Source organism: Bifidobacterium samirii (assembly GCF_003952945.1).
GTDB lineage: Bacteria > Actinomycetota > Actinomycetes > Actinomycetales > Bifidobacteriaceae > Bifidobacterium > Bifidobacterium samirii.
Map to the genome: position 1 here is coordinate 1 of NZ_QXGK01000004.1, position 57,671 is coordinate 57,671.

Annotated in this window: 42 protein-coding genes and 1 riboswitch (1 of these 43 running past the window's edge); of the genes, 17 read left to right on the plus strand and 25 right to left on the minus strand. The window is 67.4% G+C overall.

The features are described 5' to 3' along the window. Positions 1-108: 108 nt before the first annotated feature. The 3 genes from D2E24_RS02835 to dcm all read right to left on the minus strand — a co-directional run bounded on the left by D2E24_RS02835 (position 109) and on the right by dcm (position 3,834). Entirely contained in the window at positions 109-954 is an 846-nt protein-coding gene (locus tag D2E24_RS02835; protein WP_125967826.1) for a hypothetical protein, read from the minus strand. A gap of 80 nt (positions 955-1,034) precedes the next feature. Continuing rightward, entirely contained in the window at positions 1,035-2,456 is a 1,422-nt protein-coding gene (locus D2E24_RS02840) for an MvaI/BcnI family restriction endonuclease (protein ID WP_125967827.1), read from the minus strand. 58 nt (positions 2,457-2,514) lie between these two features. Beyond that, a complete protein-coding gene (dcm, locus tag D2E24_RS02845) occupies positions 2,515-3,834 on the minus strand; it encodes a DNA (cytosine-5-)-methyltransferase (RefSeq protein ID WP_420897466.1) in 1,320 nt (439 codons plus the stop codon). 148 nt (positions 3,835-3,982) lie between these two features. Here dcm and D2E24_RS02850 point away from each other — a divergent pair, with 148 nt between their 5' ends. From D2E24_RS02850 to D2E24_RS02865, 4 genes are read left to right on the plus strand one after another with little or no spacing between them, the layout of a single operon-like run. Next, positions 3,983-4,207, plus strand: a complete 225-nt coding sequence (locus D2E24_RS02850; protein WP_125967828.1) for a hypothetical protein — start codon at positions 3,983-3,985, stop codon at positions 4,205-4,207. Beyond that, positions 4,204-6,117, plus strand: a complete 1,914-nt coding sequence (locus tag D2E24_RS02855; protein ID WP_125967829.1) for a hypothetical protein — start codon at positions 4,204-4,206, stop codon at positions 6,115-6,117. The genes D2E24_RS02850 and D2E24_RS02855 overlap by 4 nt, the downstream gene beginning before the upstream one ends. A gap of 1 nt (position 6,118) precedes the next feature. Continuing rightward, positions 6,119-7,000 (plus strand): hypothetical protein, encoded by an 882-nt coding sequence (locus D2E24_RS02860; protein ID WP_125967830.1) that lies wholly within the window; start codon positions 6,119-6,121, stop codon positions 6,998-7,000. Further along, complete coding sequence (locus D2E24_RS02865; protein ID WP_125967831.1) at positions 6,997-7,767, plus strand: DUF6339 family protein; 771 nt, start codon at positions 6,997-6,999, stop codon at positions 7,765-7,767. Before D2E24_RS02860 ends, D2E24_RS02865 begins: the two co-directional genes overlap by 4 nt. Before the next feature lie 195 nt (positions 7,768-7,962). On the opposite strand, the gene D2E24_RS02870 is transcribed toward D2E24_RS02865, so the two are convergent. The 3 genes from D2E24_RS02870 to hflX form a co-directional block, all read right to left on the minus strand. Further along, on the minus strand, positions 7,963-8,910 hold the full coding sequence (locus D2E24_RS02870) for a cation diffusion facilitator family transporter (protein ID WP_125967832.1): 948 nt from the start codon (positions 8,908-8,910) through the stop codon (positions 7,963-7,965). 177 nt (positions 8,911-9,087) lie between these two features. Next, positions 9,088-10,050, minus strand: coding sequence for an L-lactate dehydrogenase (locus tag D2E24_RS02875; protein ID WP_125967833.1), 963 nt, complete (start codon positions 10,048-10,050; stop codon positions 9,088-9,090). 182 nt (positions 10,051-10,232) lie between these two features. Continuing rightward, positions 10,233-11,684, minus strand: a complete 1,452-nt coding sequence (gene hflX / locus D2E24_RS02880; protein WP_125967937.1) for a GTPase HflX — start codon at positions 11,682-11,684, stop codon at positions 10,233-10,235. 347 nt (positions 11,685-12,031) lie between these two features. Between hflX and D2E24_RS02885 the strand changes: the two genes are divergently transcribed. From D2E24_RS02885 to D2E24_RS02895, 3 genes are all read left to right on the plus strand, one after another. Continuing rightward, positions 12,032-12,712 carry a class I SAM-dependent methyltransferase gene (locus tag D2E24_RS02885; RefSeq protein WP_125967834.1) on the plus strand — a complete coding sequence of 227 codons (681 nt, stop codon included), beginning with the start codon at positions 12,032-12,034 and terminating at the stop codon, positions 12,710-12,712. Positions 12,713-12,773: 61 nt separating this feature from the next. After that, a complete protein-coding gene (locus D2E24_RS02890; RefSeq protein ID WP_125967835.1) occupies positions 12,774-16,913 on the plus strand; it encodes a DUF3418 domain-containing protein in 4,140 nt (1,379 codons plus the stop codon). Positions 16,914-17,016: 103 nt separating this feature from the next. After that, on the plus strand, positions 17,017-18,000 hold the full coding sequence (locus D2E24_RS02895; protein WP_241222825.1) for a hemagglutinin: 984 nt from the start codon (positions 17,017-17,019) through the stop codon (positions 17,998-18,000). Between the two features lie 9 nt (positions 18,001-18,009). Here D2E24_RS02895 and D2E24_RS02900 read toward each other — a convergent pair whose 3' ends face one another. Both D2E24_RS02900 and D2E24_RS02905 read right to left on the minus strand, forming a co-directional pair. After that, on the minus strand, positions 18,010-19,128 hold the full coding sequence (locus D2E24_RS02900; RefSeq protein WP_241222832.1) for an MFS transporter: 1,119 nt from the start codon (positions 19,126-19,128) through the stop codon (positions 18,010-18,012). A 363-nt stretch (positions 19,129-19,491) separates the two neighbouring features. Beyond that, a complete protein-coding gene (locus tag D2E24_RS02905; RefSeq protein ID WP_125967837.1) occupies positions 19,492-20,829 on the minus strand; it encodes a glutamine synthetase family protein in 1,338 nt (445 codons plus the stop codon). 151 nt (positions 20,830-20,980) lie between these two features. Between D2E24_RS02905 and D2E24_RS02910 the strand changes: the two genes are divergently transcribed. Further along, on the plus strand, positions 20,981-22,378 hold the full coding sequence (locus tag D2E24_RS02910) for a DUF2252 domain-containing protein (protein WP_125967939.1): 1,398 nt from the start codon (positions 20,981-20,983) through the stop codon (positions 22,376-22,378). Between the two features lie 116 nt (positions 22,379-22,494). On the opposite strand, the gene priA is transcribed toward D2E24_RS02910, so the two are convergent. The 7 genes from priA to D2E24_RS02945 all read right to left on the minus strand — a co-directional run bounded on the left by priA (position 22,495) and on the right by D2E24_RS02945 (position 30,178). After that, positions 22,495-23,220: a bifunctional 1-(5-phosphoribosyl)-5-((5-phosphoribosylamino)methylideneamino)imidazole-4-carboxamide isomerase/phosphoribosylanthranilate isomerase PriA gene (gene priA, locus D2E24_RS02915; RefSeq protein WP_125967838.1), complete on the minus strand. Its 726-nt coding sequence runs from the start codon at positions 23,218-23,220 to the stop codon at positions 22,495-22,497. A 90-nt stretch (positions 23,221-23,310) separates the two neighbouring features. Further along, on the minus strand, positions 23,311-23,958 hold the full coding sequence (gene hisH / locus D2E24_RS02920) for an imidazole glycerol phosphate synthase subunit HisH (protein WP_125967839.1): 648 nt from the start codon (positions 23,956-23,958) through the stop codon (positions 23,311-23,313). Positions 23,959-24,069: 111 nt separating this feature from the next. After that, the gene (locus D2E24_RS02925; protein WP_125967840.1) at positions 24,070-24,801 is read right to left on the minus strand and encodes a hypothetical protein; all 732 of its coding nucleotides are present in this window, start codon (positions 24,799-24,801) and stop codon (positions 24,070-24,072) included. Further along, positions 24,801-25,403, minus strand: a complete 603-nt coding sequence (gene hisB, locus D2E24_RS02930; protein ID WP_125967841.1) for an imidazoleglycerol-phosphate dehydratase HisB — start codon at positions 25,401-25,403, stop codon at positions 24,801-24,803. The genes D2E24_RS02925 and hisB overlap by 1 nt, the downstream gene beginning before the upstream one ends. A gap of 137 nt (positions 25,404-25,540) precedes the next feature. After that, complete coding sequence (locus tag D2E24_RS02935; RefSeq protein ID WP_125967842.1) at positions 25,541-26,713, minus strand: histidinol-phosphate transaminase; 1,173 nt, start codon at positions 26,711-26,713, stop codon at positions 25,541-25,543. 89 nt (positions 26,714-26,802) lie between these two features. Beyond that, positions 26,803-28,200, minus strand: coding sequence for a histidinol dehydrogenase (gene hisD, locus D2E24_RS02940; RefSeq protein WP_164520975.1), 1,398 nt, complete (start codon positions 28,198-28,200; stop codon positions 26,803-26,805). A 100-nt stretch (positions 28,201-28,300) separates the two neighbouring features. Continuing rightward, positions 28,301-30,178, minus strand: a complete 1,878-nt coding sequence (locus tag D2E24_RS02945; RefSeq protein WP_125967843.1) for an oleate hydratase — start codon at positions 30,176-30,178, stop codon at positions 28,301-28,303. Positions 30,179-30,429: 251 nt separating this feature from the next. On the opposite strand from D2E24_RS02945, the gene D2E24_RS02950 reads away from it, so the two are divergent. The 3 genes from D2E24_RS02950 (at position 30,430) to D2E24_RS02960 (ending at position 33,449) form a co-directional block, all read left to right on the plus strand. Next, positions 30,430-30,735 carry a YhbY family RNA-binding protein gene (locus tag D2E24_RS02950; protein ID WP_125967844.1) on the plus strand — a complete coding sequence of 102 codons (306 nt, stop codon included), beginning with the start codon at positions 30,430-30,432 and terminating at the stop codon, positions 30,733-30,735. A 195-nt stretch (positions 30,736-30,930) separates the two neighbouring features. Continuing rightward, entirely contained in the window at positions 30,931-32,826 is a 1,896-nt protein-coding gene (locus tag D2E24_RS02955) for a DUF5696 domain-containing protein (RefSeq protein WP_125967845.1), read from the plus strand. A gap of 77 nt (positions 32,827-32,903) precedes the next feature. Continuing rightward, a complete protein-coding gene (locus tag D2E24_RS02960; RefSeq protein WP_125967846.1) occupies positions 32,904-33,449 on the plus strand; it encodes a type 1 glutamine amidotransferase domain-containing protein in 546 nt (181 codons plus the stop codon). Between the two features lie 90 nt (positions 33,450-33,539). Here the strand turns inward: D2E24_RS02960 and dnaE are convergent, their stop codons facing one another. Beyond that, on the minus strand, positions 33,540-37,127 hold the full coding sequence (gene dnaE, locus D2E24_RS02965) for a DNA polymerase III subunit alpha (RefSeq protein ID WP_125967847.1): 3,588 nt from the start codon (positions 37,125-37,127) through the stop codon (positions 33,540-33,542). A 155-nt stretch (positions 37,128-37,282) separates the two neighbouring features. On the opposite strand from dnaE, the gene D2E24_RS02970 reads away from it, so the two are divergent. Then, entirely contained in the window at positions 37,283-37,708 is a 426-nt protein-coding gene (locus D2E24_RS02970; protein ID WP_125967848.1) for a hypothetical protein, read from the plus strand. Here D2E24_RS02970 and D2E24_RS02975 read toward each other — a convergent pair. The 9 genes from D2E24_RS02975 to D2E24_RS03015 form a co-directional block, all read right to left on the minus strand. Further along, positions 37,635-38,564, minus strand: coding sequence for an RluA family pseudouridine synthase (locus D2E24_RS02975; RefSeq protein WP_125967849.1), 930 nt, complete (start codon positions 38,562-38,564; stop codon positions 37,635-37,637). The genes D2E24_RS02970 and D2E24_RS02975 overlap by 74 nt on opposite strands. Then, the gene (locus D2E24_RS02980) at positions 38,561-39,109 is read right to left on the minus strand and encodes a signal peptidase II (RefSeq protein WP_125967850.1); all 549 of its coding nucleotides are present in this window, start codon (positions 39,107-39,109) and stop codon (positions 38,561-38,563) included. Before D2E24_RS02980 ends, D2E24_RS02975 begins: the two co-directional genes overlap by 4 nt. An 18-nt stretch (positions 39,110-39,127) precedes the next feature. Next, entirely contained in the window at positions 39,128-40,684 is a 1,557-nt protein-coding gene (locus D2E24_RS02985; protein ID WP_125967851.1) for a DivIVA domain-containing protein, read from the minus strand. A gap of 207 nt (positions 40,685-40,891) precedes the next feature. Continuing rightward, positions 40,892-41,173, minus strand: coding sequence for a YggT family protein (locus D2E24_RS02990; protein WP_125967852.1), 282 nt, complete (start codon positions 41,171-41,173; stop codon positions 40,892-40,894). A gap of 92 nt (positions 41,174-41,265) precedes the next feature. Then, positions 41,266-41,742 (minus strand): cell division protein SepF, encoded by a 477-nt coding sequence (locus D2E24_RS02995; RefSeq protein WP_125967853.1) that lies wholly within the window; start codon positions 41,740-41,742, stop codon positions 41,266-41,268. Positions 41,743-41,775: 33 nt separating this feature from the next. Continuing rightward, entirely contained in the window at positions 41,776-43,161 is a 1,386-nt protein-coding gene (ftsZ, locus tag D2E24_RS03000) for a cell division protein FtsZ (RefSeq protein WP_164520983.1), read from the minus strand. A 142-nt stretch (positions 43,162-43,303) separates the two neighbouring features. Then, positions 43,304-44,536, minus strand: coding sequence for a tRNA dihydrouridine synthase DusB (gene dusB, locus D2E24_RS03005; RefSeq protein ID WP_125967941.1), 1,233 nt, complete (start codon positions 44,534-44,536; stop codon positions 43,304-43,306). A gap of 171 nt (positions 44,537-44,707) precedes the next feature. Then, entirely contained in the window at positions 44,708-46,183 is a 1,476-nt protein-coding gene (locus D2E24_RS03010; protein ID WP_125967854.1) for a glycine--tRNA ligase, read from the minus strand. Between the two features lie 196 nt (positions 46,184-46,379). Next, complete coding sequence (locus D2E24_RS03015; protein WP_125967855.1) at positions 46,380-52,010, minus strand: discoidin domain-containing protein; 5,631 nt, start codon at positions 52,008-52,010, stop codon at positions 46,380-46,382. A 294-nt stretch (positions 52,011-52,304) separates the two neighbouring features. Continuing rightward, positions 52,305-52,408: riboswitch (TPP riboswitch) on the plus strand. Between D2E24_RS03015 and thiM the strand changes: the two genes are divergently transcribed. The 5 genes from thiM to D2E24_RS03040 all read left to right on the plus strand — a co-directional run. Then, on the plus strand, positions 52,400-53,323 hold the full coding sequence (gene thiM, locus D2E24_RS03020) for a hydroxyethylthiazole kinase (protein WP_125967856.1): 924 nt from the start codon (positions 52,400-52,402) through the stop codon (positions 53,321-53,323). It overlaps the preceding riboswitch by 9 nt. Positions 53,324-53,360: 37 nt before the next feature. Further along, on the plus strand, positions 53,361-54,965 hold the full coding sequence (locus D2E24_RS10780) for a bifunctional hydroxymethylpyrimidine kinase/phosphomethylpyrimidine kinase (RefSeq protein ID WP_125967857.1): 1,605 nt from the start codon (positions 53,361-53,363) through the stop codon (positions 54,963-54,965). A gap of 60 nt (positions 54,966-55,025) precedes the next feature. After that, positions 55,026-55,400: a thiamine-binding protein gene (locus D2E24_RS03030; protein WP_164520976.1), complete on the plus strand. Its 375-nt coding sequence runs from the start codon at positions 55,026-55,028 to the stop codon at positions 55,398-55,400. A gap of 92 nt (positions 55,401-55,492) precedes the next feature. Beyond that, the gene (locus D2E24_RS03035) at positions 55,493-56,566 is read left to right on the plus strand and encodes a LacI family DNA-binding transcriptional regulator (protein WP_125967859.1); all 1,074 of its coding nucleotides are present in this window, start codon (positions 55,493-55,495) and stop codon (positions 56,564-56,566) included. A gap of 386 nt (positions 56,567-56,952) precedes the next feature. Next, on the plus strand, positions 56,953-57,671 hold the 5' portion of the coding sequence (locus D2E24_RS03040; RefSeq protein WP_125967860.1) for an MFS transporter. Its footprint extends 616 nt past the window's final position; only the first 719 of its 1,335 coding nucleotides appear in the window; it begins with the start codon at positions 56,953-56,955; its stop codon lies off the right edge, out of view.

Sequence of the window (57,671 nt, forward strand, 5' to 3'; positions counted from 1 at the left end):
CAGTACCGCAAGGCCGCCACCCGGTACGACAGGCTCGACGAGACCTTCCTGTCCAACCTCATGCTCGTCCTCATTGCCATCTACCTCAAGGACACCACCAAAACCAGATTAGAGTAAACACACCCTAAACAAACTCGACGGATCATCGAATTTATGTTTCCATACGGAAAATTTCTCAAGAAAATCCAAGGGCCCAAGCTGCTTAATCGCAGAGGATAGACAACGCACCTCGCTTGCCCCAACAATAAATCCTCCATATACCGAACATAAAAACTCCCGTCCGTCAAGAGAAAGCATTACATCGACCCCTAGGACGCTCTCTATACGCTGGCTCAGAATCGATACAAAAGATTGAAGTGGCACAACCGACATATTCATGAGTTGAATATAGTCAATACCTTCCGGATATTTAAAACATATCCTCACATCTTCTTCTCTAAATGAAGGACGCCCCTCCTTCATCACCCCAGGAATCTCCACAGACGTACAGCGATCTTTAAAGACATACTCAAGCAAGCATTCATCATTCTGATCTTTTTTGTACCAAATTCTCCGTCGAGCTATAAAGCTTCTCAAATCAGAATGTTTATAAGTAAGAATCGACTGCGTTCCACATATACGCACTGAAGCCTTTTTAATTAGAATATTGTCACAATCTCTTAAATCAAGACCTACTTCTTCTTGCGATATAAAACATATTCTTGCTTGTACATTGCTAAACTTAATCACAGCATCTGGAATAAGCACCGTTCTGCCGTCGTCAAGCTTGCCGACAATATTTTTCCTCTCAGGGGACTCCGAAAAAGCGTTTCCCCACAAAAATGGATCATCAATGGTACCGCGAACCGACCCGCACGGTACTATATCGATAGTCCCGCTGCTCTGAATCACTGAATCTTGATTGTCGGAGAGGTTCCACGTAACATGCTGGTGCGCGAGTGAGAATCCAACCATAAGCCCACAACTCCTCTTTTTCACATTGGATTGCCAGTACCAATATATTCGCCATTGCAGCGGCTATGCTTATAACAATCTCAATCAGATGTTTCGAGATCTCGCATGTCGATTTCGCGGACTTCGTTGTAGATGGCGTCGACGTCGTTGAGGTTGATGCGGAACTGGCTGCGCGCGTGCGGGGTCCACTTACCATCAACGAGTGTGGCCTTGTCACCGGGATCGTAGACAGCCTTGCCGTCCCTGAACGCCTGGAGGAACATGCCGAAGCCGGTCGAGATGCCCAGAGTGATGAGCGGCCCGAACTCGATCGAGGTGCCGTCGCCTTTGCCGCTACGCATGTAGGGCACGTAGGCGGCGCGGTTGTGCTTGCGCTGCCAGTGGCCGAGCAGTTTCAGGAACGACCATCCCGCGGCCAAGTGCCTCGTGCCTTTCTCATACAGGGCGATCATGCCGTTGGGGTCGAAATGCCTAGCGTCGGTGAACCCTTCCAAGACCAGTTCGAGCTTCGCTCCCGGCTTGTCCTCGCCCTCGCGCTGGATATCACCGGACGTGAAATAGTAGCTCGTCGGCTCGCCGTTCTCGTCCGTGGTGTGCACGTGCCCGTATCGGAGCACGAAGTCCACCGTGGACAGGCGTCCCGTTTCTGGCAGATCAGGCTGCGGAGTGAAGAGCGTGACCTTGTGACCGTACCGGCGGTCGAGGGACTTCTGCTTGATGGCCTTGAGCTCCCAGATATCGAAGTCCGGTCCCGGAACGGCGTTCTCACCCACACCCAGCTCCGCCTCCAATGTGAGGCCAGGCGCGTTCGGCGCGATGTAAGGTCGCTCGACGGTGCCGTCAGTGCGCAGACGCCACGGCGTGATACTACGACCCACGACACCAGCAAGCGCGTTCTCCAGCATGTCGAACTCATCGGACCTGCGCGGCGACTGGTGCACGATCGGGCACAAATGCCCTGCCTCGAAGGTCTCCATGCCAAGCACGTACTGCGCTGCCGGGGACCCGGCTCCGACCACGAGCGCCACCACCCGGACAGTCTCGCCGGAGGAATTCTTCACCGGGCCGAGGAACAGGCAACGGTTCAGTTCGTGGCCTCGCTTAGTCTCGCTCAGCAGCTCGTTCGGGGCTTCCTTGCATCCGCGCAGGAAGCCGGAGAACCGCACCTCGGGATACTGCGGGTAGTAGCACAGCTTCGCCTCAGGGGCGTCGAACCGGCCGTTCGGCGTGACCCACTGCCATGTCACGGGAATCTGGATGACTGGATTGCCGGCCTTTCTCTTCTGCGATTTGGCCGGGGTGTACGATGGCTCGCCCAACGGCAGGAACGACAAGTCGGACGGGTCCGAAGCCAAGTACACCTGTTGTTTCGAGTTGTTGTTCGCGACGAGCCGCTTGACCCAGACGCTGCTCGCGCCGGCATCGGAGAGCAGCTTGGTGACGAGATCAATGTCGGCGGTGTCGTACCATTGTCGGGCTTCGTTGTCGTGGGTATCGCGCATGAGTCCACGATACCCACAGACAGCGAACAATCACCGGTACGACACCGGCCTTCCGAACTCAGTCTTCGCCGGCCCCCGCGACCGCCAGCTCACGGGCCTTCTGAATGTCATCCACGGACTTCCCCTTCTCATCCGCGATTGCACCTTGGTCGCCTTCAGCCATGACCTTGAGGATATGGGGGCGCATGATGCGCGCGATCTCGGCGATGGCGGGCACGACCACGCTGTTGCCGAACTGTCGGTAGGCCTGAGTGTCCGACACCGGGATACGCAGGTCGTCCGGGTATCCCATGAGTCGAGCGCATTCGCGCGGGGTGAGGCGGCGCGGTCGCTCCCCCTCTTGGGCGACGAGGATCTCGCTACCGTCCTTGTGGTAGCGGGCGGACAGGGTTCGCGACACCATGTCCGGGGTGACGAGCCCGTAGCCGAACCCGTTGCCCAAGGCCTCGTGTTTCTTGCGGTAGTCCTGGAGGTACTGCCACAAGCGCGGGGTGAGCGTGTACTTGTCCTGCACCTTGTTGTGCTCGAAGTCGAAGTACTTGTCCCCGTCCCACGGCAGGTACGGTTCGGTGCCGTCGGTCTTGTGCAGGATGTCGGCGAGCGTCGGCTGATGCTCCGGGAACTTCAGATCGTCCCAAGTGAAGTCGGTTTCGGAGCGGAAACCGACGATGTAGATGCGCTCCCGGTGCTGGGGCACAAAGTGCTGGCCATCCACGACCTTCCAGTGGACCTCGTAGCCCAGCTCGTTCTGCAACGCGTCCAAGATGACCTTGAACGTACGTCCGCGGTCGTGGCTGGTGAGGTTCTTCACATTCTCCAGGAGGAACGCCGCCGGTCGCTTGGCAGCGATGATGCGCGCCACATCGAAGAACAAGGTGCCCTGCGTCTTATCACGGAACCCGGTCTCACGCCCCAGACTGCGCTTCTTGGACACACCGGCCAAACTGAACGGCTGGCACGGGAACCCAGCAAGCACCACGTCACAGTCCGGAATGTCGTTCACGTCCACCTGCGTGATGTCCCCCGCCATGGCCTCGGCGAACCCGTAGTTGGTCCGGTAGGTGCGCGCGGAGAACTCGTTCCACTCGCTGGAGAACACGGCATGCCCACCCGCGGACGCGAAGCCGCGGCGGATGCCGCCGATGCCGGCGAACAGGTCGATGGTGCGGAAGTCCGTGCCGGTCTCGTGCGTGGTGCCGTAGTACAGCTCCTGCAAGGCGGGCACGTAGGCGGGCTTGCAACGGACCTTGCCAGTCTCCCAGCGCTCCACCGTGGACGTGGACAGACCGAGCGACTCGGCCAGCTGGCGGCGGGTCATGCCCTCGCGCAGCCGGGCGACCAGCTCGTCGGCGTCATCGATGGCGTTCGGTGTCATCATGCTATTCATAGGGATGAATGTAATTCATAATGATGACAAAAACTCCCTTTCGTGTCGAACATATGTTCCACCACTCTCCTCGTTGGCCATATAGAGGGATAAATATTGGATACTTGACGGATATATATCCGAAATATAGAATAGAGATATGGTCGAAACGAAGAACGAACGCTTTCGGCGGCTGGCTGAGAGTCGAGGGAATAGGCTGATTCGGGAAATCCAGATTCTGGGGAACCTGTCCAACAGGAAGAACTACGAGTACACACCCGAAGAGGTCTCAGCCCTGTTCGGCCCTATCGAGGATGAGCTGGCCAAGACGAGAGGTCTGTTCGACGAAAGTCGGATTGTAGGAAGAAAGGTAAGGTTGTCATGAGCGGCAACGACTACGGTTTTTTGTTCAAACCGAACGGAAACGAGAACCAGGGGCCGTCGAATTCCGGTGAGGAGATCTTCAGCGGCGACACCGCGGCGCAGTCTCTTGCCCGCGAACTGGGGCAGAACTCACTCGATGCGGTCGCCAAGGATGGCGCATGGCCGGTGACCATGGTTTTCGAGCTGCGTCGTATGAAGGTGTCAGACATCCCCGACGTGGACAATCTTAAGCGGCATCTGCGAGCCGCGCTGGAATGTTACCCCGGACACCCGAGGCTTCAGCAGGCCGTGGCCGCGATTGAAGCCGAATCCATCGACGTGCTGCGCGTGGGCGATTACGGCACAAAGGGCCTGTCCGGCAGTGAGTCGATCATGGACAGAGGATCCGCGCTCACCGCGTTGACCCGTGGTTCCGGCGTGAGCATCGGCAAAACCGATGCCGGCGGATCGTTCGGTATCGGCAAGTCGGTCGGCATTCGGTCCTCTCTCGTGCGCACTGAGTTCTGGACCACACGCACACCGGAATCCGATGAGACCGTGTTTGCTGGCTGCACGCAGCTGACAACCCACCAAGACCCCGAATCCAACGACCCACGGCGGCTTATGGGACCCATGGGAACATACACGCTCCTATCTGATACGCAGGATTACCACTACCTGCGTGACCCCGCACCTCTGGGCCCCTTCCCTCAGAGGTCCAAGCCCGGCACGGACGTGTACATCATTGGCTATTCGGCGGCGGCCGACGATCCCGAACTCGAACAAATCCGGATTGCAATGATTGACAACTTCATGGCGGCCATCATGCGGGGCCACCTTGTGGTCAAGGGCATAACGGACAAGAGCCACGCTTGGGTCCTTGACGCCGACGGACTCAAGCGCGCTATCGACGCGATATCGGACCCCGAGCGCAGGACCGCCATGCAGGCGTTCCACAATGCCCTCCGACAGCCTCCCGTTATCAAGACGGACGTCAGGTTGGGCGAGATGAAGCTGTACATCAACATCGATGATTCCCTGCCACGCAAGCTGAACACGATCGTAATGCGCAAGCCCCTGATGAAGGTACGCGCCTACACCAACACTTCCATCACAGCCAAATACGCGGCGGTACTTGAATGTTCCTCTCCGCAGGGCAACCGTATCCTCAGGAGCATGGAACCGGTGCGACACGACGACTGGCAGGCCGCCAGAGATAAAACGAACGGCAAAGCCGCACTCCGCGCCATCAAAAACTTCATCCTTGAGGAGCTGCGCAAGCGGGTGAAAATGGAACTCGGTGATGAGATTACCATTAAGGGGCTCAACACGCTTTTGCCATTAGAACTCCAAATCGACGGCAATCCCAACCGTCATGGTGTTCGTGCATCCAATGGCCCAGGCGTTGAACGAGAATCGGCATCCTTGCAAGGCCGAGAGACCGCACCCGAACCGGTTGCCAACACTGGCGGCAAGTCCGTGAGTATCACTCTGACGAGCCCCGCGGTAGCCGACGACAGCGGGGACAGTGTCTTCACCGGACGGAAACGCGGCGGAGACACCAAACGAGGCAAGCACGCCGCCGGTATCCCCGCTTCGGGAAAAGCCGGTGACGGTAGTTCCGTCATCGAGGGCGGCAACCTGTCCATGCGCTACTGGTTCGACACGAAAAGCGGCGACTACATCCTCGTACTGCGTTCAAGAACCGGTGAAACCGAGAAAGGCGTGTTGCGTCTCACTGCCGCACTTGACGGCACGTTCGGCAATTACACACCACCCGTCGAAGAGGCAACCGACATCAGTAGTTCCGAACCACGAAGGCTTGAGGTCAAGGAAGGAAGCATCTCCACCGTGAGAGTCACAGGTAAGCGTCCCACCAAGCTGCGGGTACATATCAAGGGCGGCATCAGGCTTCAACTGGGGGTGAAGTGACATGGCTATGGCATCGTTCCCCATCCCCGTTCTCGGCAATGGACAAGACAGCGAGCGTGACGTCGCCTCCGAATGGCGTGTCGGCAACTTCACTTTTGCCTCCGGTACCGAAGACGTCATCATCCGTTTCCGCGTGTTCCATGACGACCCTGATCTGCAACGGCTTCTCGACGAAGGGGCTGTGCAAATCATGGCGAGATGGAAATGCTCGTCCACGATCTCCTCGGGATACCTCGACCTAATCGAGGACGACAAACATGCGGACGGCTCCACCTACCGTTCGTCCATCGATCAGCGCACCGTACTCGGCTCCGTCACCGTCAGTGTATTCGCCGTCGCGGTCCGTCCCATACCGGATTTCCGCTGGTCTCGCCAGCACGAGGACTATGGCGACGAGACATTCGACATACGTACGGGAGATCTACTGAGCGCGCCGACGAACTTCACGTTCGATCCGGCCAAGCTCTACGACCCCCAGAGCCCTCCTTTGAATTCAATCTTCAAAATCGTCAAGAGCGATAAGCAGCGTATGAAGGGCATTGCGGTCAGCTACAGCGACAGCGAGCAGATCATCATCACCCTGTCCAAGACCCTGTTCGACCGGATGCAGCTGATTGACTCCGCGAACCTCAAACTCACGATCCTCGTCCTTCCCGCCTTGGTGGATACCATCGACTTCATCCGATCAAACGAAGCCCAAAGCGACGGCGAGGACCTGTCGGAGTTCCAATGGTACCGGACCATCAAAAAACTCATAAAGGCCAATGACCTGAATGACGACGAAAGGCCTCTTATTATCGCCCAGAGGTTGCTCGCCAACCCCATAGACGGATATTCGGACGACATCGCCGCCCAGCAGGAGAATGAGGAGGTACAGGTATGAACGACCTGACATGCGCCAAGCAGTTCACACGCGAAGCGGCGGCTCTGATTCTGACCAAACTAGAAGCTGCCGAAACCCCTGGCGACTTCCTTGCTCAAATCTACGACTTGTCCTCCAACCCCGATTGTCTCCTCCACAGGGAGTCCATCGATCTCGAGAAGCCTTTGTCCATCGGACGTCCGGACTCCAGCAATGCGGAGATCCTCTTCGAGGCAGTCGGTCAGATTGATCGCGACAACGCAGCGATGCCGGGCCTGTGGACTTATATGGCATTCAACACCTGCAGGCAATACATGAACGACCGATGGCCCCTCGACGGCGTACGCAACTGGAAAAACCGAGTGAAGGACCGATGGATCCTACCAGTCACTCCCAGTCGTGGACGTCTGATTCGGCATGGCATCGCCCGCCTGTGGTGGGCCTCCGAACTCACCTATGACGGATCGCTTGCCCACACATTGAGCAAAGCCAATAATGACCAGTACGCGTACACAAAATGGGTGTTCGGCGTCGAAAACCGACTAATACAATTATTCGACAGGTCAGTGGGTGAAAACTCAGATGTCTTGTGGGCCGTCATGGACTCCATGCAGCATGGAGACAATTCCGGATCATCCGACGCCATAGCCGATGTAGGGCGGGACGTGCTGTTGGAGATGTCCACCAGACAGTTGGGACTGCTCAGTGAAACGGAACTCATGTCTGTCGTTGACGCTATTTGCAAAGGAGTGCTTCAGTCATCGCATAAGACGAATGGCGGTAGTTGAACCCGACCGCCGCGACCGTGAATCATTTTTAGTGCGACAGAGCCCACTCCGTTAAAGGAGCGTTCCCTGAAGGCTTTGTGATTCTTTCTACGAGGCGGGGTATGGACGGCGACACCGCGCAAAGGGTCCGTGACGCATCCCCCAACAGGTGCATCACGGACCCTTTCGCCTGATATGGACGGCCGATCGACCCGCTCACTCGTGCAGCTGCGAGGCGCTGGGGGTCGTGTACCCCTCCGGCTCCAGCTGGAACGTGGTGTGCGGCACCGACACGGGGAAATGCTCGCGCAGGCAGTCCTGCAGTCCGGCCAGCACGTCGGCGGCCTGCTCCATCGTCAGCCCGCGTTCGACGACGACGTGCGCGGTGAGGATCGGCATGCCGGTCGACACGGTGCTCGCATGCAGGTCGTGCACGGCGACGACCTGCGGCACGCCCTCCAGATGCTCGCGCACCTCGTCGAGGTCGAGGCCCTCCGGCGTCTCCTCCAGCAGCACGCGGACTGCCGAACGCAGCAGGCCGATCGCGCGCGGGATCATCATCAGCGCGATCAGGCCGCCGGCGACGGCGTCGAAGCCGGCCCAGCCGGTCGACATCATGACCAGCGCGGAGATGACGACGGCGACCGAGCCGAGCGCGTCGTTCATCACCTCGAGAAACGCGGCGCGCATGTTCATGTTGTCGCCGTGCTGCGAGGCGAGGATGAAGATCGACCCGACGTTCGCGGCCAGGCCGAGGATGCCGAATCCGAGCAGCAGACGCACGTCGTGCACGCCGTCGCCGCTCTCGCCGAACAGGCGCATGCCCGCCTCGACGAGCGCGTACACGCCAACGATGAACAGGACGAGCGCGCCGCCGGCGGCGGTGAGCACCTCGAGGCGCGCCCACCCCCAGGTGCGCTGGCTGCTGGGCCGGCGCCGCATGAGCGCCGCCGTGACGGTCGCGGCGATGAGCACCGACATGTCAGTGAGCATGTGGCCGGCGTCGACGAGCAACGCGAGCGAGCCGGTGATCGCCGCGCCGGCGACCTCGGCGACGAACACCGTGCCGGTGAGCGCGAGCGTCATCATCAGGCGGCGCTGGTGGCCGGCCGCGTCCTGCGCGCCGGGCGCCATCGCGGCGCCGTGATCGTGGCTGTGGGCCATGATGTCCTTCCCGGTCGTGAGAACGCTTCTCACAACCATTCGCAATAGTCCCTGAAACGCAGAAAACCCCGGCTCATCGCCGGGGTTTTCCCATAACCGCCTCAGTATAGAGCGTCGAGGCGGACAAACGCGTCGGATCCCGTCAGGTCAGTCCCATGAGCCCCGACGGGGGTTCGGTCAGAAGCCGAACTGGGCGGCCGTCTCGCGCAGCGTCTCGGCGGAGCGCTTCAGAGCCGCGAGCTCCTTGTCGGAGACCGGGGTGTTGATGGCGGTGTTGACGCCCTGACGGTTGATCAGGGTCGGCACGGACATGCACACGTCGGAGATGCCGTGGAAGTCCTTGAGCATCGAGGAGACCGGCAGGATGCGGTTGGAGTCCTTGAGGACCGCCTCGATGATGTCGACGCCGGACATGCCGATCGCGTAGTTGGTCGCGCCCTTGCCGTTGATGATCTTGTAGGCGGCGTTCTTGACCTCCTGGTGGATCTGCTCGCGCACGGCGGCGTCCAGCGGGTCGTGGCCCGGCAGCGGGGTCCAGTCGCACATCGGCACGCCGCCGATGGTGGCGGACTCCCACAGCGGGACCTCGGAGTCGCCGTGCTCGCCGGCGATGTAGGCGTGCACGTTCTTGACGTTGACGCCGGTCTGCTGGGCGATCAGGAAGCGCAGACGCGCGGAGTCCAGGTTGGTGCCGGAGCCGAACACCTGGTTCTCCGGCAGGCCGGAGATCTTCTGGGCGACGTGGGTGGCGATGTCGACCGGGTTGGTGATGAGCATGTAGATCGCGTTCGGGGCGACCTTCACCAGGTTCGGCATGATGGACTTGAGGATGTTGATGGTCGCGCCCACGAGCTCGAGGCGGGACTGGCCCGGCTTCTGGCGCGGGCCGGCGGTGATGACGACCATGTCGGCGTCGCGGCAGATCTCCGGATCGTCGGAGCCGGCGATGCTCACGGTCGGGTAGAAGCTGGAGCCGTGCTGCATGTCGAGCACCTCGGCCTCGACGCGCTCCTTGGCGATGTCCTCGAGGACGATCTCGCGGGCGACGCCGCGCTGGGCGGCGGCGAAGGCGAGGGTGGAGCCGACGGCGCCGGCACCGATAACGGCGAGCTTGGTGGGCTTGGTGGAAATTTCAGCCATGTATCTGCGACCTCTCTTGATTGCTGCACGGAGGACCCGATCGTGTCGCTCCCCCGCGCTTCGACAACGTCTTCACACTACCCGCCCATCGTGACGTTTGCACCCGCTTCGCCGCGTCCGGCGTGCGTGATGTTGCTCACATTACGCACGCCGGCGCGCCGGGGAACGTCATCGGACACGCGTCAGCCGATCGACTGCTCGACGATCTGCGCGGCGAGATGGTCGTTCACCTCGGCCTCGACCATCATGCCGTCGTCGCGGTAGTCGACCGCGATCACATGGCCGTATTCGCGCACGCGCGACAGCAGCGCGCCGGCGCTGTACGGCAGCAGCGCCTCGACGTGCACGTTGGGCGCAGGCAGCATCGACTCGACCAGCGCGCGCAGTCCGTCGACGCCCTCGCCGCTGGCCGCGGACACGAGCCGCGCGTCCGGTTCGAGCGCGAGCAGACGGTCCCGGGTCGCCTCGTCGATGCGGTCGGCCTTGTTGAACACGAGCAGGCGCGGGATGTCGGCGGCGCCCTCGATGTCGGCGAGCACCTCGTTGACCGCGTCGATCTGCGAGAACGGGTCGGGGTGCGAGCCGTCGACGACGTGCACGATCAGGTCGGCGTCGGCGACCTCCTCCAGCGTCGACTTGAACGCCTCGACGAGCTGGGTGGGCAGCCGGCGCACGAATCCGACGGTGTCGACGTACGCGTACAGGCGGCCGTCCTTCGCGCGGGCGCGCCGCACGGCCGTGTCGAGCGTCGCGAACAGCGCGTTCTCGACCAGCTCGGCCGAGCCGGTCAGCCGGTTGGTCAGCGACGACTTGCCGGCGTTCGTATAGCCGACGACGGCGACGGTCGGCAGCCCGTAGCGGCGGCGCGATCCGCGCTTGACGTCGCGCGCGGGCGCCATCTCGGCGATCTGGCGGCGCAGACGGGCGATGCGGGTGCGGATGACGCGGCGGTCCATCTCGATCTTCGTCTCGCCGGGGCCTCGCGAGCCGATGCCGCCGTCGGCGCCCGCCGCACGACCGCCCGCCTGGCGTGACAGGGATCCGCCCCAGCCTCGCAGTCGCGGCAGCATGTACTGCAGCTGCGCGAGCTCGACCTGCGCCTTGCCCTCGCGGCTGGTCGCATGCTGGGCGAAGATGTCGAGGATGACGGCGGTGCGGTCCACGACCTTCACCTTGGTCGCGTCCTCCAGCGCGCGGCGCTGGCTGGGCGGCAGGTCCGCGTCGACGATGATCGTGTCGACCTCGTGTACGGCCACCGTGTCCGCGATCTCGCGCGCCTTGCCGGAGCCGACGTACGTGTTCGCGTCCGGGCGGGAGCGATGCTGGAGCAGACCGTCGCACACGACCGCACCCGCGGTCTCGGCGAGCGCCGCCAGCTCCCTGAGGGATTCCTCGGCCTGCGCCTGCGTGGTCTCGCGCGACGACCAGACGCCGACGAGCACGACGCGTTCCAGACGCACCTTGCGGTATTCGACCTCGGTGACGTCCTGGAGCTCGCCCAGGCCCTGCACGTGTCTGAGGGAGTTGCGCGACTCGCGCTCCTCCCACGCCTCGCTGGATTCGCCGTATCCGGCGCCGGCGGACGTCTCGTCGAGCAGCACGTCCGACTGGTCGGCCAGCACGCCGGTGAGCACCGGCGCCTCCGGGGCGATGGGCTGGTTGACGACGACGCCGTCGTCGGCTGGCTGCTGGCTCTGCTCGCTCAAGGGCACCTCTGCTTGTCCGTTGGTCCGTTACGTCACCAGTCGCCTGGTCCGTTGTCCGTTCAGGCGGGCCGCGACCGGCCCGCGCATCTCCCAACATGGTAATACACGGGCGAAATCGGACCCGCGCGCTCCGCCCGGAGCGCAAGCCATGCCCTTGGCTATGATGGTGGCGCAGTGGAATACGGGCGACCGGACGGGCCGGCATAAGGGAGCCGCCGCGCCGGCGACCCTACCGACGACCGCACCGACGACTTGTGGAGAGCAGAGGAGAGCGCATGGGCAAGAACCCCGCCAGGCAGGCCAACGAACAGTACTTTTCCGCCGAACCGACCTCCGAGGACGTGCGCCGCACGCTGGACGTGACCCTGCGCGGCGTGGACGCGACCGTGGAGACGTCGAACGGCGTGTTCTCCGGCTCGCGTCTCGACCTGGGCACGTCGGTGCTGCTGCGCGAGGCGCCCGAACCGCCGACCGCCGGCACGTTCCTCGACCTGGGCTGCGGCTGGGGGCCGGTGACGCTGTCGATGGCGCTCGCCTCGCCCGAGGCGGACGTGTGGGCGGTGGACGTGAACACGCGCGCACTGGAGCTGACGGCCGCCAACGCGCGCCGCAACGGCTGCGCGAACGTGCATGCGGCGCAGACGGACGAATCCGGCGTCCCGCTGGCCGAGCAGGCGGCGGCCGGCTGCGAGGCGATGCCGGAAGGCCTCATGTTCGACCTGATCTGGTCGAATCCGCCGATCCGCATCGGCAAGGAGGCGCTGCACACGCTGCTCATGGCGTGGCTGCCGCGGCTGAGGCCCGAGGGCGGCGCGGCGTATCTGGTGGTGCAGCGCAATCTCGGCGCCGATTCGCTGATCCCGTGGCTGGCCGGCGAGCTGGGCGGCGGGTATGAGGTGTCGAAGTACCATTCGGCGAAGGGGTACCGCGTCATCGAGGTCGTGCGCAACAGCTGAGCGTCCGGACGGCCGGCGGCGCCGGGCATATGAGATACAAGAGGAACGTAGTCAGGAACGTATGAGGTTCGAATATCCTTCCGTGCTGCCGGTGTCGGCGGCGCATGACGAGATCGCGGACGCCGTCCGCAGCAGCCAGGTCGTGATCGTGTCCGGCCAGACCGGTTCGGGCAAGACGACGCAGCTGCCGAAGATCCTGCTGGAGATGGGCCGCGGATCGCACGGCAGACAGATCGTGCACACGCAGCCGCGCCGTCTGGCCGCGCGCACCGTGGCCGAGCGCATCGCCGAGGAGATGGGCGTGCGTCTGGGCGACGAGGTCGGCTATCAGGTGCGCTTCACCGACGAGAGCTCGCCGAAGACGCGTCTGAGGGTCGTCACCGACGGCATCCTGCTGGCGCAGATCCAGCGCGACCCGATGCTCGGCAAGTACGACACGATCGTCATCGACGAGGCGCACGAGCGCAGCCTCAACATCGACTTCCTGCTCGGCTATCTGACGGCCCTGCTGCCCAAACGCCGCGACCTGAAGCTCGTGATCACGTCCGCGACGATCGATTCGGTGAAGTTCCAGGAGCATTTCGAACGCGCGCTCAAGTCGAAGGTGCCGGTCATCGAGGTGTCGGGACGCACGTATCCGGTGCAGGTCGTGTACGAGCCGCTCGGCTGCGCGCCGGCGCTCATGCGCCACGTGCCCGGCTTCGAGACGGGCGCGATGCCGGGCGAGGCCGCGTACGCGCAGCTGTCGGCCGCGCCGGGCGCCTCGGGGCGCGACGGCCGCTCCTCGCGCGAGCCGGACATGGACATGCCGACGGCGGTGGCGCGCGCCTGCGCCGAGCTGGTCATCCACTCGTCGCACGAGCGCGGCGCGCGCGACATCCTCGTGTTCGCGTCGGGCGAACGCGACATCCACGAGTTCGAGAACGCGCTGCGGCACCATTACGGGCCGCGCGCCGCCGACATGCGCCGGCCGGACGCCATCGAGATCATGCCGCTGTTCGCCCGCCTGTCCGCCAAGGACCAGCATCGGGTGTTCGAGCCGCACACGCACCAGCGCATCGTCATCGCCACGAACGTGGCCGAGACGTCGCTGACCGTGCCGGGCATCCGCTACGTGGTCGACCCGGGCACGGCGCGCATCTCGCGCTATTCGAAGACCGCGAAGGTGCAGCGTCTGCCGATCGAGCCGATCAGCCAGGCGAGCGCCGATCAGCGTTCCGGCCGATGCGGCCGCATCGCCGACGGCATCGCGATCCGCCTGTACTCGCGCGAGGACTACGAGACGCGGCCGCGCTTCACCGAACCGGAGATCCTGCGCACGTCGCTGGGCGCGGTCGTCCTGCACATGTTGTCGGTGGGCGTGGCGCGCACCGCGCAGGACGTGACGGACTTCGGCTTCATCGACCCGCCGGACATGAAGGCCGTGTCGGACGGCTTCAACGAGCTGACCGAGCTCAAGGCCGTGGCGCGCAAGCACGGCGAGGTGACGCTCACGCATATCGGACGCCAGCTGGCGCGCATCCCGATCGACGTCAGGCTCGGTCGCATGGTCATCGAGGCGGCCAAGTCGACCACGCCGGACACGCTGGCCGCGGTGCTGGTGATCGTCGCGTTCCTCAGCCTGCAGGATCCGCGCGAGCGCCCCGACGAGGCGCGCGACGAGGCCGACCGCATCCACAACCGCTACGCCGACCCGACCAGCGACTATCTGACCGCGCTCAACCTCTGGGACCTCGTGTTCCAGGCGGACGGCGAGCCGAGCAACTCGGCGCTGCGCCGCATCTGCAAGGCCGAGTATCTCAGCTGGCTGCGCATCCGCCAGTGGAAGGACCTCGTCTCGCAGCTCACGCAGATGTGCCGTGAGATGAAGTTCCATGTGGGCGTCCCCCAGCCGGCCAGCCGTCCCGACCTGGCCGTGCGGCAGCTGCCGATCGCCCAGCAGCCCGCGCATTCGCTGTGCTGCTCGTGGGACGACCGCGGCATCCACACGTCGATGCTCGCCGGCCTGCTGTCGATGATGGGCATGCAGGTGGTGCGCGAGCCCAAGGCGTCCGACTTCACCGGGTTGAAGGGCGCGGCGCGCGCCAAGGCGCTCAAGCGCGCGCAGAAGATGGCGAAGAACGACTATCAGGGCGCGCGCGGCACCCGGTTCGCGCTCTTCCCCGCGTCCAGCGTCGCCAAGTCGACCCCGGCGTGGGTGATGAGCACCGAGCTGGTGGAGACGAGCCGTCTATGGGCGCGCTATTCGGCGCAGATCGACCCGGCGTGGGCCGAGCCGCTCGCCGGGTCGCTGACGCGCACCACGTACGCGGAGCCGCACTGGTCGGGTTCGCGCGGTTCGGCGGTCGCCACCGCCAAGGTGCTGCTGTACGGTCTGCCGATCGTGCAGGACCGCACCGTGCAGTGGGGTCGCATCAACCCGCCCGAGGCGCGCGACTTCCTCATCCGCCAGGGTCTGGTCGAGGGCGACGTGCAGCAGCGGTTCCCCTACGACGCGTTCATCGCGCGCAACCGCGACGTGCTCGAGGAAGCGGCCGAGGACGCCAGCCGCACCCGCCAGCTGGCGCAGACCGTCAGCGACGAGGACCTGTTCGACTTCTACCAGTCCGTCATCCCCCAGGACGTGACCTGCGTGGCCGATCTGGCCAAATGGTGGAAGACGGAGCACGAGTCGAACCCGCATCTGCTCGACTTCGATCCGGAGAAGGTCGAACGCCTCGCCGCCAGCGAGTCGGTGAGCCTGGCCGACTATCCCGACCACTGGCATACGCTCGGCACGGACGGCCGCCCCGTGGACCTGCGGCTGAGCTACGTGTACGACCCGCACGACCCGGCCGACGGCGTCACCGTGCACGTGCCGCTCAAGGCGCTGTCGCGCATCACCCCGGAGCAGTTCTCGTGGAACGTGCCCGGTCTGCTCGACGAGCTGATCGTCGGCCTGATCAAGGCGCTGCCCAAGACGCTGCGCGTACAGTTCGTGCCCGCCCCGGACACGGCGCGCCGCATCCGCGCGTGGATCGACGAACGCTACCCCGACCTGCCCGGCTCCGGCGAACGCGGCAAGCCGAACCTGCCGCCGGCCGCCGCGGGCGGTGCCGCCGGCGCCGCCGCGTCGCAGGAGGAGGGCGCGCGCTGGCCCGACCTGCCGCACGTGTTCACCCAGGCGGCGATCGCCGTCGTCGGCGCGCAGATCCACCCGGAGGTGCTCACCGGCGACCTGTGGGACCGGCTCGCCGCGTATCTCAAGGTCACGTTCGCGGTCGAGCAGGAGCTGCCGCCGTCGCGCGGCCAGCGCGGCCGACGTGCGCGCGGCCCGGTCAAGACGCTCGGCACCGGCAAGTCGCTGGTCGAGCTGCAGCGCGAGTTCGCCAGGCAGGCCGAGGCGTCGGCGCGTCAGATGGTGCGACGGCAGGCCGACCGCGCCGCCGACGAGGGCAGGATCGTCGAACAGGCGGACCTGCTGCACAAGGCGGGCGCGACGACCGAATCGCGCGCCTCGATGCTGTGGAAGGGCGCGCTCGACGCGCTGCGGCTGCCGTCCGAGCGCATCTCGTCGCGCTGGCTGGGCGCCGAGGCGCTGATGCTCGCGTCCGCGCCGTACGCGTCGACCAAGGACCTGGTGGAGGACCTGCAGCTGGCTGCCGTCAAGCGGCTGCTGCCGCGCGCCGGCACGCTGGCCGACGACCGCGCGCTGGCCGACGCGGTCATGGACGTCTCCCAGGTGTACGAGGACACCGTGTACGCGGTCGCGCGCGACGTGATCGCCATCCTCAAGCGCTACGCGGAGGTCGACAAGGCGGTGTCCGGCAAGGCCGACCTGCCGATGCTGTCGGTCCTGCAGTCGGTGCGCGAGCACATCGCCACGCTCGTCTTCCCCGGGTTCGTCGGCGCCGCTCCCCCGGACGCGCTGCCGCACATCGGCCGCTATCTGGCCGCCGACGCGATGCGCCTGACCAAGGCGAAGGCCGACAAGAACCGCGACGTGCGCTGGGCGTGGGAGGCCGACGAGGCCCGTCAGCTGGTCGACAAGGCGCAGGCGGCCGCCAAGGCCGAGCCGGCCGGTCCGCGCCGCGACGAACTGGCCGCCAAGGCCGACGACGCGCGCTGGCTGCTCGAGGAGTTCTACGTGTCCCTGTGGGCGCAGGAGCTCGGCACCGCGCGACCGGTCAGCGTCACCCGCATCCGCAAGGCGCTGGCCTAGGAGGTCCGGAACATGACGTACCCGATCGGTCATGTTCCGGACCTGTGAGAATCCGGCATTGCAGCGCGATCCGACCGGCCGTCGCGCGCTACAATGCCGGACGATGACACGAGCGAAGCAACCATCGAAGCAGTCGAAAAGCCAGCCGAAACCGTCGAAGACCGGTAGGACCGGCAAGGCGGGCAGGACCGGCAAGTCCGCCCGCAAAGGCCGGCCCTTCACCGGGCGCATCCGCCGCTGGTGGGGCAAGGCGACCCCGCGGCAGCGTGCGAAGGCGGTCGTGACGACCGTCGTCGCGACGCTGTGCGTCGTGGCGCTGGCGGTGGGCGCGACGTGGCTCACGATTCGGCGCATCGAGATCGACCGGGCGCGGCAGCGTCAGGAGACCAGCATCCAGGTCTACGACTTCGATCCGGGCGACATCATCTCCGACGGCCAGTTCTTCAACGCGCGTGCGATGAGCGAGGACGAGGTGCAGGCGTTCCTCGACGAGCGGGGCGCCGCATGCAGCGGCGACCGGTGCCTGAGGAACGTCACGTTCGACACCGAGGACCGTCCCGCCGACGACTACTGCGAGGCGGCGTACGAGGGCGCCGACGGCGAGCGCGCGGCGGCGATCATCGACAAGTCGGCGCGCGCCTGCGGCATCAGCCAGAAAGTGCTGCTCACCGTATTGCAGAAGGAGCAGCATCTGGTCACCGCGACCGACATCGACGATTTCCAGTACAAGTCGGCGATGGGACTGAGCTGTCCGGACGACGCGAGCTGCGACCCCGAATATGAGGGGTTCTTCCGTCAGGTGTACGGCGCCGCGCACCGATACCGCTACTATCTGGCGCACGAGGACGACTACGGCTATCATGCCGGCGAGCTCAACTACGTCCGGTACAATCCCGTCGCCTCGTGCGGCGGCTCCGACGTGTACATCGAGAACCGGGCCACCGCGCTGCTGTACATCTACACGCCCTACCAGCCGAACGCGGCCGCGCTGGAGGCCGGCGTCGGCGAGGGCGACTCGTGCTCGAGCTACGGCAACCGCAACTTCTCGATCATCTACCAGAGCTGGTTCGGCTCGCCGCGGCGCTGACGGCCGGCGTCAGTCGCAGCGGCGCAGCGCCGTCGTCACGCCGACGGCGCCCAGCGCGAACAGGGCGCCGACCGGACCGAGCCACATCAGGCCGGCCGAGTCGTTGACGAAGCCGCCGACGGCCGAGCCGACGGCGATGCCGATGTTGAACGACATCGAGTTGAGCGAGGCGGCCAGGTTCATCGAACCGGGATGCGAGCGCGCGGCCACGTCCATGTACAGCACCTGCGACGACGCGTTGAACAGGTACATGAACATGCCGAGCACGACGAGCAGCGGCACGCCGAACCACGGCAGCGGCCGCACGAGCGCCAGCGAGCACAGCAGCACCGCGTGCACGAGGAACACCGGGCGCAGACGGGCCAGCGGCTCCACTCCCCTGCCGTGCTCGGCGAGACCGCCGGCGTACAGGTTGCTCCACAGGCAGGCGGCGCCGTACACGACGAGTCCGACGCTCAGCCAGCATTCGGGGATGTGCACCTCGTCGCGCATGATCGGCGTCAGATACGTGTAGAACACGTAGCTGGAGGCCGCGCCGCACACGACGGCGAGCACGCCCAGCTGGATGCGCCGGTCGAGGAAGAGACGGAACTGGGAGAGGAAGCCGACCTTCACCGGATGGCTGTTGCGCGGCAGCACCAGGACCATCATCGCGATGAGCGCCACGGTGAGCGCGTCGATCAGATGGAACGTCCAGCGCCAGCCGAACGTGTCGGCCACCCACGTGCCGGCCGGCACGCCCACGACGGACGCGATCGAGAATCCGGAGAACACCCAGGCGATGAACTTGGTGCGGTGGCGTTCCGTCGTCACGTCGGGCGCGTACGTCATCGCGATGGCCACGAGCGTGCCGGAGACGAGCGCGATCATCACGCGGGCGACGACCAGCACCGGATAGTTCGGGGCGAACGCGCACAGCACGTTGCCGGCGAGGAACACGCCGACGAGCGTCAGATGCGTCGCGAAGCGCGGGAAGCGGCCTGAGATGGCCGAGCCGAGCGGCGTGACCGGCGCGTACACGAACGCGAACAGCGACACGAGGTTGCCGACCGTCACCTCCGACACGGACAGGCCGCGCGCGATGTCGGGCAGGATGCCCACGACGATGAACTCGCTCATGCCCAGCATGAAGCTCAGCGCGACCAGCACGATCACCGGCGGCGTGAAGAACCGCTCCCTGCCGCCCGTCGCCGGCGCCGGCGTTGCCGATGCCGCCGTCTCCGGCTGCGTGCCCTTCGCGGCCTCCCCGGACGCGGATGTCCCGACCATATCCCCTGCCTCTCGTTAGCTTCCGTGCGGGTCGATCGTCCGGCCCGCCGACCGTGTGCCACGATAGCCCCACCCGCGCCCGGATGGTCCCGGACCCGCCGTCGCATGTCCGCAACGTGGAAGCGGGCAGCCGACGCCGCACATGCGACGGCGGCCCTCCCCGTACGGGAAGGGCCGCCGCATCGTCATGCCGGCGTCGCCGGTCTCACGCCGTCGCCGGCGTCACAGCTTCGGCAGGTACTTCTTGAGCTCGAACGGCGTCACCTGGTGGCGGTAGTCCTCCCACTCCTGGCGCTTGTTGCGGATGAAGTACTCGAACGCGTGCTCGCCGAGCACCTCGGCCACGAAGTCGGACTTCTCCATGATCTTGAGCGCCTCGTCGAGCGATTCGGGCAGCGGCTGGATGCCCATCGCCTGACGTTCGGCGTCGGTCAGCTCCCACACGTCGTCGCTGGTCGGCTCGCCGAGCGTCATCTGCTTGTCGATGCCGTCGAGGCCGGCGGCCAGCAGCACCGAGTACGCCAGATACGGGTTGGCGACCGGGTCGAGGGCGCGGAACTCCATGCGCGCCGAGTTGCCCTTGCCGGGCTTGTACTGCGGGATGCGCAGCAGCGCGGAGCGGTTGTTGTGGCCCCAGCAGATGTAGCTGGGGGCCTCGTTGCCGCCCCACAGGCGCTTGTACGAGTTGACGTACTGGTCGGTGACCGCGCAGATCTCGGCGGCGTGGTGCAGGATGCCGGCGGCGAACTGGCGGGCCGTCAGCGACATGTTGAACTCCTGGCCGGCCTCGTAGAACGCGTTCGCATCGCCTTCGAACAGGCTCAGATGCGTGTGCATGCCGGAGCCCGGCGCGTCGGCGAGGGGCTTGGGCATGAAGCTGGCGTGGATGCCGCGCTCCAGCGAGATCTCCTTGACGACGGTGCGGAACGTCATGATGTTGTCGGCCGTGGTGAGCGCGTCCGCGTAGCGCAGGTCGATCTCGTTCTGGCCGGGGCCGCCCTCGTGGTGCGAGTACTCCACCGAGATGCCCATCTGCTCGAGCATGTTCACGGTGGCGCGGCGGAAGTCCATGCCTGGGCTGCGCGGCACGTGGTCGAAGTAGCCGCCCTCGTCGATCGGCACCGGCGGCTTCGACCAGTCGTCCTGCGGCTCGAACAGGTAGAACTCGATCTCGGGATGCACGTAGAACGTGAACCCCTTCTCCTTGGCCTTGGCGAGCGCCCGCTTGAGCACGTGGCGCGGATCGCCCAGCGACGGCTCGCCTTCGGGGGTGAGGATGTCGCAGAACATGCGGGCGGTGCCCTGCGGGCCGCCGCGCCACGGGAGGATCTGGAACGTGGACGGGTCGGGCTGGACGATCATGTCGTCTTCGGTGACGCGCGTCATGCCTTCGATGGCGGAGCCGTCGAAGCCGAGGCCCTCCTCGAACGCGGCCTCCAGTTCGGCGGGCGCGATGGCCACGGACTTGAGGGTGCCCAGCACGTCGGTGAACCAGAGACGAATGAACCGCACGTCGCGTTCCTCGACCGTGCGCAGCGCAAACTCCTGCTGTTTATCCATAACCGCCTATCGTGTCATCCGCGTGTTACGAACGTCGTTAACAATCCGGCCGCGCCGCCGCAGACGCGGCCGGTCGCGCGGTAAGGTGGTGCGCGTGAGTGTAGAGAGCAACATCCTGCGGTCGGCCGACGCGGACCGTCCGATCATCGACATGACGTCATGGCATCAGGCCGCCACCCCGGCCGAGCGCGAGCAGGCCGGTCTGGACCGGCGTTTCCGGGTGCCGTTGGAGAGCCACGCGCTGTGGCAGGTGCGCGAGGGGCGGCGCGACGTAATCGGACTGCTCGAGGAGCAGTCGCGCAGCCGCGTGCCCGATCTGGTCCCGCTGCGCTACCGGCGCATGAGCGCGTCCGCGTTCACGTTCTACCGCGGTACGGCGCTCATCATGGCGAACGATCTGGCGCGCACGCCGGTCACGGGCATTCCGGTGCAGGCGGTGGGCGACGCGCATATCGGCAATTTCGGCATGTTCCGCTCCCCCACGCAGCGGCTCGTGTTCGACATCAACGACTTCGACGAGACCACGACCGGACCGTGGGAGTGGGACATCAAGCGGCTGGCCGTGTCGGTCGAGATCTGCGGGCGCGCGAACGGCATCCGCAAGCTGGAGCGGCGGGCGGCGGTCAAGCGCTGCGTGCATTCGTACCGCGACCATCTGCAGCAGTTCGCGACGATGGACTATCTGGACGTCTGGTACGACCATATCGACGTGGAGGCGGCGCTCGACCATTACGAGCGCACGGTGGGCGGCAAGCGCAACCGCACGCTGCGCGACGCGGCGGCCAAGGCGTCGGTCAAGGATTCCGACCGCGCGGCGGCCAAGCTCACGTACCGTGACGGCGACCGGCTGCGCTTCCGGTCGAAGCCGCCGGAGCTGACGCCGATCAACGAGCTGCACGACTACGCCGATCTGGAGGCGCTGCAGGGCCGTCTGGAGACGCTGTTCGACAGCTACCGTCATTCGCTGTACGAGGACCGTCGTCACGTGCTGGGCCATTACACGTACCATGACACGGCGCGCAAGGTGGTGGGCGTCGGTTCGGTGGGCACGCGCGCGTGGGTGTCGGTGCTCACCGGCCGCGACATCGACGACCCGCTGATGCTGCAGATGAAGGAGGCGAACGAGTCGGTGCTCGAACGCTTCGTGGGCCGCTCGCAGTACGCGACGCACGGCGAGCGCGTGGTGCAGGGCCAGAAGCTGATCCAGTCGACCGCCGACGTGCTGCTCGGATGGGCGAGCTTCATGGCCGAGGACGGCCACAAGCGCGACTACTACGTGCGTCAGTTCTGGAACGGCAAGGGGTCGATCGACATCGACCATCTCAACGATCTGGCCCTGTCCGATCTGGGCCGCATGTGCGCGCGCTGCCTCGCCCATGCGCATGCGCGTACCGGCGACCGCGTCGCGATCGCGGCGTACGTGGGCGAGGACGAGGCCTTCGATGAGTCGATCGCGTCGTTCGCGAGCGCCTACGCCGATCAGAACGACGCCGACTACGCGCTGTTCATGCGGCTCATCGAGTCCGGCGAGCTGCCCTGCGCCGAGTAGCCGGGCGCCCGTTCCGGCGTCTCTTCCCCGGAGCATGGAAAACGGCACCATGCGCTGGCATGGTGCCGGAATGCCGGGGTCGGACGTATCGCCCGGCAGCGTGCTCCCGGATGGGATCAGCGGGCGACCTCGAGCGCCTCTTCGAGGGTGAAGGCGCGCGCGTAGAGGGACTTGCCGAGGATGGCGGAGTCGACGCCGATGGATTCGAGCTCGCGGATGGCGCGCAGGTCGTCGAGTCGGGCGATGCCGCCGGATGCGGTGACCTTCGCGTCGGTGCGTTCGGCGACCTCGCGCAGCAGGTCGAGGTTCGGGCCGGACATCATGCCGTCGCGCGACACGTCGGTGACGACGTAGCGCGAGCAGCCGACCGAGTCGAGGAAGGCCATCGTCTCGAACAGGTCGCCGCCCTCCTTGACCCAGCCGCGGGCGGCGAGCGTGTGGCCGCGCACGTCGAGGCCGACGGCGACGCGGTCGCCGTGGCGGCGGATCACGTCGGCGGTCCAGTCGGGGTTCTCGAGAGCGGCGGTGCCGATGTTGACGCGCGCCGCGCCGGCCTCGAGCGCCGCTTCGAGGGAGGCGTCGTCGCGCACGCCGCCGCTCATCTCGATGTTGACCCGGTCGCCCAGCTCGTGCACGATCTCGCGCAGCTGGGCGCGGTTGTCGCCGGTGCCGAACGCGGCGTCGAGGTCGACGAGGTGGATCCACTGCGCGCCGGCCTCGACCCAGGTGCGGGCGGCGTCGAGCGGCGAGCCGTAGTCGGTTTCGGATCCGGATTCGCCTTGGCGCAGGCGCACGGCCTTGCCGTCGCGCACGTCGACTGCGGGAAGGAGCGTCAGGGACATGATGGGACCTTTCGTTGGGCATCGGCGGGGGCCGATGGTCGTGTGGCGGCGTCCGCCGGTGCGACGGCCGTCGATGTGGGGTTCGGGGGATCAGAACGTGTCGACCCAGTTGCGCAGCAGCCGTGCGCCGGCTTCGGCGGACTTCTCCGGGTGGAACTGGGTGGCGTACAGGGGGCCGCGCTCGTAGGCGGCGACGAAGCGGGTGCGGCCGTAGTCGCACCAGGTGACGCGTTCGGGCGCGTCGCCGAAGTCGATCCCGTAGTCGGACAGGTCGGCGGGCGCCACCTGCGTGGCGGCGTACGAGTGGACGAAGTAGAAGCGTTCGTCGGCGACGCCGTCAAGCAGGACCGAATCGGCGGGCGCGTCGACGGTGTCCCATCCCATGTGGGGCACGACGTCGGCGTCGAGCAGGTCGACGCTGCCGCCGATGAATCCCAGTCCGGGCGTGTCCTGCCCGTGTTCGCGGCCCAGCGAGAACATGATCTGCTCGCCCACGCACACACCGAGCACCGGGCGTCCGGCGCGCAGACGGTCGGCGATCACGCGGTCGCCGCGCACGCTGCCGAGTCCGGCCATGCACGCGCCGAACGCGCCGACGCCGGGGACGACCAGCCCGTCGGCGTCCATCGCCTGCAGATAGTCGGACGTGAGCGTCACGTCCAGGCCGAGGTTCGCCAGCGCGCGCACCATCGAGCGCACGTTGCCGAAGCCGTAGTCGAACACCACCACGGAGGTCATCTTCCCGTTCCTTTCCCGGCCGTCGGGGCGGATGCGCGGCGTTGCCGGCGCGTCCGCCCCGACGGCGTTCGTCTGTCTTCTGTTCCCCGCCGGTCCCGCGCCGGCGGCCGGCTATTCGATGCGGCCGGCCCCGCCGCGTCCGAAGCGCGTGTGCTCGGCGAGCACCTGCATCGCCTGCTCGCGGTCGAGGCTCGACGACGACACCGTCTCGACGCCCTGCGCCGTGACGTCGGCGACCTTGGCGATGCCGAGCAGCAGGTCCTCGACGAACGGCGGCGTCGTGCTGAACAGCACGGGCGGCACGAACGTCTGGCCGGCCTCGCCCTGCAGGTAGAGGGTCGCGTCGAGCCGGTCGGCGCGGTTGACGGCGAGCACGACCGTCATGCCGGACACGACGGTCGTGATGTCGCGGGCGGCGGCCTCCGGGCCGTCGCCGTCGAGGTTGCGCAGCACGGCGACCGCGCCGGACTGCGAGGCGAGGCAGTCGGCGGAGATGTCGGACAGCTGGCAGAACGCGGCGAGCAGGCGCGCGGAGGCGATGCGGGTGATGAGCACCGCGGCCTTGGCCTTGTCGCCGAGCAGTCCGGCCAGTTCGTCGTCGAATCCGGCGGCGAACGATTCGCCCGCATCCGGTTCGACGATGCCGGCGAGGTCGTCGTCAGCGCCGCCGGACGCACCGTCGGCGGGCATGCCGCCGGTCTGCGATGCCGGCGTCGCGTCGGCCGCGGGTTCGGTCGGCGCATCGTCGAGTCCGCCGGCGAGCAGCGCGTCGAAGTCGGCGTCGCTGAAGTGCAGGTCGTCGTCGTTCATGCCGTCCATCGCGTTGTCGTCGGAGCCGGCCATCACAGCGCCCCCTTCGTGCTGGGGATCAGTCCTTCGATGCGCGGGTCGGGTTCGATGGCGAAGCGCAGCGCGCGGGCGAGCGCCTTGAATTCGGCTTCGGCGATGTGGTGCGGGTCGCGGCCGGCGAGCACGTCGAGGTGCAGGCAGATGCCGGCGTGCAGGGCGATCGACTCCATGACGTGGCGCACGAGCGAACCGGTGAAGTGGCCGCCCATCATGCAGTATTCGTAGCCTTCGGGTTCGCCGGTGCACACCACGTAGGGGCGGCCGGAGATGTCGACGACGGCCTTGGCGAGCGCCTCGTCGAGCGGTACGGTGGCGTCGGCGAAGCGGCGGATGCCGCGCTTGTCGCCCAGCGCCTGGCGCAGGGCCTCGCCGAACACGATGGCGGTGTCCTCGACGGTGTGGTGCACGTCGATGTCGGTGTCGCCCCACGCCTTGATCTTCAGGTCGATGAGCGAGTGCTTGCCGAGCGCGGTCATCATGTGGTTGAAGAACGGCACGGACGTGTCGATGTCGGTGGTGCCGGTGCCGTCCAGGTCGAGTTCGAGTTCGATGTGCGATTCGCTGGTTTCGCGCACGATGCGCGCGGTGCGTGCCATGCTGGTCTGCTCCTTTGTTCGTGTCCCGATGTCGGGTTCACCTTGCCATCGTAGTCGGGTGCGAGGGGTGCGTCCGTCCGCCGCGCGGCGGATGCCGGCGCGGTCGGACGGATATGCCGCCGGGTTTCGGGGCGGCGTCAGCGTGCTTCGACGTCGCGCAGGGTCTCGACGAGCGCGTCGCGGAAATGGGCCATCTCCTCGTCGGTGCCCATGCATACACGCATCCAGCCGGCGGGGCCGACGGTGCGGATGAGCACGCCGCGCGCGAGCAGGCCGTCGAAGATCGCGTCGCGGTCGTCGAAGCGGCCGCCGAACAGCAGGAAGTTGGAGCCGGATTCGGCGACCTGCAGCGGCTCGCCCTGGTAGGTCTGGGTCTTCAGCCATGCGGCGGTGTCCTCGCGCACCTGCCGCAGGTGGTCGACGCGCGCCAGCTGTTCGTCGGTGTGCTCGAACGCGGCGAGGGCGGCGGCCTGCGTGACGGCGGACAGGTGGTAGGGCATGCGCACGATGCGCATGCAGTCGATGATGCCCTTGGATGCGGCGAGGTAGCCGACGCGTGCGCCGGCGAACGCGAACGCCTTGCTCATCGTGCGGCTGACGGCGAGGTTGGGGTGGCGTTCGATGAGTTCGACCGCGCTGGGCGTGCCGGGCGTGCGGAATTCGACGTACGCCTCGTCGATGACGACGATCGGGCGCACGCCGTCGGCCGCGCCGGCGACCTGGATGTCGCGGCATGCGTCGAGCACGCGTTCGACGTCCTCCAGCGGCAGCGGCGTGCCGGTGGGGTTGTTGGGGCTGGTGATCAGCACCATGCTGGGGCGGATGTCGCCGATCGCCGCGACGAGCGCGTCGAGGTCGAGCGTGAAGTCGGGGTTGCGGTGGGCGAGCCGCCAGCCGGTGAACGTGTCGCGCGCGTATTCGGGGTACATCGAGTACGTGGGGTCGGCGCCCAGCGCGGTGCGGCCGGGGCCGCCGAACGCCTGGAACAGCTGGAGCATGATCTCGTTGGATCCGTTGGCGCCCCACAGTTGGTCGACGTCGAGGCGCACGCCGGATTCGCGGGCGATGTAGTCGCTGAACGCCCGGCGCAGGGCGATGTGCTCGCGGTCCGGGTAGCGGTTGAGCGTGGGCGCGATCTCGAGCACGCGGCGTGCGATGGCCTCGCACACGGCCGGGTCGGGCGCGTACGGGTTCTCGTTGACGTTGAGGCAGACGGGCACGTCGAGCTGGGGCGCGCCGTACGGCTCCTCGCCGATCAGGTCGTTGCGCAGCGGCAGGTATGCGGGAATCGTATTGGCTGTTGCACTCATGTTCTCTTCTGGTTCTCCCCTATCGCGATGCCGTGCGCCGGCTCGTTGCCGGCGCACGGCCGCGGTCATAGTCTCTCCCGGCCGCGCGTTCAGCGCAGGCCGGCCTCGGTCTCCTGGTCGCGCAGCGTGGCCTTGTCGTACGGGTCGGCGACGAAGCGGGTCAGGACGCTCTCGCCGTGGGCGGGCAGGTCCTCGGAGACGGCGAACGCGTTGATGCGCGCGGCGATGGCCTTCAGGCCCTCCTCGTCGTATTCGATGACCTCGACGGGCTTCATGAACGTGTGCACGCCCAGGCCTGCGGCGAAGCGCGCGGTGCCGCCGGTGGGCAGCACGTGGTTGGAGCCGGACATGTAGTCGCCCAGCGGGACCGGCGAGTAGGGTCCGCGGAAGATCGCGCCGGCGTTCTTCACGCGCCTGACGACGGCGTCCGCGTCCCGGGTCTGGATCTCGAGGTGTTCGGCGGCGTACGCGTTGGCCGCGTCGATGGACTGGTCGAGGCCGTCGGTCAGCACGATCGCGGACTGGCTGCCGGACAGCGACGTGCGCACGCGCTCGGCGTGCTTGGTGCGCGGCACGCGCGCGTCCAGTTCGGCCTGGACGGCGTCGGCGACGGCGACGGAGTCGGTGAACAGGACGGATCCGGCGAGCTCGTCGTGCTCGGCCTGGCCGATCAGGTCGGCGGCGAGCAGACGCGGGTCGGCGGAATCGTCGGCGACGATGCCGATCTCGGTGGGGCCGGCGACCGCGTCGATGCCGACGAACGCGGACACGAGCGACTTGGCGGTGGCGACGAAGATGTTGCCCGGGCCGGTGATCTTGTCGACCGGATCGCACAGCACGTCGCCGTCCTGCGGCTCGCTGCCCTTGGCGCCGTAGGCGAACATGGCGATGGCCTGCGCGCCGCCGACCGCGTACACCTCGTCGACGCCCAGGATGGCGCAGGTGGCGAGGATCGTCTTGTTGGGCAGACCGTCCGGATCGCCCTTGCTGGGCGGGGTGGCGATGGCGAGCGATTCGACGCCGGCCGCCTGCGCGGGCACGGCGTTCATGATGACCGACGACGGGTAGACGGCCTTGCCGCCCGGCACGTACAGGCCGACGCGCTGGATCGGGATCCAGCGTTCGGACACGCGTGCCCCGTCGGCGAGGTCGGTGTGGAAGTCATGCGGCACCTGGCTGGCGGCCACGGCGCGGGCGCGGCGCACGGATTCCTCGATCGCGGCGCGCACTTCGGGGTCGAGGGTCTCGACGGCGGCCTGGAGGGCCTCGGCGGGCACGCGCAGGTTCGTCGGGCGCACGCCGTCGAACTTCTCGCCGAAGTCGCGCAGGGCGGCGGCGCCGCGTTCGCGCACGTCGTCGAGGATCGGGCGCACCAAGTCGGAGGCCTCGGAGGTGCCCATCGCGGCACGCGGCATCGCCGCCAGCAGCTCGGCACGGGACAGGTTCTTACCACGCAGGTCGATGGTTCGCATGATGTTCTCGCTCATACCGACTCATCGTATCAACGCGGCCGTTATCCGAACGAGCGATGTCCACCTTGCGGATTCCCGCCCCGGAACACGGATTCCGGGGCGCTGCCGGATCGACTCAGATCACGCCGTATTCGCGCAGGAGCGTGGCGATGTCGGTGCCGTCGAGCTTCTTCAGCGCCTTGGCGAGCACGGCCTTCTCCACGACGTTGAGCTTCATGTCGGTGACGGGTCTGCCGTCGCGCAGCTTGACGGTCGCGTTGAGCAGGTTGCGCACGTCGTAGACGCTGCCCCACACCTCCGGCACGCCGCGGTCCACGTCGAGCAGCGTGTAGACGGCCTCCATGCCGGTGCGCATCGAGTATTCGGTGGTGAAGATCGTGTCGCGCGGCGTTTCGGCGAACTGACCGAGGAACGCGAAGTTGACGGCGCCGTCGGGCACCACGTCGGGGCGGTCGCCGGCGGCGCGCGGCATGAAGAACGCGGTGATGTACGGCATCATCACCGGCACGGTGTTCGCGTGCTTCGACGCGAGCGCCTCGATCCGGTCGGCGGGCACGCCCATGTGGTAGAGCCATTCGGCGCAGATCTCCTCGCCGGTGCATTCGGTCATGGGCTTCCTCACGTAGTCGCCGGGGCGGTCGGGGAAGAGCCCGTACACCCATACGCACAGCTGGTCCCTGCTCTGGTCGCGGAACTGCTGCTGGCGGTTGAGGGTCCAGCTCATGAGCCAGCTGGAGTCGGTGACGGTGACGATGCCGCCGGTGACGACCCTGCCGGAGAAGGGGTCGCGCTTGCAGATGCGGCGGATGTAGGGCGGGATCTCGCCGTCGAGGGTGGTGACGGTGGCGCTCATCCACTTGGTGGCCTGCGGGTCGGCGCAGAACTTGTCGGGGTGGCCGAAGCTGGGGTCCTGGGCGGCGATGCGGCGCCACATGTCCCATCCGCCGCCGGGCTTGAGTTCGGGGCTCCATGCGGCGGGCGCGGTCTGCGAGCCCATCGTGGAGTTCTCGACGCAGCCGCCGTTGGTGATGAACACGAGGTCGTCGTCGGTCAGGTCGATGGCGCTCTTGACGCCGTCGTGGTCGATGTCGATGCGCACGGCGCGCTTGCTCACGGGGCTGGAGTACGGGTTGCGCGCGTACACGCCGGATTCGGCCTGGATCCTGAGGATGGTGTCCTGTCCGACGCCGGTGCGTTCGCGTCGGGGGCCGTCGCCGCCGCCGATGGCGAATTCGACGTTCTCGACCTTGGTGCCGTAGCGGAAGTCGACGCCGTGGGATTCGAGGTAGCGCACCATCGGCAGGATCATCGACTCGTACTGGTTGTAGCGGGTGAAGCGCAGCGCGGAGAAGTCGGGCAGGCCGCCGATGTGGTGGATGTAGCGGCGGATGTACAGCTTCATCTCGAGGGCGGAGTGCCAGTTCTCGAAGGCGAACATGGTGCGCCAGTACATCCAGAAGTTGGAGCCGAGGACGTCGTCGTCGAAGAAGTCGGTGATGGGCCGGTCGTAGAGCTCCTCGTCGGGGGTGAAGAAGAGGCGCATGATCTGCATGGCGGCCTTGTCGGAGAGGGCGAATTCGCCGTTGGTGCCGGCGTCATGACCCTGTTCTCGGGTGGCGCGGCACAGCGAGTAGTTGGGGTCGTCCTTGTTGAGCCAGTAGTATTCGTCGAGCACGGACACGCCGTCGGTCTCGATGGAGGGGATGGAGCGCAGCAGGTCCCACATGACCTCGAAGTGGTTGTCCATCTCGCGTCCGCCGCGCATCACGTAGCCGAGGCCGGGGATGTCGGCGCCGTCGCATGCGCCGCCGGGCACGGCATCCTTCTCGATGATGTGGATGTGCTCGCCGGGCATCTGCGCGTCGCGCACGAGGTAGCATGCGGCCGACAGGGCCGCCAGTCCGGTGCCGATGATGTACGCGTGCTTGCTCTCGACGCCTTCGGGCTTGCGCGGGCGGGCGAACGCCTCGTAGTTGCCGTTGGAATAGTACATGACCGCCTCCTTGCATCATGGTGCAACATGATTGTTGACATCTCGTCAACTCATTGATGGTCATCATGTCGCATTTCCGGCCGTTCCGCCATAGACAAACCGGCGGTGTTTCGTCCGGTTCCGGCTCATCGCCCCGCCCCGGTATCCTCGTACACGGCATAGCACGACAGGCGTGCGGCCGGGCGGCACGCGCCCGCGCCGCCACGCCGCCAACGGATACGAATACGAGAACCACGAGAAAACGAGGACATATGACTCTGACCAAGAAGCAGGTCAAGCAGCTGCGATCCATGGCCAACCAGCTCAAGCCGCTGATCCAGATCGGCAAGAACGAGGTGAACGAGGCGACCGTCAAGCAGGCCGACGAGACCATCGAGAAGCGCGAGCTCATCAAGTGCTCCGTGCTCGACGGCTGCGGCGTCGACGCCAAGGAGGCGTCCGAACTGCTGGCCGAGGCGCTGGGCGCCGAGGTGGTGCAGGTGATCGGCAACCGCTTCGTCATCTACCGCCGCTCCCACCGCGACGACGTGGAGAAGATCCGTCTCGTGCGCGAGTGACGCAACGGCCGGCCGCATCGCGGGCCGGCCATGACCGCGTCGGGCGGGCCGCCGGAACCACCGGCCGCCCGCCCGACGCATAACCGGACGGCCGATCCGGCGTCGACGCCCGAACCGCACGGACGGGGAACGGGCGCAGACACGGCGTCGGCATCATCGAAACGTCGGCATCGACGCCGGCGGAAAGGAACCATCATGCGAATCGAACACGAGGGGACGACCCTCATCATCGACGAGCGCACGCTCGCGGTCACGATGGCGCGCGACGGCGAGGCCTGGACCACGGCGTCCGGCTACGTGCCGACGCTGCAGCTGGCCGACGGGACGGCGCTGCCGTGGGCCGATGCGGCGCATGTCGGCCATCGGGTGCGCGATTTCGGCACCGGACGCGGCGTCGTCAGCGAATTCCGCGGCTTCGCCGGCACCGGCTACGCGTTCGAGACGTTCGTGTGGGTCGAATCGTCGAGCGGCGACGTGGTGTTCGAATGGATCCCGCTGGACGAGTCCGGGCTCGACGTGGCATGCGTGCGCTGGCCGGGCGAGCTCGCGTTCGACGAGCGCCGCGACGACTGGTGCACGCTGGTCACCCACTGCCAGGGCACGATGATCCCCAACACGTGGCCGGTCGCCGCCGCTCCCCTGCCGTTCGACGGCCGATTCGAGACCGAGGCCGGCTACATGCCGTGGTTCGCGCAGCTGCGCGGCCGCGCCGCCTGCCTGACGATCTGCGAGACGCCGTGGAACGCCGGCTATGCGCTCGACCATCCGACCGGCGGCCCGTACACGCACGTCGGCCTGTGGTTCGACGCGTCGCTGGGACGCATGGACTACCGTCGCACCGCTCGCGTGCGCCTCATGGCCGACGCGGACGTGACCGCCGTCGCCAAGGCGTACCGCGGCTGGGTCGACGGGCACGGCGCGCTGCGCACGCTTGCGGAGAAGGCCGTGCGCAACCCGTCCGTACGCGAGCTGACCGGCCGCATGTGGATGCACGTGGGCGCCAAGACCGCCGTGCAGCCCGACTCGCGCATGTACGACGCCGACCATCCCGAACGCAACGGCAACCTCGTCACGTTCGACCAGCGCGCCCGCCAGCTGCGCGACCTGCACGCGATGGGCGTGGACCGGCTCTTCATGCACCTCGACGGCTGGGGCCAGCCCGGCTACGACAACCAGCATCCCGACTACCTGCCCGCCTGCCGCGAGGCCGGCGGCTGGGAGGGGCTCAGGGCGCTGGCCGACACCGCGCACGACTGCGGGTTCATGTTCGGCCTGCACGACCAGTACCGCGACTACTACCGCGCCGCCGCCACGTTCGACCCCGACAACGCGGTGCGCCTGCCCGACGGCACGATGCCGGAGCACGCGGCATGGGCCGGCGGCCCGCAGACGTACCTGTGCGCGGCGCTCGCACCCGACTACGTGAAGCGCAACTACCGCGAGATCGCCGCGCGCGGCGTCGACATCGACTGCACGTACCTGGACGTGTTCACCTGCAACGAGGGCGACGAATGCGACGCGCCCGGGCATCGCATGACGCGCCGCGACTGCTACCGGAAGCGCGGCGAATGCTTCGCATGGCTGCTCGCGCACGGCGTCCTCACCTCGTCCGAGGAGGTCGCCGACTGGGCGGTGCCGAACCTCGTGTTCTGCCATTACGCGCCGTACGACTTCCAGATGCGCGATCCGAAGGCGCCGCGCGAGGGCGTGCCGGTGCCGCTGCAGAACCTCGTCTACCATGACTGCGTCATCGAACCGTGGATGATGGAGCGCATCGAGGGCGGCGACGACTACATGCTGTACGCGCTGCTCAACGGCGGCGCCCCGTATCTGATCCGCGACGCCGCGTACGCCGGCTTCGACGGCGACGCGGGCGACGCGGCCGCACGCCACCGTCTCGAACAGGACATCGAACGCTGCCGCACGGTCGCCGACCTGCACCGCCGCGTCGGCATGCTGGAGATGACCGGATTCGAGTTCGTCGACGGCGACTGGCGGCATCAGCGCACCACGTTCGCCGACGGCACGAGCGTCGACGTCGACTTCGACGCCGGCACCTGGCATATCGACGACGGCCGCATCCGCGGCTGACGCATCAGACGCCGCGCGGCTAGAATGGCTCCTGTCGGATTCCATGTCGCAGGATTCCATGTCGCAAAGGAGCACAGATGAGCGTCGACACCGCGAGCGTACTGATCATCGTCAACAACTGGGGCATCGAGGAGACGGAGATGACCCGTCCGCTGCGCGAGCTCGCGGCGGACGGGGCCCGCGTCACGCTGGCCGCCACCACCCTCGACCCGTGCGAGACGGTCCGCCACGACCGCTATCCGGGCGAGACGGTCGTCCCGGACCGGCTGCTGGCCGACGTGCGCGTCGAGGACTACGACCTGCTGGTCGTCCCCGGCGGCACCTGCAATGTGGACCGTCTGCGCATCAATCCGGAGGCGCTACGGCTCGCCCGCGACTTCGCCGCCGACGGCAAGCCGATCGCCGCGGTCTGCCACGGGCCGTGGCTGCTGGTCAACGCCGGACTGCTGCCCGGCAAGACGCTCACCGCGTGCCGGTACATCAAAGCCGATCTGGAGAACGCGGGCGGCGCGTACGTCGACGAGCCGGTGCATGTGTGCGACGCGGCTGGATGGACGCTCATCACCTCGCGCAAGCCGGACGATCTGGACGATTTCCTTGACGCCATCCGCCAAGCGCTCTGACGGGAGCGACGGCGGGACATCATGCGCACGTAAGAGGGGGCGGACGCCGAACGGCATCCGCCCCCTCTTTACGCCCTCACGTCTGCGGCGTCACACGGCCGGCAGGCAGCCGGGGCCGAACAGGATCTTGAGCTCGGCGAACAGGGCCGTGTCGCGCTGCACGCGGAAGCGGTCGCCGAACGTGAGCACCTGCGCGTTGCCGGCGTCGTCCACGATGGCCAGATGCACCTCGCAGTAGCCGGGGTGGGCCTGCAGCGACTGGGCGAGCCGCTGCATGTTGCCGCGTTCGAGCGCGACCTGCGGCAGCGTGATCACCAGCGGACGCTCGTCGGCGGCCACCAGCGACGGCTTCTGCATCTCGGTGGCGCGCAGGCTCACCGTCTCGTCGCGCACCTCGACCTGGCCGCGGATCTGCACGATCTCGTCCTGCACGAGCTCGGGCGCGGCCGCCTCGTACACCTTGCCGAAGAACATGCACTGGATCGAGCTCTCCATGTCCTCGATCGTCACGATCGCCCACGGGTTGCCCTTCTTCGACACGCGACGGTCGACGCTCGTGATCAGACCGGCGAGCGTGACCTGCTGGCCGTCCCCCATCGTCTTGGCCCGGTCGACCAGGTGCGCGATCGACATCTCGCGCAGGCCGGCGAGCACCGCCTGCATGCCGGAGAGCGGATGGTCGGACACGTACAGGCCGAGCATCTCGCGTTCGAGGTTGAGCTTGGTCTTCTTGTCCCAGTCGTCCATGTCGGGCACGGCCACGGTCGCGTCGCCCATCGCGTCCACGCCGCCGTCGTCCGCGTCGGAGAACAGGTCGAACTGGCCTTCGGCCTCCTTGCGTTTGACCGACACCACCGAGTCGATGGCGGCCTCGTGGATCGTGAACAGCGCGCGGCGGTTCGGGTCGATCGAGTCGAACGCGCCGGCATGGATCAGCGATTCGACCATGCGCCGGTTGAGCGCGCTGAGCGGCACGCGCCGGATGAAGTCCATGAAGTTGACGAACCTGCCGCGCGACCCTTCACGTTCGGCGATGATGTCCTTGACCGGCGCCTCGCCGACGTTGCGGATCGCGCCCAGGCCGAAGCGCACGACGTCGCCGACGGCGGAGTATTCGAACACCGACTCGTTGACGTCCGGCGACAGCACCTGGATGCCCATGCGGCGCGCCTCGCCCAGGTAGAGCGCGGTCTTGTCCTTGTTGGTGGACGCGCCCTGCAGCAGGGCGGCCATGAACTCGACCGGGTAGTGGGTCTTGAGGTAGGCGGTCCAGTACGAGATCAGGCCGTAGGCGGCCGAATGCGCCTTGTTGAACGCGTAGCCGGAGAACGGGACCAGGATCTCCCAGATCGCCTCGGCGGCCTCCTCGGAGTAGCCGTGCTCCTTCATGCCGGCGAAGAACGGGATCTTCTCCTTGGCCAGAACCTCGGGCTTCTTCTTGCCCATCGCGCGTCGCAGCACGTCGGCCTTGCCCAGCGAGTAGCCGGCGAGGATTCGCGCGGCGGACTGCACCTGCTCCTGGTAGATGATCAGGCCGTACGTCTCGTCGAGGACCTGCTTGAGCGGCTCGTCGAGCTCGGGGTGGATCGGGGTGATGCGCTGCAGGCCGTTCTTGCGCTTGGCGTAGTTGGTGTGCGACTCCATGCTCATCGGGCCCGGTCGGTACAGGGCGATGAGTGCGGAGATGTCGTTGAAGTTCGTGGGCTTGAGGGTTCTCAGCAGCGAGCGCATGCCGTCGCCATCGAGCTGGAAGACGCCGAGCGTGTCGCCGCGCGACAGCAGCTCGTACGTGGCCTTGTCGTCGAGCGGGATCTTCGTGTGGTCGATCTTCCCCTTGCCGTTGAGCTCCACGTTGCGCAGCGTGTCTCGGATGATCGTGAGGTTGGACAGGCCCAGGAAGTCCATCTTCACGAGGCCCAGCGTCTCGCACGTATGGTATTCGAACGTGGTGGTCACGGTGCCGTCGATGCGTTCCAGCAGCGGCGACGTGTCGGTGATGGGCGCCGATCCCATGATGGTCGCGCACGCGTGCACGCCGGTCTGGCGGATCAGGCCCTCGATGCCCTTGGCCTCCTCGGTGATGCGCTTGACGTCCGGGTTCGAATCGTACAGTTCGCGGTATTCGCGCGCCTCGGCGTAGCGTTTGGCGGCCGGGTCGAAGATGTCGTGCAGGCTGATGTCCTTGCCGCCGGTCTCCGACGGGGGCAGCGCCTTGGTGACGGTCTCGCCCATCGAGAAGTCGTAGCCCATGATGCGCGCCGAGTCCTTGAGCGCCTGCTTGGTCTTGATGGTGCCGTAGATCACGCATTGGGCGACCTTGTCGTGACCGTACAGGTCGGCCACGTAGTCGAGCACGCGCGAACGGCCTTCGGGGTCGAAGTCGACGTCGATATCGGGCAGGGAGACGCGTTCGGGGTTGAGGAAGCGTTCGAAGATCAGGCCGTGCTCGAGCGGGTCGAGTTCGGTGATGCCCATCGCGTAGGCGACCATCGCGCCTGCCGCGGAGCCTCGGCCGGGGCCGACGACGACGCCGTGCTCCTTGGCCCAGTTGATGTAGTCGGCGACGACGAGGAAGTAGCCGCAGAACTGCATCTGGCAGATGACGCCGCACTCGTAGTCGGCCTGCTTGAGCACGTGCAGTGGCACGTTGCCGTCGTAGCGCTTCTCGAGGCCCTCCTCGACCTTCTTGAGGAACAGCGACGTCTCATCCCAGCCTTCGGGGCAGGGGAACTGGGGCATGAACGCGCCGTCCTCGTTGTCGTCGAACATGACGTTGCAGCGTTCGGCGATCTCGAGCGTGTTGTCGCACGCCTCGGGCAGGTCGCGGAACAGGTCGCGCATCTCCTCGGCGGTCTTGATGTAGTAGCCGGAGCCGTCGAACTTGAAGCGGTCGGGGTTGTCGAGCGTGTCGCCCGAGTTGATGCACAGCATCGCGTCCTGCGCATCGCGGTCCTGTTCGAACACGTAGTGGGAGTCGTTGGTGGCCAGCAGCGGCGCGTTGAGCTTCTTGGCGATGAGCAGCAGGTCCTCGGTCACCTTCGTCTCGATCTCGAGGCCGTGGTCCATGAGCTCGATGTAGAAGTTGTCGCGCCCGTAGATGTCCTGCAGTTCGCCGGCGGCGCGCAGCGCCTCGTCGAACTGGCCGAGGCGCAGTCGCGTCTGGATGATGCCCGACGGGCATCCCGATCCGCAGATGATGCCCTTGGAGTAGGTGGAGAGCACTTCCTTGTCCATACGCGGGTAGCGCATGACGCGCCCTTCGAGGTTCGCCACCGACGAGGCCTTCATCAGGTTGACGAGGCCCTCGTTGTTCTCCGCCCACAGCGTCAGGTGGGTGATGACGCCGCCACCGGACACGTCGTCGGGGTTGCGGCGGCGGTGCTTCTCGTCGAGGTTCGGATCCCAGTTCGTGTCCCAGCTCACGCGCGTGGGGTCCTGGCGGGCCGTCTCGGGCGTCACGTACGCCTCGATGCCCAGGATCGGCTTGACGCCGGCCTTGACGGCCGTGCTCCACAGCTCGTACGCGCCATGCATGTTGCCGTGGTCGGCGATGCCGACGGCCGGCATGCCGAGGTCCTTGACGCGGTTGACGAGATTGGGGATCTTCGACGCGCCGTCCAGCAGCGAATAATGCGTGTGATTGTGCAGATGCACGAAGTTCTTACCCGGTTCAGCCATGCGTCCCACCTTACCGCATGCCCGTCCGGCCACGTCGCGGGCGGACGCCGGGCCGTTATCCACAACGCCCGTTCCGGCTTGCATGCGGGCCGACCTTCACTGATGATGGGAGGACACGCCGCGCGACCGACGCGCGCCGCACGACAGGAGGCATCATGGCCGACGCTCCCCCGTACCGGCATCCGCATACCGACGTCCCGCACCCGTCGACGTATCCTCCCGACCCGCGGACGCGTCCGCCGGGCGGCCGCATCACCGCGGACGGGCTGCGCCGCGCGGCGCGCATCCTCCACATCATCGGCAACATCCTGCTGGCGCTCGCGATAGCGTCGGCCGTGGCCGTGGCCGGCTGCATGTGGTTTCTGTCGCGCGGCGTCTACGATCCGGCGGATGTGCTGGTGCTGCTGGCGGAATGCCTCCTCATCGACGCATGCCGGTCGACGGCGATCGGCATGGTCCTGACGCACGCCGCCGGATTCGCCGTGTCGTTCGCCGCCGGCCGACGCGCTACTGCAGCCGCGGATGACGTTCCCGCATCAGGTCCAGCGCCCGCGCCAGATCCGTCGGGTAGCGGGAGGTGACGGTCGTCCAGACGCGCGTACGCGGGTGACGGAACTCCAGCTGGGTCGCATGCAGCCACTGGCGTTCCAGTCCCAGCGCCTCGGACAGCACCGGATTGGCGCCGTACATCGCGTCGCCGGCCAGAGGATGGCCGATCGACGAGAAGTGCACGCGGATCTGATGGGTGCGTCCCGTCTCCAAATTCACGGAGACGAACGTGGCCTCGCCGCCGAAGCGCTCGGTCACGTCCCAGTGCGTCACGGCGGGCTTGCCGGCGGGGGTCACGCAGAAGCGGAAGTCGGACACCTTCGCGCGTCCGATCGGCGCCTCGATGGTGGCGCGGTCCTCCTTGAGGCTGCCCTGGACGAGCGCATGGTAGGTCTTGACGACCTCGTGCTCGGCGAACTGGCGTCGCATCTCCACGTACGCCAGATCGGACTTGCACACGAGCATGAGCCCGGACGTGCCCACGTCGAGGCGGGAGACGATGCCCTGCCGTCCGGCGGCGCCGTACGACGTGATGTGCACGCCGCGGTCGAGCAGGCTGCCCAGCACGGTCGGGCCGGTCCAGCCGACCGACGCGTGCGCGGCGACGCCCACCGGCTTGTCCACGACGACGACGTCGTCGTCCTCGTAGACGATCGCCATGTCGGAGGCGACGGGTTCGGGTTCCGTCCGGGCCTCCACGAGGTCGAATTCGACGGTCTCCCCCGCCATCAGCGTGCCGGATTTGGCGATGTCGCGCCCCAGCACGCGCGCCTGACCGGATTCGATGAGGTCGGCGGCCTTGGCGCGCGAGATGCCGAGCATCTTGGCGACGGCCACGTCGAACCGCTTGCCCACGAGGGCGTCGGGGGCGGGTACGAGGCGGCTCATAGGGCACCGCCTTCCGCGGCGTCCTTCCCCGATGGACGCTCCATGTCCGCAAGGTCCTTCACGCCGAACGGCTCGCCTATCACGATCAGCACGACGATGCCGATGCCGGCGACCATCAGCGCGATGTCCGCGACGTTGCCGATCGACCACCCGTAGTCGAGGAAGTCGACGACGCGTCCGTTGAGGAACACGTCGGCGTAGGCGATGCGGTCGATCAGGTTGCCGACCGCGCCGGAGAACGCCAGTCCCAGCATCAGGCTCCACTTCGTCGACACGGTGCGCCAGGCGAGCACGAGCATCGCCACGCTGGCCACGACGGCCAGCAGGGAGATCATCCACGTGTTCGACGCGCCGAAGCCGAGCGAGGCGCCCGGATTGTGCACGAGCCGGAGCGACAGGAGCGGCGGGAGCACGTCGATCGTGCGCCCGTCGCCCAGTACGGCCTGCGCCCACATCTTGGTGGCCTGGTCGGCGACGAGCCCGAGCGCCGCCACGCATGCAAAGACGGCCACGCGGGCGCGCGGCCGTCCCTGTCGAATAGTCATATCCGATGTCCCCGAACGTCAGCGACCGGACTGCTCGGTCTGGTTGAAGCTGTTCGTGTCGGACACCTGGCCCATCAGGCCGGAGAGGAACTCCGTCAGGCGGGCGCGGTACGCGCTCTCGAACTGCTTGAGGCCCTGGATGTTGCCCTCGATGACCTTCGACTGCTCGGTCAGGGCGTCGCGCACCTGCTGCGCGTAGTCGTCGGCCGCGGTGCGGGTGTTCTGGTCGTACTCGCCGGCGCGGTGGTGGACCTCGGCCTCGTAGGCGTCCGCCGCCTGACGGGTCTTGCGCTCGTAGGCGTCGGCCTCCTGGCGGGTCTGCTGCTCGTAGGCGTCTCCCTCCTGCTGGCGTCCCTGCAGGTAGTCGTCGCCTTCCTTCTTCTTGGTCTGCAGGTAGGTGTCGCCCTCCTGCTTGCGGGTCGCCAGATAGGCGTCGCCGTCCTGCTTCTTGCCGGCCAGGTAGGCGTCGCCCTCCTGCTGGCGCGCCTGCAGGTAGGTGTCGCCGTCCTGCTGGCGGGCCTGCTCGTAGGCGTCGCCCTCCTGCTTCTTGGAGTCGAGGTACGAATCGGCGTCCTGATGCGTGTTCTGCATGTAGGTGTCGGCGTCCTGACGGGTCTTGATGGAGTAGCTGTCGGCGTCGGCGCGGGTGCGGTCCGAGTAGGCGTCGGCGTCCGCGTGGATGCGGTTGTTGTACTCGTCGGCCTCGGTGCGGGTGCGGCTCGAGTAGTCGTTGGCCTTGGTGACGAGGTCGTTGTACTTGGCCTGGCTGGCCTCGGTGATCTCCTTGGCCTTCGCCTTGCCCTTGTCGACGTACTGGTCGTGCAGCTGCATGGCCAGCGTCAGCATCGCGGTGGCGCGCTCCGGCTCGGTGCTGGCCGCGGCGGCGGCGCCGGCGATCTTCTGCAGGCTGCCGGTCTCGGTGCTCGGCTCGACCTTGGCGACCTGCTCGCGCAGCTGGTTCTCGCGCTGCTTGGCCTCATCGAGCTGGCGGGACAGCTCCTGCACCTGACGGGCGGCCTGGGCGCCCTGCTGGGCCTGCTGCTGCGCCAGCTGCAGCTGACGGGACAGGTCCTCGCTCGTGGCGCGGAACGTGTCGCGCTCGCGCTGGATGGCGGCGAGCTGCTCCTTGAGCACGTCGTTGTCGGACGCGGCGGCGGCCTGGGCGGTCAGCTGATCGATCTGGGCGTTGAGCTGGTCGACCTGGCCCTTGAGCTGCTCGTTCTGCGATGCCAGCGCACGGTTGCTCTCCTCGGCCTCGCCGAGCTTCGTGCGGGCCATCTGCGCGGCCTGGTCGGCGTCACCGGCGGCGCTGCCGGCGGCCTTGAGGCTCTCGTTCTCATCGGTCAGCTGCTGGACCTTGGCGCTCAGCTCGGAGATCTTCGCGTTGAGACCGGCGACGTCCGGGCCCAGAGACTGTGTGGCGGCGCCGGCGGCGACGGCCTGCTTGCCGAGCGCCTCGACGGTCTCCGTGACCTGATCGAGAAAATCGTCGACCTCGTCGACGTCATAACCTTCCTTGAATCGGACCGTCTGGAAGGTATGCTCCCGGATGTCCTTCGGAGTCAACAAAGCCATAAATCTTTACACCTCGCTTTGGGGCCATGCCTCGCTGTGTTGGTATCAAAATCAGATGCTAGCACGGCCCCCGCGCAAACATGCGTCTTTGGACCCCATACGGACCATGACACGCGGGGAATTCGTCGGTCGGGCGCTCCTCGCCCATGCCTATGCCGGCAGGGCCTGGGCATGGGCGCGAACCGCGTGGACGCAGACGGCGACGGGTCAGATCAGCACGCGCAGCACCACGAGCAGGAAGTAGAGCACGATGAAGCTCACGTCCAGATAGACGGGGCCCATCGGCAACGGGCGGATCCAACGGCGCAGCCAGCGCAGCGGCGGCTCGGTGAGCCGGTACACCACGTCGATCAGCGAGGCGACCACGCCGCGCGGATACCAGCGGGGCGCCAGCACGGCGACCCAGTCGAGGATCATGCGCACGAACAGCACGGTGATGTACGCGTCGATCAGCCAGTCGAGGATTCTTGCGATGACGAAAAACAGCATTCCCCCAGACTACCAACCGGTCTGGGGGAATGCTGGACGGATGCTGGAGGAATCGTCACGGGAGCGCGGCCTGGAGGCCGCTCCCGCGACGGTCAGTCCGCGAAGAGGTCGTGCGACGAGGAGGCCTGCGTCGGCTCCTCGACCTTGATGTTCACCTGGGCGGGGCTGAGCAGGAACACGCGCGGGGTGACGCGCTCGATCGAGCCGCGCACGCCGAACACGACGCCGGCGGAGAAGTCGACGATGCGGTAGGCGACGGCCTCGGCCACGCCGGTCAGGTTGAGCACCACCGGCACGCCGTCACGCAGGGCGCGCCCCACCAGCTGGGCGTCCTCATACGTCTTGGGATGGATCGTCGTGATGCGGTTCACCCGTCCCTGGAAGGGGTTCGACTCGCGCGCCGGGGCCGGCGAGGCGGCAGGCGCTCCGGCCGCGGGCTGGGACATCGGCGTGACGGAATGGTCGGAGTCGAACGAGGTCTCGTCCGCGACATCATCCTCGAACGGCTCCTCGTCCACCACGTCGCTCATGCCCAGATAGGACATCGCGCTTTTCATGAATCCAGCCATGACGGCTCCTTTCGATCAGCTCCGTCCCGCCGCTCAGCGCAGGAAGTCGGGAATGTCCAGGTCGCCCGGATCGTTGGCGGAGATCACGCTGTGCTCGCTGGTCGCGTCGAACGACGGCACCGACGGGGCGTACGTCGGCAGCGGCTGCGCCATCGGCTGGACCGGCTGCACCGGCTGGGCCTGCTGGATCGGCTGCACCGGCTGCTGGATCGGCTGCACCGGCTGCACCGGCTGCTGGGCCGGCACGCTCGGGGCGGCCGTCTGCTGCGTCGTCTGCGGCTGGTAGCTCGGCATGCCGGACAGCAGCGGGGAGCCCTGGCCCGGGGTCGGGCTGGTCACCGCGATGGCCGGGGACGCCGGACGCTGCGGGGTCTGGGAGACGGCCTGGCGGGTCGCGGTCTGGGCCGCCGGGAAGACCGGGGTCGCCGCCTCGGCGCGTTCGGCCGGTTCGGCGCTGGTCTTCGTGTCGAAGCCGGCGGCGATGACGGTGACGCGCACCTCGTCGCCGTACGCGTCGTTGAGGGCCAGACCCCAGATGATCTGCGCCTCCGGGTGGATGGCCTGACGCACCAGCTCGGTGGCGGCCGCGGCCTCGTGCAGGCCGAGGTCGGTCGGGCCGGCGATGTTGATGAGCACGCCGTGGGCGCCCTCGATGCTCTCCTCGAGCAGCGGCGAGCTGATCGCGATCTCGGCGGCTTGGGTGGCGCGGTCCTCGCCGCGCGCCGAGCCGATGCCGAACAGGGCGGTGCCCGCGCCGCGCAGGATCGAGTTGACGTCGGCGAAATCGACGTGGATGTAGGAGTTCATGGAGATCAGGTCGGTCACGCCCTGCACGCCGGCCAGCAGCGCGCTGTCGGCGTTCTTGAACGCGTCGACGATGCCGACGGTGCGGTCGGACATCTCGAGCAGTCGGTCGTTGGGGATGACGATGAGCGCATCGACCTCGTTGCGCAGCTTCTCGATGCCCAGGTTGGCGGACGCGGAGCGCTGCGGGCCCTCGAAGGAGAACGGGCGGGTGACGACGGCGATGGTCAGCGCGCCCTGCTGGTGCGCGGAACGGGCCACGATCGGGCTGGCTCCGGTGCCGGTGCCGCCGCCCTCGCCGCAGGTCACGAACACCATGTCGGCGCCCTTGAGGGCCTCCTCGATGTCGGACTGGTGGTCCTGGGCCGCCTTGGCGCCCTTCTCCGGGTCGGCGCCGGCGCCGAGGCCGCGGCTCATGTTGTCGGTAAGGGCGATCTTCACATCGGCGTCAGATCGAAGCAGATCCTTGGCGTCGGTGTTGACGGCGACGAATTCGACATCCTGCAGGCCTTCGACGATCATGCGGTTGACGGCATTGCCGCCAGCACCGCCGACGCCGACGACCTTGATGTTGATCCTGTCGTTGAACTGCTCGTTCTGGGCGATTTCGCTCACCATTGTCTCCTGTCACTCACGGTTACGCATAACTCTATCGCAGAACCCCTGATAACGGGTTCTATTCTCTCACCTTCCGCCCGTGTTTCGCACCGGCATTTCGCGCGGTGCCGGGGCCCGGCGGCGGCCCCGTCGTTCTCCGTCAGTAGGAGGCGTCCATCGGGTCGTCGCCGAACAGGGCCTCGCGCTCCTGCCGCGTGGTCTCACGCGAGTCGAGCCATCCGTAGGGCAGATGCACCTTCTTGGCGAAGCGCACACGGCCGCGCGGCTTGTCCTTGATGCGTTCGGGCAGACGCATCGACGGGTCCAGACGGCCGATCTCGCGGCGCACGTCGTCGAGCGACTCGCATTCCATGAACGCCCTGCGCGTGGATCCGCCCACGGCGAAACCCTTGAGATACCAGGCGACGTGCTTGCGCAGGTCGTGCACGGCCATGCGCTCGTCGCCGTCGTAGAACTCGGTGAGCAGCATCGCATGGCGTTCGATGACCGCGCACACCTCGCCCAGCGTCGGGTCGACGCGCTCGTCGCTGCCGGCGAACGCGTTGGCGATGTCGGCGAACAGCCACGGGCGCCCCTGGCAGCCGCGGCCGATGGCCACGCCGGCGCAGCCGGTCTCGCGCACCATCTCGAGCGCGTCCTCGGCGCCCCAGATGTCGCCGTTGCCGAACACCGGCACGTCGAGCGCCTCCACGAGCTCGCCGATGCGATCCCAGTCGGAGTGCCCGCCGTAGTATTCGGCGGTGGTGCGCGCGTGCAGCGTGACCGCCCTGCAGCCCTCCTCCTGCGCGATGCGGCCCGCCTCGAGGAACGTCTCGTGCTCGTGGTCGATGCCGACGCGGATCTTGGCGGTCACCGGGATGCCGGCCGGCTCGCACACCTTGACGACGCGGCGGATGATGTCGGTGAACAGGTCGGTCTTCCACGGCAGAGCCGAACCGCCGCCGCGGCGCGTCACCTTGGGCACCGGGCAGCCGAAGTTCAGGTCGACGTGGTCGGCCATGCCCTCGTCCACGACGATGCGCGCCGCCTGCTCGGTGATGGCCGGGTTGACGCCGTACAGCTGCAGGGAGCGCACCCGCTCCCCCGGCGCGAACCGGCACAGGCGCAGCGCCTTGGGATTGCGCGCCACGAGCGCGCGGGCGGTGATCATCTCGGCCACATACAGGCCGTCGGGCCCATACTCCTCGCACAGGACGCGGAACGGCCAGTTGGTCACGCCGGCCATCGGCGAAAGCACCACCGGGGTCGGCACCTCGATCGCGCCGAGCCGCACCGGCGGCATCGTCACCGGCGATCCGGGACGCGACGGCGCGTCCGTACGCGGGTCGAGGCGGTCGGTCTCGTGCGTTCCGTCGATCACGGTGTCTCGCATCGCGTCGGTCGCGGGGCGCTCGTCAATGGGTTCTGTCACGGATTCTTCCTCGATACGAATGGGATGATGAGGCCCCCTCGTCGGAGGGGGCCGTGATATGCCGGCGGCGTCACGCATCGCATGACGCCGCCGGCCGACGGTTCATCGGCGTCCGCCGATGCCGTCCGCCGGTCAGTACAGGCCGCCGGCCTCGCCGATGCGGACGGACTCCGGCCACGCCTCGCCGCCCATCGACACCGGCTTCTGCGGCACGTGGGCGCGCTTCTCGCCGATGCGCGCGGCGATGTAGTCGGACACCTTGTCGAGGCTGACGCGCTCCTGGGCCATCGTGTCGCGTTCGCGGATCGTGACGGCCTGGTCCTCGAGCGTGTCGAAGTCGACGGTGACGCACAGCGGGGTGCCGATCTCGTCCTCGCGGCGGTAGCGGCGGCCGATGGCGCCGGCCTCGTCGTAGTCGATCATCCACTCGTTCTGGCGCAGGTCGGCGGCCAGGTTCTGGGCGACGGTCTGCAGCTCCGGCTTCTTGCTCAGCGGCAGCACGGCGGCCTTGACCGGGGCCAGACGCGGGTCGAGGCGCAGGACGGTGCGCTTGTCGACGCCGCCCTTGGTGTTCGGCGCCTCGTCGACGTCGTAGGCGTCCACGAGGAAGGCCATCAGGGAGCGGGTCAGGCCGGCGGCCGGCTCGATGACGTACGGCACGTACTTCTCGCCGGTGGCCTGGTTGAAGTAGTTGAGGTCCTCGCCGGAGTGCTTCGCGTGCGCGGACAGGTCGAAGTCGGTGCGGTTGGCCACGCCTTCGAGCTCGCCCCAGTCGGAGCCCTGGAAGCCGAACTTGTACTCGATGTCGACGGTGCGCTTGGCGTAGTGGGCGAGCTTCTCCTTCGGATGCTCGTAGTGGCGCAGGTTCTCCGGCTTGATGCCCAGATCCAGATACCACTGGGTGCGCGCGTCGATCCAGTACTGGTGCCAGTCCTCGTCGGTGCCCGGCTCGACGAAGAACTCCATCTCCATCTGCTCGAACTCGCGGGTGCGGAAGATGAAGTTGCCCGGCGTGATCTCGTTACGGAAGGACTTGCCCATGTTGGCGATGCCGAACGGCGGCTTGGAGCGCGAGGAGGTCATCACGTTCTTGAAGTCCACGAAGATGCCCTGGGCGGTCTCCGGGCGCAGGTAGTGCAGGCTGTTCTCGTCCTCGACCGGGCCGAGGTGGGTGCGCAGCATCATGTTGAAGTCGCGCGGCTCGGTCCAGTTGCCGCGGGTGCCGCAGTCGGGGCACACGACGTCCTTGAGGCCGTTCTCGGGCAGCTTGTCGCCGTGCTTCTCGGCGTACGACTCCTCGAGCTTGTCGGCGCGGTTGCGCTTGTGGCAGTTGAGGCACTCGACGAGCGGGTCGTTGAACACGGACACGTGGCCGGAGGCGACCCACACGGCCGGCGGCAGGATGATGGACGTGTCCACGCCCACCACGTCGCCGCGGGTGACGACCATGGAGCGCCACCATTCGCGCTTGATGTTGTCCTTCAGCGCGACGCCGAGCGGACCGTAGTCCCACGCGGAGCGGGTGCCGCCGTAGATCTCGCCGGCGGGGAACACGAACCCGCGACGCTTCGCGAGGGATACGACTTCATCGAGTTTGGAAACAGCCACAATGCACCTTCTGGTTTGAACGGTTTGGGGTTTGCGCCCCCGAGTCTATCGAGTGCGCGTGACAGCGCGGCCCGCCGTCGATGCGGCGAGCGCGGGGCCGCATAGGCGAGGGGGCCGCGGACGAGGCTCCGGTGCGTTCGATGCGCACCGGAGCCTCGTCCGCGGCCCCCGTCGGATCAGGACCGCAGGCCGGAGGTCAGCCCCTGCGTCGGCGGGCGGCGGTCAGGGCGACGCCGGCGCCCAGCAGGGCGATGACCGCAGCCGCGAGCGCCGTCACGGATGCGCCGGTGGAGGACAGGCCGGGCTTGCGGCCGTCCGTTCCGGTGCCCGTGGTGCCGGTGCCGGAGCCGCCACCGTCGGCCTTGCCGTCGTCGCCCTTGCGGGCGAGGGCGTTGAATGCGGCGTCGAGTCCGGCGAGCGCCTGCTCGGCCGCGTCGGCGTCCTTCCGGTCGAGCACGTCGCGCGCGTGCTCGAGTGCGGCGGCGTACGCCTTCCAGGAGTCCTTCGTGTAGTTGGCCTCCTGCAGGCGCTTGCCCTCGTAGGTCGCCACCGCCTGGCTGAGCGCGTCGAGCGCCTTGTCGCCGTCGCCGGGCGTATCCGGGTCGGTCGGCTTGTCCGGATCGACCGGCTTATCCGGGTCGACCGGCTTGTCGGGGTCAACCGGCTTGTCCGGATCGACCGGCTTGTCCGGATCGACCGGCTTGTCGGGGTCAACCGGCTTGTCCGGATCGACCGGCTTGTCCGGATCGACCGGCTTGTCGGGGTCAACCGGCTTGTCCGGATCGACCGGCTTGTCCGGATCGACCGGCTTGTCGGGGTCGACCGGCTCGGGCTGCTTCGAGACGGTGATCTCGTAGGTGGTGTCGCATCCCTGGTAGGTGACCGTCACGGTCCGGTCGGACGTGCCGAGCGCGGTGCCCGGCGCCGGGTCGAACGTGAAGTCGCCGGCGGTGGCGTCGTCGTAGGCGACGGTCCGTTCGCTGCCGTCGTCGTAGGACAGCGTCAGCGTCAGTCCGGTCACGTCGAGCGCGTCGCCTTCGGCGTACTGCTGTCTGGGTGCGGTCTGCACGTAGATGCGTTCGAGCGTCGGCTGGGCCGGCGGTTCGGGGTCGGGGGTCTGGGCGACCGTGATGGCGAAGGACCGTTCGATGCTGCCGCGGTAGGCGTCGATGCCGCGGATCGTGACCGTGGCGGTGCCGGGAGCGGTGTTGTCGGCGTAGTCGAGCAGGTAGTCGATGCCGTAGCGCAGCGTCGTGCCGTCCACGACGACTTCGATGGCGTCCTCGTCGAACACGGCGGGCGTGTCGGCGTCGACCTTCTCCACGGTCAGCCCGTCGGGCATCGTGACCGTGGCGGCCGCGATGTCGGTCGTCTCCCGGGCCTGGCGCAGTCGGATCTCGGCGGCGGACATGAACTTGTCGTTGCCGGAGTCGCCCAGCGTGTGCACGCCGGTGAGCCGGACGTACCGTGCGGCCGCGGGCTCGTCGAATTCGGCGATCCTCCAGCCGTCGGCGTCATCGTCCCAGGTCCAGGCGCCGGTGGCGACGGTGCGCCATTCGGTGCCGTCGGAGGACACTTCGACCTTGTATTCGCCGACCTTGCCGTTGATGGAGCCGGAGCGCGGCAGGTAGCGCAGCGCGTCGATCGTCGTCTCGTCGGCCAGCTCGTAGGCGATCCAGAACTGGTCGGGCGTGGCGGCGGGGTTCGACCACCTGGTGTGCCACAGCGTGGAGGCGTCCGAGTCGAGCGTGTTGGAGGCGGGGCCTTCGACGCCGCTGGCGGACTGCTCGCTGCCGGCGGACGCGGTCAGGTCCGAGACCGGGTAGTCGCGCGCGTCGGAGTCGGCGGCGTCGGACTGCTCGCGGCCGAGGTTGACCGCGAAGACGCCTCGCGTGGCGTGGTCCTCGGATTCGGTGATCACGCGGATCACGCCCTCGTGGGCGGGCAGCACGGTCACGGACGCGTTGCCGGCGCCGACCGCCTCGACGTCGGCCCTGATGGCCGGCGTGTTCCACGATCCCGCTGCCAGCGCGGATGCGGGGACGTCGGTGCCGTTGACCGTGAGCGACGACAGGCCGGCGTCCGTGTTCGTGGTGAAGTCGGTGACGGCCAGCTTCAGTTCGATCTCGGAGATGCCGGTGCACGGCCTGCGTCCGGACAGGGCCTCGTCGCTGTTCGTGATGGCGAACCTGACGAAGGTCGCGGTCACGGGCGCGAAGTCGTAGGTGTACGGCGTGACGTTGTCCCTGGTCTCGCCCTTGGTGGCCGTCGTGGACAGCGTGGTCCAGTTGGCGCCGTCGTCGGAGACCTGGATGTCCACGTTCTTCGGCAGGCGCGCGCTGTAGCTGTCGGTGTAGAAGTGCATGACGAACCGGCCGAACTTCTGCTGGGTGGCGTATTCGAACGTGAGTTCGGACTTGTCGGATCCGTCACGCCCGGACTGGGCCCAGTTGTAGTTGGTCCACACCGACGGGTTGGCGCCGCCGCCCGTGTTCGGGTCGGCCGTGGCCGATCCGTCCTTGATGGCGTCGAGCGTGTCGGTCTGCAGGTCAGCGGGCACGCTCTGCGTCAGGTTCAGCGCGGAGCCGGACACGGAGTCGCCGATGGCGACGCTCTCCTGCTGCACGCGGATGGTCGCGCTCACGTCGACGGTCCTGTCGAAGACGGTCGCGGTGCCGGGCACCGTCACGGTGCCGGCCTCGGCGTAGGCGGAGTCGTCTGGCGTCGTCCAGGAGACGGCGAAGCCGGCGTTGGTCACCGTGCCGTCGGCCAGCACGAGCGGGCGCGATTCGGGCAGCGCCGGGGCGATGCCCACCGGCGTGGTGGCCGAGTAGTTGAGCAGCGCGCCGCCGTCGTCGATCATCGTGACGCGCACGGTGGCGGTCTGCTCGCCCACCGTACCGGTGACGGTGAAGGTGCCGGGCACGGCCGTCTGGTCGTCGCCCACCTCGTTCCAGGTCACGGCCTGCCGTTCGCTGGTGCCGTCGGTGTAGCGCACTTCGATCGTGTCGGGCAGACGGGGGCTGTTGCCGGTCTTCACGTAGTAGTTGCGCGCGTAGTACAGTCCGTCGACCGCCCGTTCCGTGGACGCTCCCGGCACGGCCGTCGTGGTGATGGTCGTGGTGGAGGACTTCAGCCCGTCCGCCGTGGCGGTGACGGTGATGTCGCCGGCCTTGTCCGTGGACTGGATGATGGCGACGAGCCTGCCGCTGAAGGCGCGGCGGTTGTTCGCCTGATAGGAGTCGTGGTCCGGCGAGCTGCCGTTGTCCACGCCGACGAGCCTGCCGGCGCCCTTGACGTCGAAGGTCACGCGATCGGCGGCGTCGGGCACGGTGTTGCCGTCCGCGTCGGTCACGTCGACGGTGACGTAGCTCAGGTCGGTGCCGTCCGCCTCGATCGTGGTGCGGTCGGCCTCGGCCGTGAGCGCGGAGGCCTCGCCGGTGGTGGTCACGCTGGAGCGGCCTTCGGTGTCGGCGATCACGGCGCCGGACTCGTCGTAGGCGACCGCGGTGATGGTGCCTTCGGCCCACGGGACGTTCCAGGTGAGGTACAGGTTCTTGTCCGCGGAGGACGACTTGCCTTCGCCTTCGTAGACCTGGTACCGGTATCCGGCGGCGGTGGTCTTCGTCGTGAACTGCCTGCGGCCGAGGGAGGTGCGCTCGCCGCCCTTGGGGGTGAAGAACAGTTCGACGGCGGCCGCGTCGGAGTAGACGACGACCGGCACCTTGCCCTGGGAGTCCTTGGCCACGACGTTCTCGTTCCATGCGGGCAGGACGTGCAGCGTGTGCACGTCGTCGTTCCATTGGCTCTGGTAGAAGTAGTAGCTGTCCTTGGGCAGGCCGGCGGTGTCGACGATGCCGAAGTAGGAGCTCTTCGGCGACGGCCATGCGCCCTGCGCGCCCGATCCGGTGCCGTTCCACGGGGTGGGTTCGCCCAGATAGTCGAAGCCGGTCCACACGTATTCGCCGGCGACGAAGTCGCGGGTGATCACGTCGTACCATGCGCTCGACGCGGTGGCGCCCCAGCCCACGGCCGACGCGTCGTAGGAGGTCAGCTGCTTGTCGGCGGTCTGGGAGCCGCCGGTGGTGCGGTCGTAGATGCCGCGGCTGTTGATGGCCGACGCGGTCTCGGAGCCGTAGAGGCGCCAGTCGGGGTGCGCGGCGTGCACGCTGTCGTAGTTGCCGCCTGATGAGTAGTTGGTGCCGACCACGCCGTCGGAGTCGGTCAGCGCGTCGGCCATCGCGGTCGATTCGGACCATCCGGCCTTGATCTTGTTGTCGCCCAGCGTGGCCGGACGGGTCGGGTCGGCCTCGTTCGTCCATGCGATGAGCCGGCGGGCGACGTCCGGATACTCGCTCACGGAGCCGCTGATGCCCTCCATCATCTCGTTGCCGAGCGACCACATGATGACCGACGGGTCGTTGGCGTCGCGGCGGATCATCGCGGTCAGGTCGAACAGCGCCCAGGTGCCGGACGCGTCGCCGCCTTCGATGGCGTTGCCGTCGCCGACCTCGACGGAGAACCACTTGCCGTAGTCCTCGCTGTTGCCGTTCTTCGCCTTGATCCAGGTGTCGAACGCCTCCTCGACGACGAGGACGCCCTGCTCGTTGCAGACGTCGATGAGCGTGCGGGCCGCGGTGTTGTGCGTGGTGCGGATCGAGTTGACGCCCATGCCCTTGAGGATCTCCACCTGACGTTCGATCGCACGGCGGTTGGCGACGGCGCCGAGCGCGCCCTGGTCATGGTGCATCGAGACGCCCTTGATCTTGGTCGGCGTCCCGTTGAGGGAGAATCCGCCGTCCGCGTCGAAGGAGGTCCAGCGGAAGCCGTAGTCGGTGTCGTAGGTGTCGAGCACCGTGTCGCCGCTCATCACCTCGGTGCGCACGGTGTAGAGGTTCGGGTTCTGCGTGCTCCACAGCTTCGGCGATGACGCCGTGAGGGTCGAGTCGATATGCGCCGATGCTCCCGCCGCGATGGTGGTCGGCTCGCCGACGGACGTTCCGATCGCCCGCTCGGTCCCCTCTCCCTTGGCGAACACGCTCTGGCGCAGCGTGACCTCGACGGGGGCGCCGGAGTCGTTGGCGATGTCGGCGCCCAGGTTCACCGTGACGTCGCCGCCGTGCTGTGCGGCGAGGTCGGGCGTCGTGACCCGCACGCCGCCCGTGTCGACGTGCACGGCGTCGGTGACGTTCAGGGTGACGGAGCGGTAGATGCCGCTGCCGGAGTACCAGCGGCTGGAGGGCGTTTTGTTCTCGACCTTGACGACGATGGTGTTCTCGCCGCCGAACACCGCATGGTCGGTCAGGTCGAACGAGAACGGGGAGTAGCCGTAGGGGTGCGTGCCGAGCTTATGCCCGTTGATCCACACCGTGGCGTTCATGTACACGCCGTCGAAGCCGATCGAGACGCGCTTGCCGGCCAGGTCGCGCGACAGGGTGAACTGCTTGCGGTACCAGCCGGTGCCGCCCGGCAGATAGGCGCTTTCGGCCTCGCCGGACGTCGAGTAGTCCTGTTCGATGCTGTAGTCGTGCGGCAGCGAGATCTGACGCCACTGCGAGTCGTCGAAGCCCGGATCCTGGGCGGAGACGGAATCGGAGAGCAGGAATCGCCAGTTCGCGTCGAAGTTCATGCTCCGTTCCGCGGTGCCGGTGACGGCGTTCGCGTACACGACCTCGGGGTCGGAGCTCATCTGGGTGGTGGAGTCGGCGCGGGACAGGATGTCGTCAGCCCACGCCGGCAGCCCGCACGTCAGGCCTATCGGCACTGACAGCGCGAGCACGGCGGCCGATGCGACGATGCGGCCCGCCAAAGTTCTGGTATTGGTCATACCGGTGCTCTTTTCTTTTTGTAAATAACGTAGGCAACGCCTATGTCGCCCACGATGCGACTATATCATGGCCGCAGAACCGCAACGATACGAACGTTTTCAACGCGATTGCAGCAGTCAGCACCCATACCGGAAGGATGAACAGCCCATTCGGAAATCATCTTCAAATCAACTGTCTTTACATGGACCGCTCCGACCACCGGCGAACACGACGGAACGCCGCGGCCGCACGCCGGGCGCAGCCTCGGACGACCGAACGCATCCTCGTTGTCCGCGCGGGGGCCTAGCGTCGATGGCGTAATGCAGGGGAACCCGCGACGCGGGTTGAGAAAGGCTTCGGGCCTGACCCTTAGAACCTGTTGGTTGACACCTACGTAGGGAGCAGTGATATGAGCGAACTCTCGCATATTGCCTCGCATGTCCAGTCCGTCGCATCCGCCGTCGCCGCCGACGACCCGATCCGAGAATCCATCGCGCAGGCCGTGCGCGACGTCAAGGCGACCACGCCGCTGGCCGCATCGTTCACGAACTTCGTGACCATCAACCTCGTCGCCAACGCGCAGCTCGCCTCCGGCGGCACCGCGGCCATGAGCTTCCTGGCCGACGACGTGATCGCCACGTCCGCCATCTCAGGCGCCGACTACGTCAACGTCGGCACGCTGCTGCCGTTCTACCGCGAGGCGCTCGACCGGATCGCCCACGCGTTCCACGAGTCGGGCCACAAGTGGGTGCTCGACCCGGTGGCGGCCGGCATCGGCACGGAGCGCACCGCCATCCTCACCGCCTTCCGCGACGTGCCGCCCACCGTCATCCGCGGCAACGCGTCGGAGATCATCGCCCTCGACGCGATGTGGGGCCTCGCCGACGCGGCCGACGACGATGCGGCCGTCACCCGTCCCGCCGGCGTCGAATCCGTCGACGAGGTCGACTCGGCGCTCGACGCCGCCGTCCGCCTCGCCCGCCACATGGCGTCGCACCGCGCCGACGGCACGGCCGCGGTCGCCGTCTCCGGCGCCGTCGACCTCGTCACCGACGGCCGCGACGTGTACCGGCTGCCCGGCGGCAGCGCGCTCATGACCAAGATCACCGGCGCCGGATGCTCGCTCGGCGGCGTCACCGCCACCTATCTGGCCGTCGCCGACCCGATGACCGCCGCGCTCGCCGCGTCGCTGCTGTACAACCGCGCCGGCGAGGCCGCCGAGGCGCGCGCCGAGGGACCCGGATCCTTCCAGACGCATCTGCTCGACGCGCTGTGGACCACGACGCCCGAGCAGGTCGCCGGCTCCCCCATCGACCGCACGTCCGTCCGCTGACCGGCGCATCGAGACGCCGCATACCAAGGGAGGCATCATGAACCGCCATCCGTACGCATCGATGCGCGCAAGCTTCGACCTGTCCGCCTATCTCGTGCTCGGCCCGCAGGACACGCACGGCCGCCCCGTCGAGGACGTCGTCGCCGCGGCGCTGGCCGGCGGCGTCACGTTCGTGCAGCTGCGCGCCAAGCCCGGCGACGCCGGCGACATCGTGGCGATGGCCCGCCGCATCGCGGACGCGATCGCCGCGGCGGGCGCCTCGGAGCGCGTGCCGCTCGTCATCGACGACCGCGTCGACGCCGCATGGCAGTGCCGGCGCGAGGGCATCAAGGTCGACGGCGTGCACATCGGCCAGAGCGACATGGACCCGGTCGCCGCGCGCGAGCTGCTCGGCGACGACGCGATCATCGGCCTGTCCGCCGACCTGCCGGAGCACATCGACGCGGCGAACGCGCTGCCCGAGGGCACGATCGACTACATCGGCGCCGGACCGCTGCACCTGACCGCCACCAAGCCCGACTGCGCGATCGTGGGCGAGGACGGCATCCCCGGCACGCTCGACGGGCCGCGGATCGACGCACTGTGCCGCGCCAGCCGCTTCCCGATCGTCGTCGGCGGCGGCGTGCACGAGGAGGACGTGCCGATGCTGGCGCGCTCCCTCGCCGACGGCTGGTTCGTCGTCTCGGCGATCGCCGGGGCCGACGACCCCGCGGACGCCGCCCGCCGCCTCGTCGAGGCGTGGCGCGCCAACCGCGACGACGCGACCCGGCTGATCCCCGTGCTCGCGGTCTCCGGCTCGGATTCGTCCGGCGGCGCGGGCATGCAGGCCGACCTGAAGACCATGACCGCCAACGGGGTGTTCGCGATGAGCGCCCTGACCGCCATCACCGCGCAGAACACGATGGGCGTCACCGGCGTGGAGAACGTCTCCCCCGCGATGATCGCCGCGCAGATCGACGCCGTCTGGGCCGACATCCCGCCGGCGGCCGTCAAGATCGGCATGGTCTCCTCCGCCGACGCGATCGCGGCGATCGCCGACCGGCTCGAGGCGCACGGCGCGCGCAACATCGTCCTCGACCCGGTGATGGTCGCCACGTCGGGGGCCAAGCTCATCGACGACGACGCGCTCGACGCGCTCACCGGACGGCTGTTCCCGCTCGCCGCGGTCATCACGCCCAACATCCCCGAAACGCAGGTGCTGCTCGACCTGATCGCCCGCCGTGACCACGACGGCGCGCCGACGCTGGACGCCGGCCGGTGGGCGCAGGACGCCGCCCTGCCCGAGGAGATCACGTCGCGCGAGGCGATGGAGACCGCAGGACGGATCATCGCCGACCGGTTCGGCTGCGCGGTGCTCGTCAAGGGCGGCCACGGCGTCGCCGACGCGGACGACCTGCTGGTCGCCGACGGCGAGGCGACGTGGATCCATGGACGGCGCGTCGACAATCCGAACACGCACGGCACCGGCTGCACGCTCTCGAGCGCCATCGCGGCGAACCTCGCCAAGGGCGACGCGCTGGCGGACGCGGTGCGCCACGCCAAGGCGTACCTGACCGGCGCGCTCGACGCGCAACTCGACCTGGGCCACGGGTCCGGGCCGATGGACCACGCGTGGGCGTGGCACGGCAATCCCGCCGACTGACATCGTGGCGGCGACCGCCGCCATCCGCACAACCCAACATTCAAGTTCAAGGAGCGCATCATGGCGATCGATCCCAACGCCGTCCGTCAGGAGGTCCCCGTCGACCCGCAGACCGGACGTCCGTACATCAACACCGTGGCCGCCGTGGCCATCGCACCCAGCGGCGTCGGCGCGGAGCTGAGCGAATACGTGGCGCAGTCGATCGCCGTGATCCGCGATTCGGGGCTGCCCAACGAGACGAACGCGATGTTCACCAACATCGAGGGCGACCTCGACGACGTGCTGCGCGTCGTGCGCGACGCGACGATGAAGCTCGCCGAACAGGGCTACCGCACCGGCGTGTCGCTCAAGCTCGACATCCGCCCCGGATTCGAGGGGCAGATCAGCCGCAAGGCGGCGCTCGTCGACGAGATCATCGCCGCGCGCGAGGCCTGACCTCGGATCCGTGCCGACGGCGCGGCTTGCAGGTACGGGTCCGAGGCGGCCCGGCGAGCCGCGCCGCCGGCACGGGTGTATCGTTTGACGGTATGACGACGATGAAGGAGATCGCGCAGCGCACCGGCGTGTCCGTGTCGACCGTGTCGCTGGTGCTCAACGGGCGCGACGAAGGCAGGGTGAAGAGCGAGGTCGCCGCCGAGGTCCGCCGCACCGCCAAGGAGCTCGGATACACGTCCAATCCGCTGGCCCGCTCGCTGCGCACCGGCAAGACCCGCATCCTCGGGTTCGTGAGCGAGGAGGTCGCCACCACCCCGTACGCCGGCGGCATCATCCTGGGCGCGCAGGACGCCGCCAGCCGGCTCGGCTACATGCTGCTGACCGTCAACACCGACGGCCGGGCGAACGAGGACGAGGAGATCGCCACGCTCAAACGCTACGGCGTGGACGGGTTCATGTACGCGAAGATGTCGAACCGCTACGTCGACGTGCCGGCCGTCCTCGACGACTATCCGCTGGTGCTGGTCGATGCGACCGACCGTGCCGGCCGCATCCCCAGCATCGAGCCGGACGAGTTCCGCATCGCCTACGATGCGACCATGCGGCTGGTCGACGCCGGCTGCGAGCGCATCGCCTACGTCGGATGCGACGAGCCGATGGTCGCCCAGGAGGGCCGTCTGGCCGGCTACCGCAGCGCGCTCGAGGATGCGGGCCGTGTCTTCGACGAGGCGCTGGTGGCGAACGTGCTCAACAACGGTCCGGCACTGCGCGCCGTGGACGCGCTGTTCGACCGCGAGTCCCCCGACGGCTTCTTCTGCTTCAACGACGCGCGCGCCTGGTACGTGTACGAGTGCGCGGCCCGCCGCGGACTGACGGTCGGCCGCGACGTGTCGGTGGTGGGCGTGGACAACCATCGCATCTTCGCCGAGACGCTCGAACCACAGCTGACGACCGTGGAGCTGCCCCACTACGAGATGGGCTACTGGGCGGCGTGCAAGCTCGTGTCGCTGATCGAAGACCGCGACCCGTCCGGCTTCGACGTGCCGGACACGACGGCGCCGCTGCCGCCCTACGACGGATGCAACCCGGCGAAGGTACACTGCACGCTGGTGGAGAAGGCGTCGGTGCGCGGATCGGCTCAGTCCGACGCCCTCTCCCCCGCCTGATCTTCCGGCCGGCGACGGCGGTCGTCCGGCTCGTGCCCTCCTTCGCGGTTCCACCCGCTCGGCTTCGCGGCGGCGGCCGCCATCCCCATACCCGCGGGACGGCGGCCGTCGCCGTATCCGTTTCCCCGACTCCCCCATGAATGCCGCGGCAGCGACGCCGCCTCCGGACGCACTCCGGTCATCCATGTTCCCACAGCAATACGTCAAACGATTGACGCGACACGCCCGAATCGACGTAAATCGTTTGACGTAAATCGTTTGACGACTTAGACTGAAGCCACGATTTCTCGCAACGGCGCGGCAGCCGGGAGAGGAACCCTACAAAACCAATCATGGAACATCGCACGCGTGTGGACGCGTGTGCGAGAGAGTGAAAAGGGAACGCAATGGCAGCAACCAAGAGCGCGGCGTGGAGGAACCCCTCCTACCTGCAAAGCTCGTTCGGCATCTTCATGTTCTTCTGCTCGTGGGGCGTGTGGTGGTCGTTCTTCCGCATCTGGCTGGAATCGCTCCAGCTGAGCGATGCCGAGATCGGCACCATCTACTCCATCAACTCCGCGGCGACCATGGTCATCATGTTCGCCTACGGCGCCATCCAGGACCAGCTCGGCATCAAGCGCACGCTCGTGATCGCGATCTCCGTGATCGCCGCGCTCGTCGGCCCGTTCGTCCAGTTCATCTACCACCCGATGCTCGCCGCCGGCGGCACCATGCGCTGGATCGGCGCCCTGATCGGCTCCATCGTCCTGTCGGCCGGCTTCATGGCCGCCTGCTCGCTGCTCGAGGCCGTCACCGAACGCTACTCGCGCAAGTTCAACTTCGAATACGGCCAGTCCCGCGCCTGGGGCTCCTTCGGCTACGCCATCGTCGCCCTGTGCGCCGGCTTCATGTTCAACATCAACCCGATGATCAACTTCTGGGTCGGCTCCGCGTGCGGTCTGGCCATGCTGGGCATCTACCTGATGTGGGTTCCGGCCGAGCAGAAGGACGAGCTGAAGAAGGCCGCCGACCCGAAGGCCGAGAAGTCCGGCCCGACGTTCAAGGAGATGGTGGGTGTGCTCGGCATGCCGACCCTGTGGGTCCTCATCGTCTTCATGCTGTTCAC

Bases quoted from the DNA above. Each gene is read 5' to 3' on its own strand.
- D2E24_RS02835 (WP_125967826.1), bottom strand. From the start codon at position 954: ATGGTTGGATTCTCACTCGCGCACCAGCATGTTACGTGGAACCTCTCC.
- D2E24_RS02840 (WP_125967827.1), bottom strand. From the start codon at position 2,456: ATGCGCGATACCCACGACAACGAAGCCCGACAATGGTACGACACCGCC.
- dcm (WP_420897466.1), bottom strand. From the start codon at position 3,834: ATGATGACACCGAACGCCATCGATGACGCCGACGAGCTGGTCGCCCGG.
- D2E24_RS02850 (WP_125967828.1), top strand. From the start codon at position 3,983: ATGGTCGAAACGAAGAACGAACGCTTTCGGCGGCTGGCTGAGAGTCGA.
- D2E24_RS02855 (WP_125967829.1), top strand. From the start codon at position 4,204: ATGAGCGGCAACGACTACGGTTTTTTGTTCAAACCGAACGGAAACGAG.
- D2E24_RS02860 (WP_125967830.1), top strand. From the start codon at position 6,119: ATGGCTATGGCATCGTTCCCCATCCCCGTTCTCGGCAATGGACAAGAC.
- D2E24_RS02865 (WP_125967831.1), top strand. From the start codon at position 6,997: ATGAACGACCTGACATGCGCCAAGCAGTTCACACGCGAAGCGGCGGCT.
- D2E24_RS02870 (WP_125967832.1), bottom strand. From the start codon at position 8,910: ATGGCCCACAGCCACGATCACGGCGCCGCGATGGCGCCCGGCGCGCAG.
- D2E24_RS02875 (WP_125967833.1), bottom strand. From the start codon at position 10,050: ATGGCTGAAATTTCCACCAAGCCCACCAAGCTCGCCGTTATCGGTGCC.
- D2E24_RS02885 (WP_125967834.1), top strand. From the start codon at position 12,032: ATGGGCAAGAACCCCGCCAGGCAGGCCAACGAACAGTACTTTTCCGCC.
- D2E24_RS02890 (WP_125967835.1), top strand. From the start codon at position 12,774: ATGAGGTTCGAATATCCTTCCGTGCTGCCGGTGTCGGCGGCGCATGAC.
- D2E24_RS02895 (WP_241222825.1), top strand. From the start codon at position 17,017: ATGACACGAGCGAAGCAACCATCGAAGCAGTCGAAAAGCCAGCCGAAA.
- D2E24_RS02900 (WP_241222832.1), bottom strand. From the start codon at position 19,128: ATGCTGGGCATGAGCGAGTTCATCGTCGTGGGCATCCTGCCCGACATC.
- D2E24_RS02905 (WP_125967837.1), bottom strand. From the start codon at position 20,829: ATGGATAAACAGCAGGAGTTTGCGCTGCGCACGGTCGAGGAACGCGAC.
- D2E24_RS02910 (WP_125967939.1), top strand. From the start codon at position 20,981: ATGACGTCATGGCATCAGGCCGCCACCCCGGCCGAGCGCGAGCAGGCC.
- priA (WP_125967838.1), bottom strand. From the start codon at position 23,220: ATGTCCCTGACGCTCCTTCCCGCAGTCGACGTGCGCGACGGCAAGGCC.
- hisH (WP_125967839.1), bottom strand. From the start codon at position 23,958: ATGACCTCCGTGGTGGTGTTCGACTACGGCTTCGGCAACGTGCGCTCG.
- D2E24_RS02925 (WP_125967840.1), bottom strand. From the start codon at position 24,801: ATGGCCGGCTCCGACGACAACGCGATGGACGGCATGAACGACGACGAC.
- hisB (WP_125967841.1), bottom strand. From the start codon at position 25,403: ATGGCACGCACCGCGCGCATCGTGCGCGAAACCAGCGAATCGCACATC.
- D2E24_RS02935 (WP_125967842.1), bottom strand. From the start codon at position 26,713: ATGAGTGCAACAGCCAATACGATTCCCGCATACCTGCCGCTGCGCAAC.
- hisD (WP_164520975.1), bottom strand. From the start codon at position 28,200: ATGAGCGAGAACATCATGCGAACCATCGACCTGCGTGGTAAGAACCTG.
- D2E24_RS02945 (WP_125967843.1), bottom strand. From the start codon at position 30,178: ATGTACTATTCCAACGGCAACTACGAGGCGTTCGCCCGCCCGCGCAAG.
- D2E24_RS02950 (WP_125967844.1), top strand. From the start codon at position 30,430: ATGACTCTGACCAAGAAGCAGGTCAAGCAGCTGCGATCCATGGCCAAC.
- D2E24_RS02955 (WP_125967845.1), top strand. From the start codon at position 30,931: ATGCGAATCGAACACGAGGGGACGACCCTCATCATCGACGAGCGCACG.
- D2E24_RS02960 (WP_125967846.1), top strand. From the start codon at position 32,904: ATGAGCGTCGACACCGCGAGCGTACTGATCATCGTCAACAACTGGGGC.
- dnaE (WP_125967847.1), bottom strand. From the start codon at position 37,127: ATGGCTGAACCGGGTAAGAACTTCGTGCATCTGCACAATCACACGCAT.
- D2E24_RS02970 (WP_125967848.1), top strand. From the start codon at position 37,283: ATGGCCGACGCTCCCCCGTACCGGCATCCGCATACCGACGTCCCGCAC.
- D2E24_RS02975 (WP_125967849.1), bottom strand. From the start codon at position 38,564: ATGAGCCGCCTCGTACCCGCCCCCGACGCCCTCGTGGGCAAGCGGTTC.
- D2E24_RS02980 (WP_125967850.1), bottom strand. From the start codon at position 39,109: ATGACTATTCGACAGGGACGGCCGCGCGCCCGCGTGGCCGTCTTTGCA.
- D2E24_RS02985 (WP_125967851.1), bottom strand. From the start codon at position 40,684: ATGGCTTTGTTGACTCCGAAGGACATCCGGGAGCATACCTTCCAGACG.
- D2E24_RS02990 (WP_125967852.1), bottom strand. From the start codon at position 41,173: ATGCTGTTTTTCGTCATCGCAAGAATCCTCGACTGGCTGATCGACGCG.
- D2E24_RS02995 (WP_125967853.1), bottom strand. From the start codon at position 41,742: ATGGCTGGATTCATGAAAAGCGCGATGTCCTATCTGGGCATGAGCGAC.
- dusB (WP_125967941.1), bottom strand. From the start codon at position 44,536: ATGCGAGACACCGTGATCGACGGAACGCACGAGACCGACCGCCTCGAC.
- D2E24_RS03015 (WP_125967855.1), bottom strand. From the start codon at position 52,010: ATGACCAATACCAGAACTTTGGCGGGCCGCATCGTCGCATCGGCCGCC.
- thiM (WP_125967856.1), top strand. From the start codon at position 52,400: ATGAGCGAACTCTCGCATATTGCCTCGCATGTCCAGTCCGTCGCATCC.
- D2E24_RS10780 (WP_125967857.1), top strand. From the start codon at position 53,361: ATGAACCGCCATCCGTACGCATCGATGCGCGCAAGCTTCGACCTGTCC.
- D2E24_RS03030 (WP_164520976.1), top strand. From the start codon at position 55,026: ATGGCGATCGATCCCAACGCCGTCCGTCAGGAGGTCCCCGTCGACCCG.
- D2E24_RS03035 (WP_125967859.1), top strand. From the start codon at position 55,493: ATGACGACGATGAAGGAGATCGCGCAGCGCACCGGCGTGTCCGTGTCG.